Source organism: Ekhidna sp. (assembly GCF_965212185.1).
Taxonomy (GTDB): Bacteria; Bacteroidota; Bacteroidia; order Cytophagales; family Cyclobacteriaceae; genus Ekhidna.
This window is the reverse complement of record NZ_OZ243102.1, coordinates 4,229,292-4,286,962: the sequence shown is the minus strand read 5'-3', so window position 1 is coordinate 4,286,962 and position 57,671 is coordinate 4,229,292. Positions and strand designations below refer to the sequence as shown.

The window sequence follows — 57,671 nt, the reverse complement described above, 5'->3', positions numbered from 1 at the left end:
ATAGCCAAGCCACATGACAATTGGCATCTCGTCTGTATTGAGTGTGCCCGAGGAAGAAGGATCCGTCAATTTCTTATGATCTGCTTTAATTTGATCAAGGTTCGCAAGATTTACAGGGTTGGAAATTGTAATGTGAATCAAAGGCCTGCCTTCGTACGTTCGGCCTATTTCTTGCATAATCATCCTGTCAGAAGCGGCTGAAACTTCCCGCATATAGTAGAGTAGTTGATCATGGCTCACATGCCATTCTCCCGGATGATAGCCAAGCACATCTTTTGGTGTTGGAATATCAGGATTATAAGATTGACCCTCTGGGAGATAATAGGCCATATCCACTTGTCCGAAGGACAAAAAAGTAAATGTTATTAAAATTAAGGTTAGGAGCTTCTTCATATCTTAGATTTTTAGGACGTCTAATGTAAGAAATAGAACAGGGAGAAAAAAGAATGGTTTGATGGGTGGTTTCAAATGCAGCCCATTTTGGTCTATGTATTGTTTCTTTTGACTAATTTAAACTCTATGCCCTCCTCGATAGACCTTTGGACCATCGTCATTATTGTCAGCTTAGCGCATAGCTTTTTTGTTATCAACCTCCTATTAATGAAGAAACAGCATAAGCGACCTGAAGGAAAATGGTTACTCTTTTTACTTCTGGGTCTCTTTTGGTTACAGCTGGAGTTCCTTTCCATTCGCTGGCCGTTCAATATTGGCTTAAATGTCTTTTATGGTACTCGCCATGGATCATGGTTATTAATCGGACCCATATTTTACTTTTATCTTAAGACACTGATTGGTGAAAATATTTCGAGAAAGGAGTATAGCTACTTACTCCCCTTTTTCATTTTCACTTTAATTATCCCTATTGTACTGGACGACTTTCTGACTTTCAGGCAAGTCCACTATGGGATGCTCACGCCGTTCGATAGCAGACCCGATGAAATCAATACCTGGCAATATGTTTATTCATTCATATTCATTGGACAGTTTCTATATCTGGCTTATTTCCTTTTAAAGGGGAGGAATCTAATCCATAACTATCAATTGAATTTACATGATCAATTTGCTGATATCGATTATGATCGATTAAAATGGCTCAAAATACTTTGGGTCGGTATGCTTTTCATCTTGCTTTTAGCTACCGTTTTCTTGATCCTACTTTTCTTCACAGAAATTTACAGGCGTCACATGGATTATCTTTATGTAATCCCTTCCTCCCTTTTATTTTATGCTATTTCTTATAAGCTATTTGGTGTAAGATTCCAGCAACCAGATGTCTCCTCTAAATATCAAAAAAGTGGATTAAAACAGGCTGAAGCTGTGAGTTACACCGATCAACTCAAAAAGCTCATTCAAGAAGAGAAATTATACTTAAGGAATGGTCTAAGGCTTAAAGATTTGGCTGACAAACTGGATATTTCAAATCATCAATTGTCAGAGATACTAAATCAGCACATGCAAACAACCTTCTTTGATCTAATAAATAGCTACCGAGTAAAAGAGGCTAAAGAAAAAATTAAACACGAAAATCAATATACGCTCCTCCACATTGCTCACAAATCTGGTTTTAACAACAAAACCTCTTTTGTTAATGCATTCAAGCGATTTGAGGGGCAGACACCTTCTCAGTTTCTAAAAAAGATGGGTTGAGTTTGGCAATCCCGATTGGAATTGTCGAATGCTGAAGGATAAGAAAGTATTCTTGGTCTAAAAAAGACTATGAAAAATCTTATTCAAAAACTCATCCCTGTCATCGCCATTGTTTTAACTGCGCATTTATCGGTTGGTCAAAGTCAGAAATATATTGTGGACGCTGGTCATACTTCTGTTCAAACCGAAGTGATGCGATTTGGCGTAGTTCCCGTAGTAGGCAGATTCACCCAACTATCAGGAAGTATTGCCTTTGATTCAGCAAATGTTGAGGAAACCAAGGCGAGTTTGACCATTCAAACAAATAGCTATTCAGCGAATAATATTGACGGGGACGCTGCCATTAAAAGTCCAGTATTTCTGGATGTATCTAATTATCCAGAAATAAAATTCGAATTGAATTCACTTGAAAAATCTGCAGATGGTCACATGGCGAAAGGTACGCTTGAACTTCATGGCACAAAGAAAGAAATTGAAGTTCCGGTAACCATTTACGGACCGGATGTTGATCTTCCGACCAGAAAGCAATCAATAGGTATTACCGGAAGCCTGGTTATCAATCGTACAGATTATGGTGTTGGAAAAACCATGCAATTACCCAATGGTCGTGATATTGTATCCAATGATGTAAAAATTAGTTTTGCTATCCTTGGTATTGCTGAATAGACCATTGAATTAACATGCTATTCGTCTATCTGATTTATCTCATTGTCCCTTATCAAGAAGTAAGAAATGCCCATGTGACATTTGAAATTAGCCACATGGGTGTTTTGACAGTTGAGGGGAGTTTTAAAGAGATTAATGTTCAAATAAATCGAGTGTCCGACAATCAGTGGATCGCAACAGGAGAAGTCGATGCAAGCAGCATCCAAACAGGAAACTCTAGTCGCGATGAAACCATTTTGACTGAACAATATCTCAATGTAGAAGAGTATCCAACAGTCCCTTTTAAAGCTATCATAAATAGGGATAAGCGTGTATTTCAAATGGATGTCGAAATTGAAATTCGTGGAATACCCGTGACATTAAAATCTGCACTTGAGCAGAAAAATGAAAGGTTTGTATCCAAGACAATCACCATCAGCAGAAAAGAAATAGGGCTTGATTTTGGAGCGATGGATAGTCTAATAGGCGATGAGATTGCATTGGTCATCCACCCTCGGATTAGTGAAAAAGACTTGATTGAAATGGACAAATAAAAAACCCGTCACATCTTATGCATGACGGGTTCTTTCATTCAATAAAAGTAATCTCTTAGCTCAAAATGACTAAGCCAAGCTCAATTCTACGCTTCGATTGACAAAGTCTGTTAAATCTTTACCTTCTAACATCCCCTGAGCAAGTAGAGCTAAATCATACGCCTGCTTAGCTAACATCTGCTTTGATTCATCAGAGTCCGCCTCAAGAATTTTCTTAGTCATGGCGTGATTGGCATTGACTGCAACAGATAAGGTTACTGGCATATCACCAAACATCATTGGGCCGCCACCAGTTGCCTGCATGTCTTTCATTCTTCTCATGAATTCAGGCAATGTAATTGTCACAGGAAGATCATCGGTTGCCATTGGCTGAATTGCAACGCTATTGTTCTTATTGTTAATCGCCTTCTCAAAGATTTCTTTGATTGTCTCCTGCTCTTTTTCAGAAAGAACGGATTCTTTCTTTTCGTCCTTGTCAATCAACTTATCAATAACGTCTGCATCCACACGCTGAAGCTGGAACTTCTCGTTTTTCTGCTCCAAATGATTGATAAAGTGTGGATCAATTGGGCCTGTAAGTTCAATCACATCGTAACTTCTCTTCTGAGCAGTTTCAATGTAGCCGTGTTGCTTTTCTTTGTTGGTCGTGTATAAGGCTACCACATTTTTATCCTTGTTGGTCTGATTTGCCTCAATGTGTTTCTTATACTCTTCGATGGTGAAGTGCTTGCCTTCAACATTTTTCACCAAAGCAAAGTCCTTCACTTTCTCATCAAATTTCTCCTCAGAGATCATTCCGTACTTTACAAATACGCCAATGTCTTCCCACTTCTCTTCATATCCCTTTCGGTCATTTTTGAAAAGCTCTGCCAATTTATCAGCAACCTTTTTAGTGATGTAGCCATTGATCTTCTTCACATTAGAATCTGACTGCAAGTAGCTTCTTGATACGTTCAATGGAATGTCTGGAGAATCAATCACTCCGTGTAGTAACTGTAAGAACTCAGGCACGATATCTTTCACTTCATCAGTGATAAATACCTGACGTGAATAAAGCTGAATTTTATTCTTCTGAAGATCGAAATCCTTTTTCAATTTAGGGAAGTATAGAACTCCCGTAAGATTGAATGGGTAATCGACATTTAAATGAATCCAGAATAGTGGGTCTTCACTGAATGGATATAATGTTTTATAAAAATCAAGGTAATCCTGATCTTTTAGATCATTTGGAGATTTTGTCCAAATAGGATCTGTGTCGTTGATGATGTTATCAACCTTTTCAGTTTTGTATTTAGGATTCCCATCCTTATCCTTTCCATCTTCTACCTGCTTATCCTTTTGCCCAAACTTTATCGGGATAGGTAAGAATTTGGAGTATTTATCCAAAATACCTTGTAACCTGTGTTCATCAAGGAATTCTTCCGAATCATCAGCTATGTGAAGGATGATGTCTGTGCCTCGGGTTTTTCGAGATCCTTTTTTGATTTCGAAATCCGTTTCACCAGTACAAATCCATTTTGCAGCTTCCGCTCCTTCCTGATGTGAAAGTGTATTGATCTCTACTTTCTTGGCAACCATGAAAGCTGAGTAGAACCCAAGACCAAAGTGTCCAATGATCTGTTGATTGTCTGCTTTGTCTTTATATTTTTCTACAAACTCAGTAGCACCTGAAAATGCGATTTGGTTGATGTATTTCTTGATCTCATCAGCAGTCATTCCGATCCCATTATCAGAAATGGTAATGGTCTTTTTCTTTTGATCGAATGACACTTCAACAGTGAGATCTCCCAGTTCACCACCATACTCGCCAAGAGATGCTAATTGTTTTATTTTTTGGGTTGCATCTACTGCGTTTGAAACCAATTCACGAAGAAAGATTTCATGATCGGAATACAGGAATTTTTTTATGATTGGAAAGATGTTTTCCGTGTGTATTGAGATTGTACCTTTCTCTGCCATCGTTTAATTACAATTTTTTTGTTCAAGGCTCAACGATCAAATTCTGTTCCAGAGAAACAAAACTGACAGGTTGGCAGAAATCATACATAGAGTTGTCTTATAGATGCCAATTAGGGCTGAAATGTTCTTATTAAAAAGTCAGTTAATTTTAAATATGATAGTTTGCATTTAACTATAGTTGAACTTGTTTTCAAATGAAGATTAGACCCATATTTCATGCATTTAAGACCAAAGATCTGGCACACATTATTCCCAGGTTGATTGTGGCAATTATATTAGCACAAACACTTCCATTTAAATTCAGTGGTGCCGAAGAAAGCGTTTGGATTTTTGAGCGCATTGGATGGGAACCCTGGGGTCGGTATTTAATTGCCTCTATTGAATCAGTAGCAACCATTTTCTTGCTTACCAATTATTATATCATCGGTTCCATTATTTCTCTAAGCATCATTAGTGCTGCAAATTTTCTTCACTTTACCAAGCTTGGATTCATTGTGAATGATGACGGTGGTTCATTATTTATTATGAGTATCATCGTGATCTTTTGTTCCCTTTGGATCGTGGTTCATTGGAACATGCAACGAGTAGAAAAGAAGACTTCAAATTTTGAATTTAAATTCGATAATGACGAAGATCTTATAGAATATTAACCATTCACCTTTTTAGGAGAATGATTTTCTCTGTGATACGTTTAAAGCTTTAGATGAGAACCAAGCTCCTTATTATACTTCTTTTAGTGTTTGGTAATGCTTTAGGCCAACATCAAATTAGAAGCAGTTCCTACTTATCCAGTTATCAGTGGCATAGTGAGGATACAGTTATTGCTGTTTCATCTGAAAACTTAATCACTGCTGTAGTTATCAAGTCAGATCGGGAAGCAGTCTTTAGTGTTGTTGGTAATCCCTCTCTCCTTATACCTAAAGATGAAGATGTGGAGAATCCAACTTACTTCATTTCGTTACCTACACCTGTCAGGCAGGTTAACATAGAAGTTCCAATCGATCACAACTTCTCCGTTCATTTGATAACCAGCGGTAATGCTCCTGAAATTTCCCAAGACCAATATCGAAGTGATCAACAGTCAATTTGTGAAGAGTCTCCAGAATCAGTTTCCCAATCCGTTTGGAGAAATGGCTTACCTGATCCAAACTATACTCGTTCTTTTCATGAAGTGTTTCACAATGTGGTGCACCATTCGGCCGGATCCAATTCAAATACAGATTATACCCAGGTGGTCAGGGATATCTACTTATATCATACCCAGGTGAATGGTTGGTCTGATATTGGATACAATTATTTAATTGCTCAGGATGGCACTCTATATGCAGGAAGAGATCCCGGGAGTGGCAGTCAAGATCAAGTACGGGGTGCACATTTTTGTGGGTCCAACTCAGGAACATTAGGTGTTTGCCTTTTGGGGAATTACGAAACTGTAACGCCATCATCTGTTAGTATCGTCACTCTGGAAGAGTTACTCACGTATCAATTATATAATCAAGGCAGAGAGCCATTTCAAACCTATAATCACTCACTGGGTAATCTTGAGACAATTGTTGGGCATAGGGATGGGTGCTCAACCTTGTGTCCCGGAGAAAATGTTTACTCTCTGTTGAATAACATCAGTTCTGCTGTTCAGGAAAACCTTGAGGACTGCACCACCGAAATTCCATTCGCCATTTTAACAGACACCTTATTAATTAAGGTTGGTGAAGAAATCCTCCTTCAGGCGAGTGGCAATTACGACACTTATTACTGGTCACTGCCTGGTGGACATCCATTCATTCTTGAAGGTGAAGAGGTCCGTATTTCGTATTCAAGGCCTGGATATTATGATGTGACACTAGTGGGAATTGAAGGAACAAAACGAGATACTATTCTGCAAGAAGATCTAATACATGTTAGTCAGCTGGAATCGGAACCCATTATTTTCCCAAATCCAGCATACGCATTTTCAGAAATCATCATTGATTACAAAGAAGAAATACAAAAAGCTGAGCTTATGGATATCAATGGCCGCACCATTGATTCATGGGAGTCAGAAAAAATTAAGATTGGCGGAGTTGATCCTGGAATATATCTTGTTATGATTCAGACTGAATCGAGATTGTTTAGAGAAAAGATCATCATTAATTGATCATTTCTTCTTTTAAATTTATTCGTATTCAAATACTATTTCCAGAGTTCTGTCTTCTTTAATTTTCGTAATTCTCGGTCCACGATTATTATCCAAATCATACTCCAGCACATACGCATCTCCTGAAAAGAAATCCAGACCGACAGGTGTCCAACCATCTGATGGGCGATAAAAGGTCTCATTACTTCTATCCTCATTGATTTTGAAGACTCTTTGACCTGCCGTTTCTGTTCCATAAATGGCTCCATCACATCCCTTGGTGACCCCAAGAATGACATCATTGTGCTTATCAATGGGACGATTCAGCTTAGTAATAAGATTTGATGCGATGATTTTACTACAACCTTCCTCATCGATTTCAATGATACTGCCTTGTTTTAATGCTTTATCAGAAGCATAAACCTTCCCATCAGGAGCTGCATATATGGACTGATTCCACTCAAAATAATGATCACTCATTTTGACCTTATTACCATTGTCAATCTTCCATAGAAAATGATCCAGCCCAAATAGGATTCGGCCTTTGTTATAGGTGGCATTGCCTCCAAAAAACTTCTTAGGGTCTAAGCTAGAATAAATGGTGTCAATCCCATTATCAGAAATACGAACCATGGTCTGAGTTCCCTCTCCATGTGCTGTGTAGAGAAATCCAAATTCATCCATCGAAATGTTGTGTGCGTGAAAATCACCTAATATGAGCTCTAATTCACCACTCTTATAAAGCTTCCACACTGATCCTCTTCCGTTGTGATGAATGTCTGTGAAGTAAATGTTTTGTTCTTGATCGACTACAATGCCATAGGCAGGGTGTGCGGATGCATCGATATTGAGAAGCAAAATTGAAAATAAAATGACCAAGAATTTCATGGTCATTTCTTACGGCTTTAAATACTTACAGGTTTATTGCGTTGCTAATCCCTTCAGACACTCAATCCATTTATCTTCTGCATTCAAGCTTGGAACCAAATCCCATTTCTTGCCACCTTCTTCAATGAATTGTTCCTTGTACTCCTGACCCACTTCTATGGTGGTTTCAAGACAGTCAGACACAAATGCGGGTGAAAATGCCAGCACTTTTTTCTTTCCGTCTTTGGCAAGGGCTTTCAAAGTATCCTCGGTATAAGGCTTCACCCATGGGTCTTTGCCTAATCGGGATTGGAAGCAAACTGTGTAGTCTTCTTCTTTGATCCCTAGCTTCGACGCAACTAATCGTGTGGTTTCAAAACATTGAGCCCTGTAGCAGTAACGATTGTGTTCATTTAGTGTACTGCAACATTTCCCCAGCTGACAATGATCTCCGTAAGATCCTTTTCTAATTTGTCGCTCCGGCAATCCATGGTAACTAAAGATGTAATGATCATAGTCCTCTTTGTCCATCCACTTCTTACCCTGGTCACAAATTGTTTCAATGAAGAGTTCTTCCTCCAAAAACTGTGAGGTGAATTTGATTTCAGGAATAATCTGCCAAGAGCTGGTAATTTCCATCACCCTATCTATCACAGAACCTGTTGTTGCTGATGCATACTGTGGGAAAAGAGGGATGACATGTAGACTGGCTACCTCCTCTTTTTGGAATTCTTTTAGAACGGATTGTAATGATGGATTTTGATACCTCATTGCAAACTTTACTGAATACTCTTCTGACAGCTTCTTAGCTAGTAAGTCAGTAATATCTTCTGTATAGTACTTGAGTGGTGAACCTCGTTCATCCCAAAGCTTGCGGTATTCTGCAGCAGATTTTGGCGATCTGAATGGGGCAATGATTCCCTGAACCAACAGAAAGCGAGGGAAGGCAGGGATATCGATGACGCGTTTGTCCATCAGGAACTCACGCAAATATTTTCTAACATCCGATACTTTTGTGGAATCAGGTGTGCCCAGATTGACCAACAATACTCCCTTTTTCTTCATAGATACATTAGAGAATATTGGCTTCCCAGATCACTATTCCATAGGCCAGAAACCTAAGAAATCGGAAGAGAGAAAACCAAAGATATTTTTTAAATGAATAATGCACTGATCCTACCAACATTGCAATTCCTGAGAACGGCAAGGGTGTCAGCGCTGCTACTACGACCAAAAAACCACCATAATTGTTTAGGTGCTTTTCAAACTTGCCAAACACTCGAATTTTCATGATGCGATAAAAACGAGTGTTTTTTAGATATGCTCCTATTCCAAAACCAATTATACCTGCCACATATGAGATGGCTGATAGTGCAATAATATTGTTGACGTAAAGAAGCAGATCTTCTCCTCTCAATGACCAGATCATGAAAAATTCAGGAGGTATTATACCGAAGATTACTTCTGAGGCAAGAAAAATCAAGTAAACGATGGTTGGCCGATCGTATACTGGACCAAGGACTGTCTCCATGGAGAAGTCATAATTTTTTCTTGCATAAATGAATGCAATAACAATTACGGCAAGCCACAAGAATCCCCTGAGAAGATTTCTAATTAGAAACCTTCGCTTGTCAGGCAGTTCTTTTTCAGTTTTGGGGCTCATGTTTGATGCTAAACTGGAATTGCAAAACTATTGTTCCTTTTCCTTTTGTTCAGTATCCTTTTTCACTTTGGATTTAGAAAAAGATACTTTCCAATAAGGGTCTTCAAGCTCAGTATATCTACCATAAAATTGAGTCAGCATAATTTTTACAGCATAGTTGAGTCTATTCAAGGCATCCTGATAGTAGTCTTGTCTGTTTTTGGGGTGATAGATGAAAAATTTTATGACCGGGAAAGCACAGGTTCTGAAATCCCCAAGAATTTTCTTTACATCCGCTTTCTCTTTTTCCAGAGACTTTGTTGCTTTTGCACAGCAACTACCAATGCCTTTAATTAAGGGAATGTAAATCTGATTTGACGGTTTATTTTGTTCTTCAAGTTCAGCGCATGCTTCTTCACAAAATGCTTGTAAAATTCTTATTGAGGGAATGCTCATGGAAGCTTCCGTGAAAACATCCGGTTGCCACAAAATTTCCCTGAACGTAAATAACGATGGTAGTAGCTCCGTATCGTATGAATCATCATCTTTGAGTGCCAACATCATCTCTGTGGTAATGGAATCTACTTTCACTTTGCCTGCGCACAGTGAATAGGACCAACCTTGCTCTTTACTGTTGACCATCTTCAAAAAATTCCATATTTCATTCAGAGCAATTCTCATCCTTGTTCAAGATTAGTGCGACGCTAAAATATTTTTGTCATTTAAATCAGATATTTGCTAGCTTCTAAAATATGGAAAAAAGGTGGGTATATAAAGAAAATCCGGATGCTGCTACTGTTGAGCAGTTGAGCAAAGAAATTAACATCAACGCTTATCTGGCCAAGATTCTTGCTCAGCGAGGGGTCAAAACGTTCGATCAGGCAAAAGAATTTTTTCGACCCTCACTTTCCAGGCTTTACGACCCCTTCCTCATGCTGAATATGGACAAAGCAGTCAATCGGTTAACTGAGGCTGTCTTCAATGAGGAAAAAGTTCTGATTTACGGTGACTATGATGTGGATGGAACTACCTCCATTAGTTTAATCTATCTGTTTCTCAAGCAGTTTACCAATAATCTTGAATTCTATATCCCTGACAGATATTCTGAAGGATATGGCATTTCCGAGAAAGGCATTGATTATGCAATAAATGAAAAGTTTGATTTAATCATTGCGCTTGATTGTGGAGTTAGAGCAATTGAACGGGCCAGGCAAGCTAAAGATGGAGGCGTTGATTTAATCATTTGTGACCATCACCTTCCAGGAGATGAGCTTCCAGATGTCCTTGCCTTGCTTGATCCGAAACAAAAAAATTGTATGTACCCATTTAAGGAACTTTCCGGATGTGGGGTTGGATTCAAATTGCTTCAAGGATTTTGCCAGCAAAATACAATTGAGAAAGATAAGCTCTTTGAATTCCTTGATTTAGTAGCGGTAAGCATTGCCAGTGATATTGTACCTATTGTAGATGAGAATAGAATATTGGCATATTATGGTCTTAAGAAATTAAATCAATCTCCATCTGCAGGTTTGAAATCGCTCATCGAAATTTCAGGCAAGAAAAATGAGTTCTCCATTTCAGATGTTGTCTTTTCAATAGGCCCCAGAATCAATGCCGCTGGACGATTAACTCATGCAAAAGAGAGTGTCAATCTTTTGATTGGAGACTCGACTCAAACGGATACATTCGCTGATAATCTTAATGACAGAAATAAAGAACGCAGAGAATTTGATCAGACCATAACTGCAGAAGCGCTGGAGATGATTTCTGCTTTTGAGGAAGATAGAAAATCCACCGTTTTGTTTAAAGAGGATTGGCATAAAGGGGTTATTGGGATTGTAGCATCCAGATGTATCGAACACTTCCACAGGCCTACCATCATCCTCACGAAATCCAATGGAAAAGCTACCGGATCTGCCCGATCAGTTGATGGATTTGATGTGCATGATGCCATCTCTGAATGTTCTGATCTACTGGAACAATTTGGTGGACATACACATGCAGCGGGCCTAACATTACCGGTAGATAACGTTGAAAAATTCATTGACCGATTCGAAAAAGTCGTTGGCGAACGAATTCTTCCTGAGCAATTAATCCCGAAAGTTGAAATAGACACAGAAATCCCTTTATCAGCAATTAATTTCAAGACTTACAACATCATGAATCAAATGGGGCCATTTGGTCCTCAGAACATGGCGCCCGTCTTTGGCACAAAAAATGTTTACGTGGATACAACTCCGAAAGTGATTAAGGATAAGCACATCAAAGGATTCGTACATGCTGAAAACAGCACGAAGCTTTTTGAGTTTATTGGATTCAATATGGCAGATAAAATTGCCAATCTGAAAATCGGTGAGCCCTTTCATATTGCCTATCATTTGGAGGAAAATAATTACCTGGGAAACAAGTCGCTGATTTTGAATCTCAAGGATGTAAAATTTGATGCATAACTTGCAGCTCGTTTATGGAATTACGTGCAGAACATCTCGTTAAGAAATACAAAAAAAGAAAGGTCGTAAATGACATTTCCGTTTCAGTGAAAACGGGAGAAATCGTTGGTCTACTCGGACCAAATGGTGCAGGGAAAACAACCTCTTTCTACATGATTGTAGGTTTGATAAAACCAAATGAAGGGCATATCTATCTGGATCAGGAAGATATAACCGAATTACCCATGTACAGAAGAGCCAAAAAAGGCATTGGATATCTTGCTCAAGAAGCTTCGGTATTTAGAAAATTAAGTGTGGAAGACAACATACTTGCAGTTCTCGAGATGACTGGAAAAAGTAAGCAGGAGCAAAAAGAAAAATGTGAAAGTTTGCTTGAAGAATTTAGTTTGACTCATGTTCGAAAGAACCTTGGCCAAGTGCTCTCTGGAGGGGAACGAAGAAGAACGGAGATTGCAAGAGCATTGGCCGTAGATCCAAACTTCGTTCTATTGGATGAGCCATTCGCAGGTGTAGATCCCATTGCAGTAGAAGAAATTCAGACCATCGTTGCTCAGTTGAAAAATAAGAATATTGGTATCCTTATAACAGATCATAATGTCAATGAGACACTCTCCATCACAGATCGAGCCTATCTGATGTTTGAAGGAAGGCTACTCAAAGCTGGGACAGCCGAAGAGCTTGCCAATGATGAACAGGTACGGAAAGTTTACCTCGGTAAACATTTTGAGTTAAAAAGGAAGATTTAATAATTTAGGTACATGGAGCTGCTCAATTCGATATTGTCCTGGGTGATGAAGAAGCGTATTCATCAAATTGAGCTATTTATGAAATATCCTCATGAAGTGCAAAACGAGCTGCTTGAGGATTTGGTCAAAAAGTCATCAAAAACCGAATACGGAAAAAAATATGGATTTGGGACGATTGAAAATTATGAGCACTTCAAGAACAAAGTACCAATCGTAAACTATGAAGAGCTTTATCCTTACATCGAGCGATTGATGAAAGGTGAACAAAACTTACTTTGGCCTTCTGAAATTAGATGGTTTGCAAAATCTTCCGGTACTACTAATGCCCGCAGTAAGTTTATCCCCGTCTCTCCCGAAGCGCTGGATGATTGTCATTATAAAGGAGGCAAAGACCTGCTAAGTATCTACTTCAATAATTACCCTGATGCAAAAATGTTTGCGGGTAAAGGACTGGTTATTGGTGGAAGTCATCAAATCAATCAGTTTGATGAAAATTCCAACTCGTATTACGGTGATGTATCTGCGGTTTTATTAAAAAACCTTCCATGGTGGGCCCAAATGGTGCGAACACCCAGCCTGGATATCGCACTTATGGACGAGTGGGAAGATAAAATAGATCGGATGGTGGAAATCACCTCCAATGAAAATGTCACAAACATTTCAGGTGTTCCTACCTGGATGATCATTCTCATTGAGAAAATTCTGGAAAGGAATAAAGTGAATAATCTATTAGAGGTCTGGCCAAACTTGGAAGTCTTTTTTCACGGTGCGGTTTCATTTACACCATATGAAGAGCTTTTTAAAAAATTGATCCCATCCTCAAAGATGCGATACATGGAAACATACAACGCATCAGAAGGATTTTTCGGAATTCAAGATCAAACGGATAGTAAAGACATGCTTTTGATGCTTGACTATGGCATTTTTTATGAATTCGTCCCTTTCAGTGAGCTGGACAATGAAAACCCTCGAACTCTTACACTTGATGAAGTAGAGGTAGGAAAGAATTATGCCATTATAATTACCACCAATGCCGGTCTTTGGAGATATCGTATTGGAGATACGGTTACTTTCACAAGTATCAATCCTTTTAGAATCAAGATTTCCGGACGAACAAAGCATTTTATAAACGCCTTTGGAGAAGAGTTAATAATAGATAATGCGGAAGTGGCAATCGCTGAAGCCTGCAAACGTACAAATGCCACAATTGATAATTTCACGGCAGGTCCCTTATACCTTGATGAAGGTCAGAAAGGGGGGCATGAATGGATTATTGAGTTTACAAAATCACCTGATGACGTTGAGCGCTTCACTAAATTGTTAGATGAAAAATTACGCGAAGTAAATTCTGATTACGATGCTAAACGTTATAAAGATATTGCCTTACAACAACCGACCGTCCACGTTGTTCCACAGCATACCTTTTATAATTGGATGAAATCCAGAGGCAAACTTGGAGGGCAGCATAAAGTGCCGAGGTTAGCCAACAATCGTGAATACCTCGATCAAATAATCGACTTTAGAACACAGTCATCATAAAAATGAGAAAAATTTTCATTGAAAAACCTACATCACTAGGTTTGCGTAAGTGTTTTTGCCAATAACAAAAACATTAATAGAAGTTGGAGGTTCTAACCTGACCCATGAGAAATAGCCTTTTTATACAGTTTTTCGCATTTATTCTCTCTGCTGCCATGCTTGCAGAGGTGAGTTTGCCATTGCAGTTGGCGGATGCTATTTCTATTGAGATTGATTCAGAGACTGAACATGAAGAGAGCAACGAAAAAGAGAAAGAAAAAACAACTCACAATTTAGATTCATCAAAATTTCATGATTACTACAATTCTCAAGGGAAAAAAGTAGCAAGCAATCATGATTCAAATTGGATATCGCCTTCCATTGATTTTATCACCCCACCTCCCGAGTTGATCTGAGTATTTTCATTTTACTATTTACTCAATCGACTTAATTAAATCATATGGATTCTCATAAAACCAGTATATTCAAAAATTTTAAATACGACCTTTCTGCCAGTGTGGTTGTCTTCTTGGTTGCCGTACCTCTTTGCTTAGGTATTGCACTGGCATCAGGTGCGCCTTTATTCTCAGGTGTTATTGCCGGTATCGTTGGTGGAATTATTGTTGGACTAATTAGTGGTTCATCTCTTGGTGTAAGTGGCCCTGCTGCTGGTCTCGCAGTAATTGTCCTTTCTGCCATCCAGGAACTTGAAGCATTTCCAATATTTCTTGCTGCTGTTGTAGTAAGTGGTATCATTCAAATTCTACTTGGAATAAGTAAAGCTGGTATTATAGGATACTATTTTCCTTCGTCTGTAATCAAAGGAATGCTTTCGGCCATTGGTATCATTATTTTCCTTAAACAAATCCCGCATGCAATGGGATATGATGCCGATCCGGAAGGTGATTTGGAATTCTTCCAGCCTGATGGAGAGAATACCTTTTCAGAACTTGTAAACATGATGAATTACATTCAGGAGGGAGCACTTGTAATTTTCGTCATCTCAATGGTTATTCTCATCCTTTGGGAAAGACCGTTTATGAAACGTATTAAAATATTTCAGGTTATTCAGGGTCCTTTGGTGGTTGTAACAGCCGGTATAGTTATTAATCAATTGTTCTCTGGCTCTTCATTATACATTGATCAATCACACATGGTGAGTCTTCCTGTAGCTGGATCATTTTCTGATTTTATTAATCAGTTTACGTTCTTTGATCCTACTGCAATGATTAGAAAAGATGTGCTAATCTTAGGTGCTACCATCGCGGTGGTTGGGTCATTGGAAACTTTGTTGTGTGTGGAAGCAACTGATAAGTTAGACCCACAGAAGAGAATCACACCTACCAATAGAGAACTTTTAGCACAGGGCGTTGGTAATATCTGTTCTGGTATGGTTGGTGGACTTCCAGTTACTCAGGTAATTGTTAGAAGTTCAGCGAATATCCAATCGGGTGGTAAATCAAAGATATCAGCAATCATGCATGGTGTCTTACTACTCATATCAGTAATCGCTATTCCACAGGTTCTTAACCTGATTCCTTTATCTAGCCTTGCGGCTATCCTAATCGTGGTTGGATATAAACTAGCAAAGCCATCTTTATTTAAACAGATGTATGCTGCAGGAAAATCTGAGTTTGTGCCATTTATGGTAACCATTTTAGGAATCATTTTTACAGATCTTCTGATTGGAATTTTGCTCGGTTTAGTCGTGGGTATCTTCCAGATACTTTATAATAATTTCAGAAAACCTTATGTAGTAGAAACGCTTGAAAGTAATGGAACTACCAAGCTTAGATTGGAACTGTCAGAAAATCTAACCTTCCTGAATAAGGCGAGTATCATAGAAACAGTCTCTCACCTTCCTGATGACTCTGAAATCACTATTGATGCTTCCAGGTCTCACTTCATTCACCCGGATATCCTGGAGATTTTGAATGACTTTAAACTCAATGCACAGTATCGAAATATAAAGCTTGTAATTCTAGGATTAGACAAGGAACATGACAATCCATTGAAAGAATTAAAGAAAGCCGCTAAGAAAATGTAATCAGTTAAAGGCCTTCAATTTTTTTGAAGGCCTTTTTTTAGTCTGTATGATCAATGTAGTTTTTCCACTTATCCAAAACAGATGCAAAATCTTCGGGTAAGTCAGAATCCACAAACACGTTTTCTTTTGTAATGGGATGGATAAAACCCAATGTTTTAGCATGAAGTGCTTGCCGCGGAATTATCTTAAAGCAGTTTTGAACGAACTGTTTGTATTTAGTAAATACCGTCCCTTTTACTATCTCTGAACCTCCGTAAGTCTCATCATTAAAAAGGGGATGTCCAAGATACTTCATGTGGGCCCGTATTTGATGTGTCCTCCCAGTTTCAAGATTGCACTTAATCAATGAAACATATCTTAAATCTTCAATAAGCTCATAGTGTGTGACCGCATGGCGACCAAAATCTGCTTCAGGAAACGCAGCTGTAATCCGTCTGTCCTTTAAGCTCCGTCCAACATTTACATCAATAGTTCCCTGTGTTACTTCAGGAACTCCCCAAACCAATGCATAATACGTTCTTTCTATGCTATGATCAAAAAACTGTTTAGCTAGCCCGTTCATTGCCTGTTCAGTTTTGGCAATCACTAAAAGGCCTGAAGTATCCTTGTCTATTCGATGCACTAAGCCCGGTCTTCCGTCATTCCCTTTCATCTCAGGCAGGTTTTTAAAATGATATGCAAGTGCATTTACCAACGTCCCAGACCAATTTTGGTAAGCTGGATGTACCACCATTCCGGCAGGTTTATTCACAATCAATAAATATTGATCTTCAAATACAATATCCAGTGGAATATCCTCTGGAACCAACTCTTCATCTCTTGGAGGCTCTGGAAGCATAACGGAAATTTCATCTCCGGGATGAACTTTATAATTTGGCTTTACATCAAACCCATTAACTTTTACAAACCCATCTTTAATTCCGGCTTGTACTTTATTTCTGGTAACATTTGGCAGTCGATCCATCAAGAACTTATCTATCCGGAGAAGCTCTTGACCTGCATCCACTACTATGTGATGATGCTCATATAAGTCTCCTTCAATTTCATTTGGTTCATCTGTCATAGGTGTAAATTTAAGCGATGGTAAACCTTCCAACACCAACAGAGGAACTCAATCACGCCCTTTTAGAGAAAAAGAAGATTCGCCTATATGTTAAACGAGATGATTTAATTCATCCGGAAATAATGGGTAACAAGTGGAGGAAACTAAAGTATAACCTCCTCAAGATGAAGGAAGAAAGTAAGGACTCATTGATAACAATGGGGGGTGCTTTTAGTAATCACATCGCTGCTACTGCAGCAGCAGCTAAAGAATATGGCATTAAATCCATTGGAATTATAAGAGGAGATGAATTAAAAGTTGACAGCAATCCAACCCTACAAAAGGCACATGCTGACGGAATGCAACTTCAATTTGTATCAAGAGAGGAATACAAGAATCTAAGAGACCATCCAACTTCATTGATCGATTCTTATCCAAACCATTATTATTTACCTGAAGGTGGTACAAATGAGTATGCAATCAGGGGTTGTTCAGAAATACTTGATGAAATTCCTGTACCTTTTGATGTGATGGTCACTCCAATTGGTACTGGCGGGACAATGGTCGGGCTGATTAAATCAGCAGTAAATCAAAAAATAATAGGGGTAAGTTGCCTAAAAGGCAGTTTTATCTACAAGGAAATCAAAAATTTAGTTAAATCAGAAGTGATCAAGAACACCAACTATTCAATTCTTGAAGACTATCATTTTGGTGGGTATGCTAAGACAAATGCAGAATTAATCGACTTTATCAATTGGTTTAAAGAAAACTTCAACATCCAATTAGACCCGATTTATACAGGAAAGACCTTTTTTGGCGTTTGGGATATGATTAAAACCGATAAATTTGAAAAAAATCTTAGAATAGTCCTATTACATACTGGTGGTATACAGGGTATATTAGGGTTTAATCGAAAAAATGAGATTATTATTAATTAAAGCTTAATTTTAGATCAATTTGTCAGCGGTGAAAAAATTTGTGTTAATAGTTGTCTCCGCATCATTGATTGCAGGGTGCAATGTTGGAGACTTAGATTTCGACAATGTCAAGATGCAACCTATCACTGGTGTGTTTAGTTTTCCTTTGGGTGAAACTACTTATATCATGCGTGATTTGCTTGTAAAGCAGACTGACTCCACTGATTTTATGGAGGACAGTACTTCGCTAATCACTCTCCAATATTTTGATACAATCGTATATAATGCACCAAATGATTTCATTCAAATCGATGATATCGTTCAGAATGGAGTTTTAACAGCTCCAGCAAGTCCTGCAGGTACACCGAGGCAAGAGACTTTGTTCGAGTCATTCGATTTGGCCTATAATCCCGTAGGTGGTGAGCAAATTGATTCATTGTTTTATCAAACAGGTGACCTGACCATTGAAACAACATCACAATTATCCGGTACTCTTAATTATTCTTATACCATTGCAAATACTTCTAATATCAACACAAATAATGCAATTGTTATAAATGGCACAATAAATGGGCCGGGGAATGATACACAGACACAATCATTAGTCAATCATAAAACGAAATTAACCGGAGGTGCGAGCAATACATTTTCAGTGATTTTTGATGGAACCGTTGACCTTGCAGCTACCGACAACCTAATCGGCAATGAACAGGTTACGTTCACAATCACATTTGGAAACCAGACGTTCAATCTTATTTATGGAAGGTTTGGTCAAGACTCTATTCAGGTAGGAAATCAATCAATTGATATTGAATTCTTCAGCGAGGCAGAGAGAGAGGGAATTACGTTTGGTAACCCTACAATGACCTTTGATTTTAGAAATTCATTTGGTGTGCCAGTGGCGTTAGATCTTTCAGGAATTAGTGGAGATGATGGGAATGGTGGGAACGTGGTTAATTTGAGTGGAGATGTAGTAAACAATCCTCCTACAATTCAAGGCTCAGATGTTAACTCTCCTGGACCAAATACTGAAGGAGAAACTGCGCAAACCACGATAGAAGTTAATCGATCTAATTCGAATATTATCAAACTTTTCGGTTCATCTCCAGCAAGACTGAATTTTGACGTGTCCGGAATATCTAACGCCTCAGACCCAAGCCAATTAAATTATCTCCAACCAACCAGCCAGATCACTGCATATGTAGGCATGAATATCCCAATGGAGATACAGTTAGAAAACATGCAAGAAACAGGCTATTTTGATTTAGATGGTGGTATTGATCTTAAAAATGTTGATTCAGCTTTTGTACGAGTAGTCACCATAAATGGATTACCATTCTCTGCTTTAGTTAATTTAGAAATTCAGGACGCTGATAGTGCTACACTTTTCACCATTACTGACAATGTTGTTATGGTTGCTCCATTCATTAATGTTAATGGAGAAGTTACTGACCCAAATGGCGTCACCGCAGATATACCTCTATCTCCTGAAGGCGTTGAAGCATTATCCGCAGGTTCACATATCTTAATTACATTAACGCTTAATACACCTGTTAGTCAAACATCAAGAGAAATCTATGTCAAAATTCTGGCAGATTATCAACTTACGCTTAAAGTAGGTATTGGTGGAAAACTGAACCTGGACCTTTAGATGAGAAAATTCTCAATCACCATATTGCTCCTGACCTTAGCATGCCTAGTAAATGCACAAACAAGTGTTTCATTCCAGCATTTAGGTAATGCCACATTTCAGAATAATTTAATAAACCCTTCGCTTATTCCGGAGGGAAAGTTATTTATTGGATTACCGGTGCTCTCGGGTGTTCACTTACATGTAAACAACAAGGTGAGTTATAATGAAGTGTTTACTAAAGAAGCAGATAGAATAGAGGTAGATGTTGATAAAATTCTTAGTAACCTGCAGCGTCAAAACACACTCAGTGTCAAAGCGAATATCAACCTTTTGCATATTGGATATAGGCTTGATGCTGGCCCTCTTTTAAGCTTAACCATTAATGAGCGGGTAGATTTTGATTTTGTTTATTCTGAAGAGCTTGTAGACTATGTCTTTAAAGGCAATACTAATTTCCTAAATCAAAAAGTGAAAATTTCAAATGCTGGATCTGTAGGAACTCATTTTAGGGAGTTTGGTTTAGGATTGGCGGCTCCAGTGAATGATCAGTTTACTTTTGGTGTGAGGGGTAAATTTTTAATTGGCTTTGCGAATGTCAGCACACCTGGGAATTTTAAGGCTCAAATCACATCGAATGGAGAGGCTTTCCAAGTAGACGCTAACTGGAAAAATGCTACGCTAAGATCCTCTGGTAAAGACATCTACTCTGGAGATGAGGGAGACCTTGGATCTCACTTAATTTTCAATGGAAACAAGGGGGTAGCTTTTGATATCGGTGGTACTTATAAACTAAATAGATATTACACTTTAACCGGATCCATAGTAGACATAGGATTTATTAATTGGAAAGAGGATATTGAGAACCGAAGTTTAAATGATACCACTTTTATCTACAGCGGGGTAGATCTTGCAGATTTAGACAATATTACCCAAACACTGGAAGACTCATTGTTTGATAAATTCGAACCCACTGAAAATTCTAATCCGTACAGAAGCTGGCTCCCTGTTACAGCACAAGGAAGTTGGATATATCATTACAGTCCTAAGATTGATTTCTACGTGACTGGTGGTTCAAGGCTTGTACAAAGACAGATTAAAATGCTGTATGGGGGTGGAGTTACCTATAAGTTTGGTAGGGCTTTTACTGCATCTGCTAGTGCCACTAAATTACCTCAGCAGTTTTTTAACATAGGTGCAGCGCTGACTGCAAGAGGCGGTCCTGTACAAATGTATTTGGCAGCAGACCAAGTGGTGAATTTCTCAGTGCCTGATGCAAAGGCTTTTGACTTTAGGTTTGGTATGAGTTTTGTCATAGGAAGAAGAGCTTCAACGCAACCCGAAAGTGGACTTTCAAGAGGTCCTATTGCAGGTGCAAAAGGACTTGATACAAACGTATTCTTAGGGAAAAAGGTAAAAACCAAAAAAAGAGATGGGATTTATTCCATCATCAAACGTCAGAAGCGAAGAGAGCTTAAAAACAAGCGTACCCAACGTGACACGAGTGTGGACAAAAAGAGTCTTAATGGGCGAACAGGTAAGAAAAATACTGATGAACAATAGCTTAAGACTTACTACATAATAAGTAGCTTAAACCCCATTTAATACCTAATAATCCCTCTTTCTCAACCACACCCAAATCAATGACTGCCTTTTCCAAAAGGTCGTCCGGTGGTTGCAAATCGAGTCTGAAAAGAAGCCTGAAAAAATCCTTGGCTGAATCCAAATCTTCAAATGTCCAGAGGTATTCTTCCTTCTTTTTTTCAACTTGAAATCCTGAATTTATTATTTCATCCTGGTCGTTATCGCAAATGAATTTCCCTCGATGGCCCATGCTATTCCATTCATCAACAAAACCATTTAGAAAATCAGCAATTGCTGTTCCTTCATTCACATCGGCAATGATCATTTGCCCTTTATTTTTAAGGACACGATTCATTTCTAAATAAAATGATGATCTCTCTGTAATATGGTGCAGGGCAGCTAGACTAACGACCCAATCCACTGAGTTAGTTTTAAGATCAATTTTTGACTCTTTGCACTTTCTAATATCGTGATGACCATCTTCAAATTCCCCTGAAAAATCATATGCCAGGTAATTGATGTTAGTTAGAAATCTACTCAGATAGCCTCCCCCAGCAGGAATATCTAGCAGAGTCATTCCATTCTTGATATCTAAATGATCAACAGTTGCTTTAAATTCCTGATCTCTGGCATTTGGGTATTTCTCCATGGCCATGTGATAGGACTTTCCTCTTTCATTGAATATTTCTTCATAGCTGCTCATAAAATGAGCTCATTTACCTCTTTACATGTATGACAGTTGCCACAGGGTTTTGGCTCTTTACCCTTTTGATAAATAGGACGTCTACACCACCAAGTATTTTCTCTGACTTCCTTAGGTAGAAAATCCCATATTTCCTTTTTCTCAAAATCAACAACGGGGAAGATATACTCAGGTAGGCGATCTTTTTCGAGGGCTAAAACACTTTTAAATATTGATTGAGCTCTTTTCATCCGCAACATAAAATTATCTCCACCAGAGTCAACATCAGTTTTGGTACGACCCATTGCAACACGCCCAATGTCTTTTCTAGCAGCACAAATATTAGCTCCCATAAATGCACACACATCCATATCAAATGGAAACCTATTGGCTTGTAAGGGCGCAAAGCCTGTAGTATTAAAGATACTTTCCGTAACCAAAAACTCTCTGTCTGAATGTTCTTTATAGTATTTCAGAATCTTTTTAACAGCGGAGGCTTCTGCCAAGGCGCGATTCTCACGATTAAAAATGTGAATATGTTGAACAATCAACGGATGCTCTAAGTATTCACTATCCGTCATGAGTTTATGCAACACTCCTGTGGAATCAATACCGCCAGAAAACATGCAAAGTATGGATGATTTTTTTGAAGCTGTCACTTAGAAAAGTTGTCTAAATGTGTCGCTAAGTTTAGCAAAAGAATTGACTTTTATTTTAAACTGATTAAGGTCTTTGGCCTTTAAATTATGTTTCGAAATATAAATTTCTTTGAATCCCAGCTTTTCAGCTTCATTGATTCTGTTTTCGATTCGATTAACAGGCCTTATCTCACCTCCTAAGCCCACTTCAGCAGCAAAGCACACCTCTTCTCCGATTGGGGCATCTTCGAAAGATGAAAATATAGCCGAACATATCGCTAAATCCAGTGCTGTATCTTGTACCTTCAATCCTCCGGCTATGTTTAGGAAAACATCTTGCGTACTCAATCGAATACCCAATCGCTTTTCCATTACAGCCAACAGCATGGTAAGCCTTTTGTAATCATACCCCGTCGTACTTCGTTGTGGGTTTCCATAACTGGTGGGGCTCACTAACGCTTGCGTTTCCAAGATCAATGGTCTGTTTCCTTCCAAAGTCGCACCCAATGCAATTCCGCTCAGTCCTGGTTCTCTTGGAGAGATTAGAATCTCAGATGGATTTGTAACTTCTCGTAAACCATTTGCATTCATCTCAAACATCCCAAGTTCTGAAGTAGAACCGAATCTGTTTTTAATGGTTCTTAAAATTCGATATGATAAATGTCGATCTCCTTCAAACTGAAGTACAGTATCTACCATGTGTTCCAAAACCTTAGGTCCCGCTATTGCCCCATCTTTGTTTACATGCCCGATTAGGAACACAGGAACCCCTTTTTGCTTTGCAAACTTCATCAACTGACCCGTGCATTCTTTCACTTGAGATATAGAACCTATTGCTGCTTCTATTCTATCAGAATGCAAGGTTTGAATGGAATCAATAATCAGGATATCTGGCATCAAACTTTCTGCTTGTCTGAGCACTTCTGATAAACTTGTTTCAGCAAACAAAAAACAATTTTCAGAGGTAGTGCCAATTCGTTCCGCTCGCATTTTTATCTGGTGCGCACTTTCCTCACCAGAGACATAAAGGGTCTTGTTTGGCAACTTTATCGCCATTTGTAGCATGATGGTTGATTTTCCAATACCTGGCTCACCACCAACTAAAACCAATGAACCATCAACGATACCTCCACCTAAAACACGATCCAATTCTGACATTCCAGTTGGTAATCTTTCTTTAGGCGTATCTTGGCCTGCTTCATTGATATTTATAGGTTTAGATTTTTCTGAAGTAAAATCCACGCCTCCCGAAGGAGATTTTGAGACCACCTCCTCTACATAAGTGTTCCACTCCCCACAAGCTGGACATTTCCCTACCCATTTGGCTGACTCTGCTCCACAGGACTGACAATAAAAAACTGATTTTGTTTTGGCCATATTCGATTGTGAATACGGCTAAGATATAAACAGTCTAAGTTAATTTTGGGCCATGCAAAAAGATCAGAAAGTTTTTGACTTAATCAAGGCTGAAGAAAAACGTCAGATTGAAGGAATAGAGCTGATAGCCTCAGAAAATATTGTTTCACCGCAAGTGCAAGAGGCTGCTGGAAGTGTCTTGACTAATAAATATGCAGAAGGACTCCCAGGTAAAAGGTACTATGGAGGTTGTGAAGTAGTAGATGAAATTGAGGATCTGGCAAGGGAACGAGCAAAAGAGCTCTTTGGAGCTACTTGGGCCAACGTACAGCCGCACTCTGGAGCTCAAGCAAATGCAGCTGTAATGCTTGCATGCCTTAATGCTGGCGATGAAATACTTGGTTTCGATCTTTCGCATGGTGGTCACCTTACACATGGTTCAGGTGTAAACTTTTCAGGTAAGCTCTATAAACCAAATTTCTACGGAGTAGAAAAAGAATCAGGTCTTATAGATTATGATCAATTAGAAAATGTTGCTCGAGAAAAGCAACCTAAGATGATCATTTGTGGAGCATCGGCTTACAGCAGGGATTGGGATTATGAGCGCTTTAGAGCCATCGCAGATGAGGTTGGAGCAATTCTACTAGCTGACGTTTCACATCCTTCCGGATTAATTGCGAGGGGACTTTTGAATGATCCGTTGGAATATTGTCATATTGTTACTACAACAACACACAAGACATTGAGAGGGCCCAGGGGAGGAATGATTTTAGTCCGAGATGATATTGACAACCCATGGGGACTCAAGACACCAAAAGGTGTGGTGAGAAAGTTAAGCTCCTTACTCGATTCTGGCGTATTTCCAGGAACTCAAGGCGGACCACTGGAGCACATCATTGCTGCAAAAGCAGTGGCTTTTGGGGAGGCACTTTCTGACGATTACATGAATTATTTACTTCAGGTGAAGAAAAATGCAGCAGTAATGGCTGATGCCTTTGTTAAGAAAGGATATGACGTGATTTCTGAGGGGACCGATAACCACCTGATGTTGATTGATCTTCGCTCAAAAGATATCACTGGAAAAGATGCGGAAAATTCATTGATCAAAGCAGATATTACTGTTAACAAAAACATGGTGCCATTTGATGACAAAAGTCCATTTGTGACATCAGGTATGCGAATCGGTACACCAGCAGTGACTACTCGTGGTTTGATGGAAGATGATATGACGAAAATTGTAGATTTAATAGATGCTGTGATCACCAATAAAGGCAATGAAAACAAAATTTCTGAAGTAAAAGCCGAGGTGAACAACTGGATGTCTAAATTCCCACTTTTTAAAGGATAATAAATGCCTCTTGATCAGATGACGGATGAAAAAGAGATGTCCTTCCTGGACCATCTCGAAGAATTGCGATGGCACCTCATCCGTTCTTTGATTGCAATTACTGTTTTTGCAGTCGCAGCATTTATCATGAAGAATTTTGTGATCGGTCAAGTAATATTGGGGCCTTCCAGAACTGACTTTTGGTCCTATCAAAAACTGTGTCAACTAGCCGATTTAATTGGAACACCTGCTCTTTGTATCGATACACTTTCATTTGAACTTGTGAGCCGGAAACTTAGCAGTCAGTTCATGACTCATGTTTCTATCTCCTTTTTTGTAGGACTAGTTTTAGGATTCCCATATCTTTTTTGGGAAATCTGGAGATTTATTAAACCTGGATTGAGACCTCAGGAACGAAAAGCATCAAGAGGAGCCACTTTCTCCGTGAGCTTGTTATTCATATTGGGTGTTCTTTTTGGATATTTTCTAATCGCGCCTATTTCTATTAGATTCTTTTCTACGTATCAGGTAGATCCATCACTTCAGAATCTTTTCGACCTCTCTTCGTACATAAGCACAGTCACCATGATTGTGTTTGGATGTGGCATTCTATTTCAGCTTCCGGTTATTGTTTATTTTCTAACTCGAGCAGGTATAGTAAGTTCTGCTTTGATGAAAGCATACCGAAAACATGCAATTATTGTAATTTTAGTTTTAGGAGCAATCGTTACACCTCCTGATCCATTCAGTCAGGTATTAATTGCTTTGCCTTTGATGATGCTCTATCAGATGAGTATTGTTATTGCCAAACGAATAGAAAAAAGAGAAGCACGACAAAATAAAGACTCATGAAAATAGCGATAGGTGGCGATCATGCCGGATTTCAATATAAGAAAAGATTGATTCAGCATTTAGAGAGTCAAGGACATGATATTCGTGATTTTGGACCCAACACTGAAGATTCTGTTGATTACCCTGATCATGTACATCCACTGGCTACCTCAATTGCATCAGAAGATTTCGATTTAGGAATTCTGATTTGTGGCAGTGGTAATGGTGTTGCTATGACAGCTAACAAACATGAAAATGTGCGTGCGGCTCTGTGCTGGAATACCGAATTAGCTGCTCTTGCCAGGCAGCACAACAATGCAAATATTATCTGCTTACCTGCCCGTTTTGTTGCTTATGAGTATGCGGAAAGCTTAGTTGATACGTTTGTTATTACTGAGTTTGAAGGAGGTCGGCATGAACGACGAGTGAATAAAATCAATTGCTGATTTTCACATATTCTCCATTCCCACGATCTCTATAACGCGCCTTAATATTTGGAAATCTGTTTAGCGTTTCGGGCATTACACCGATCTCATCAATTATCAAATTAGGATCACTATTTTCAAAAATTAAGTATAACCGGCTGGCAGAATTGTAGTAGTCCAACCCCTCAAAAGATTTTCTGGATAGTAATGAGTTGAAACATGGAGTAGCAATTTCTACCTCTTTATAGTAGCTTATATTTTCACCCAAAATCATGGTATTTGCTATAGCATTTTCAGGTTTGTTTGGTATAAAATTGCCTAGTAAGCCCTTATAGGTAAATACGCTATAACCAAGAATACCAAAAATCAATAATCCAGGCATTATCAGTTTAAAAATTCGCTTCTTTAAAAGAATGAAATAGTATGTCCAGAAATATGCAATTACAGGAACCATGAATACCAGTTCATGAAGGGATTTTTCATTTGAGAGTAAAAAAGTTGATATCCCACCTAGGAACATAAGCCATATTACTTGTTGAATTTTCTGTTGAAAATTAGTTTGGCGAGCGGAACTCCACGTTTTGAAAACAGAAAGAAAAAATATGATCACAAATCCAGCACAAATTATAAGAGACTCATAAAATCCAATTGTTCCACCGGTCTGCATTATCAAATTCTGGATCAAATAACTGTCAATAAATATTTGGAAGTCTCCGCGTAAATAGAAATACAAACTACATAATCCAAAAACCAAAAAGAAGCTGAAAAGATACAGAGCCAATCTTCTTGTCACAGCAGTGGAAAAAAGGATTAGAGAGACAAGAAAAACCAAAAAGAACACAACCGATGGTAGATATATCATCGATGCTATTCCAATAAAAATTCCCGAATTCAGAAATAACTCATCGGTTACCTGATTATCAATTCTTCTAAGGACATTTTGCAGTGCCAACAAAATAAAAGTAAGACTCAGGAGCTGTGGTGACAATGCCATAAAATCAGGAATTGAAACCATCAGGATCATATAGAGAAATGCAGGTAAGTAGCTGTTTTCATCATAGGCTTTGTTCTTCAAAAGCAGCATGTTGAATATACCCGCCTGATAAATGATGACTATAGAACTAAGTCCGTAATGAAGAAACATGGAGCGTCCAAAGAGCAGGTCAAAATACTTATAGACAAGAACTGCCAATGGCCCGGTATAGTCAAATGTTTCTGAATACATTCTGTATCCTTGATTTAACCATTCTCCTAAAAGTGACCATTTTAACTGATAGTAGGATACCTCATCAATAAAAAGACCTTGAATAATCCTGATTATGACCATAATCACGAAAATGAACAGGAGTCTGTAAGGATCATTTATTCTGAAGAATCGTAGCAAGGATTTTCTCTTTTACTCGTTGACTAGACTAAATTCGAAATTAGAGTATTTGTACAAACCCCTTAAATATTATCTTAGGATATTTGCATCATGGAAAGCAAGCGGCAGGTAAAATACGGCAAACAGTTGAAAAAGGATCTTGCAGAGATATTTCAAAAAGATCCCTCCCATTATTTTAAATCTTCTTTGGGGACCATTACAGATGTAAATGTTTCTCCCGATCTTGGTCTGGCAAGAGTTTACTTAAGCATCTTTCCCATCAATACTGCCGAAGAAATCTTTAAACACCTTGAGTCCATCAAGAGCGAAATTAGACTGAAGCTTGGCAAAAAGATTGGTAAGCAGGTTCGGATAGTTCCGGAAATAGCTTTTTTCCTTGACGATACAGAAGAGAAAGCCACTAAAATTGATACGCTGATTAATAAGCTGAACATTCCGCCAGAAGAACAATGAATTTTCCCTTTTTCATAGCTCGGAAATACTTTCTATCAGGTAAAAAGAAAAACTTCATAAACGTTATATCCATCATTTCAATGGTGGTTGTAGCGAGCGGCACCATGTGTCTGATCATAGCATTGTCGGTCTTTAATGGTCTCGAAGACTTGCTCAGGGGAATGTATGGGAATTTCGATCCGGACATTGTTGTCTACCCTACCAGTGGCAAATCCTTTGAAGCTGACTCTTCATATACATTAAAATTAAAATCCATTGAAGGAGTTAATGGTGTCTCGAATGTAATTGAGGATAATGTGCTGGTCGAGTATAAAGAAGCGCAGCGATTGGTCAGAATGAAAGGTGTTAGTCGAGATTTTGATGAATTCAGTGGCATTCGAAATGTACTGGTAGCAGGAGACTTCCCACTGGTAAGGGACAGCATCGCTTATGCTTTGGTAGGAAGAGGTGTGCAATATGACCTATCTCTGAGCCTTCAAAATGATTTTTATACGCTTCAAATGTATTATCCAAAAGACATTGGACCCGGAGTTATTAATCCTTCAAGGATGTATAACCTTTTGAACATCATCCCTGGTGGTGTGTTCGCAATTGAAAAGTATTATGACGATAACTACATTTTCGTGCCAATAGAGTTTGCCAAGGAGTTGCTCAATTACGGAAACAGATTGACATCTCTTGAGCTCTATTTAAGCGAAGATGCTGATCCTTTCAGCATAAAAAAATCTATCCAACAGTCATTAGGAGGTGCCTTCCAAGTCAAATTGGGAGAGGAACTTCACAGTGATCTATATAAGGTTCTAAAAATTGAGAAGCTATTTGTGTTTATCATATTGGTTGCCATAATTGGCATTGCTTCAATCAATATTTTCTTCTCCCTTACAATGTTGGTAATCGAAAAAAGGAAAGACATCTCGGTGTTATTTGCTCAAGGTGCCTCAAGCAGACTAATTAGAAACATATTCCTCTATGAAGGATGCATTGTAGCATTTTCAGGAGCTGGTGTCGGTTTAGTCCTTGGAGTGGGTATTAGCTTTATACAGCAACATTATGGATTAGTAGGCATGGGAATGGATTCTGCAGTCATGAATAGCTATCCAGTGAAAATAGAATTCCTGGATGTTCTACTTACTACGTTGGCAATTATATTGATTACACTAGTCGCCTCCATACAGCCAGCAAAAAAAGCAAGTCGCTCTTTCTCAACTCAAACTCTGCAGTAAATCACAAATTCTTCGTTCAGAAATGCTTCCTAGCATTCGAAATTTTACTATTTTCGAAGCTTATGTCATTTTGAAAATCTGTGAAAGTTTCTCCCGACCAACCATTTGAACTGATCTATTCGCTCTATGAACACGAATACTTAGGATATCTTATCGAATCCTTTGTTGTACAACTGAATGACAAAGGAGAGCTTAGTTATTCACATCAAAATATTAGTGCAAAAAATGCATCGGAATTTAGTGCAAGACTCGATGATAATGATTACCAAATCATTGAGTCTATGGATCAGATCCAACAAGATCAGGTAGCCAATCATTTCCAGAAAAAACGTCAGAAGCCCGAGGAATTTTTCCTTAAGGTGTACGATAAGGAAAATGGGGATAAAGTACTTCAAACTGAAATCGATGGCTATATAGAACGTAGACGATCTAAAATACTGTCACTCATTTATGGAAAGCGTCTTTTTGAGATGGGTAAAGACGGAGAGCCTACTTGGAAAGAAATAGAGGTTGTGGATGAAAAAGCTACCATCCTGTTCCACTTCAGAAAGAATGAAGATAATACCCATTACTTCCCTACCATTAAATTAAGAGGGGAGAAAATAGAATTCCTAAATAATGGTAGCTACCTGCTATGTAAGGAGCCTGCCTGCCTGGTAGCAAACGACAAGCTTATTACGTTCAAAAAACCTATCAATGGAGGCAAACTAAAGCCTTTTCTAAAGAAGAAATTTATTCTGATACCCAAGGACATTGAAGAGACCTATTATAAGAAATTTGTAGGACCACTAATCTCGGAGTTTGATGTGTATGCGAAAGGCTTTGATATAGTTACTCACAAGCCTAAACCTCAACCTAAAATAACCGTCAGCGAAATCCAATCATCCAGAAATGCTTCATTATTTGATGATAATGGAGATGTTGCAAACAAGGACAGTGATAAGCTACTACTTGAGTTATCCTTTGATTATGGCAGCCATAATTTCAATGCAGATAAGCTCAGTAGAGTAAGCGTTTCTATGGAAAAACAAAATGATAATTATACATTCCACAGAATCAGCAGAGATCATGAGGGAGAAAAGGGTATTATAGAACAATTGGCAGAAAAAGGTCTTCAGCTAAGAAATTCACGGGTCACGCTTCCTAAGATTACAGCGTTTGATTGGATTGGGCGCAATCATAATTTGCTTCAGGATTTTATCATTAAACAAAATCATCAAGGCAAAAAATTCTTCGTGGGTGAATCCACAATAGACCTTGAGGTTAATGAAGGCGTAGATTGGTTTGACCTTAAAGCCAGAATACGATTTGGCGAATACGAAATTCCTTTTGAAGAAATTAGAAAGAGTATTTTAAAAGGAAAGACCGAAATAATGCTTCCTAATGGAGAAATAGGAGTTATCCCGGAATCCTGGATTCTGCGATATAAGGATTTACTTGCTTTCTCCTCTCAGACAGATAATGGTATTACCCTCAATAAGATTCACGTATCGCTTGTTCATGAATTAAGAGAAAGTGACCTTGCCAGAGTCACTATGGATCGAAAGTTAGAGAAGCTTTTATCTTTTGACAAGATTGAAGATTATCAAGTTCCGGAAAAGTTTATTGGTAGCCTACGTCCATATCAGCTAGCAGGATATAACTGGCTAAGGTTTCTTGAAGACTACAATTTTGGCGGATGTCTGGCGGATGACATGGGTCTTGGTAAGACTATTCAGGCGTTGGCACTTCTTCAACATCAAAAAAACAAAAATCCCGAGAGTACCAGCTTACTGATAATGCCTACCTCCCTGCTATACAACTGGGAAATGGAGGCTAAAAAGTTTACACCTAAACTTAAAATTCTGAACTATACAGGAATCAATCGTGTAAAGGACAGCAATCAGTTTAGCAGGTATGATGTGGTCATAACCAGTTATGGAACTACCAGAGTAGATGTTGAGATATTGGCAGAATTCTACTTCAATTACATCATACTGGATGAATCACAGGCGATTAAAAATCCTGATTCACTAATCTCCAAGAAAGTAAAAGATCTTAAATCACGGAGAAAACTAATTCTAACCGGTACCCCTATAGAAAACAGCACGTTGGATTTATGGTCCCAAATGAGTTTTGTAAATCCTGGGTTGCTTGGAAATGAATCATACTTTAAGAAAGAATATTTAAACCCTATAGAGAAAAAGCAAGACGAGTCAAAAACCAAAAAACTCAACTCCCTGATTAAGCCCTTCTTATTAAGAAGAGAAAAGAGTCAGGTAGCTGAAGATCTTCCAGAAAAAGTAGTGAATATCCGATACTGCAACATGTCTGAAGAACAGAAGGAGTTTTACGAAAAGGAGAAAAATGCATTCAGAAGTAAAATTATGGATGTCATTGAAACCGATGGGATCGGTAAATCACATATGGTTCTACTTCAAGGGCTAACTCAGCTGCGGCAGATCGCCAATCACCCAAAAATGGTTGATCAGGAATACAATCATGGATCAGGAAAGCTTGAAGAAGTTACCTATATGATTGAAAATTCAATTTCTAAGGGACATAAAGTGTTAATATTTAGTCAGTTTGTAAAACATCTAAAAATCGTTTCTGATTATTTAACTAGTCAAGATGTCGAATTTGCCTATTTGGATGGGTCTACAAAAGATCGTAAAAGTCAGGTAGAAAGATTTCAAAACGATTCTTCTGTTTCTGTGTTTTTAATATCATTAAAGGCCGGAGGGACAGGATTGAACTTGACGAAAGCTGACTATGTGTTTTTATTGGATCCTTGGTGGAATCCTGCTGTAGAAGCACAGGCAATTGACAGAGCACATAGAATCGGGCAAACAAAAAAAGTATTCGCTTATAAGTTCGTTTCGAAGGATACGATCGAAGAGAAAATCATTAAACTTCAGGAACACAAGCAAAAATTGGCGTCCGATTTAATCACTGTAGAAGAAAGTTTCATAAAAAGTCTCTCTCAAAGCGACATTAAGGAGCTCTTTGACTAAATTTTAACGTCAAAATAAGGGTTGGATTTTATCCGTGTTGTTAGATGAGTGTAATTCACTACTTAAGAGATTTTTACATGAGAAATCCGATTACAAGTCTGGTGGCATTCATCCTATTGATAAACACATGCCTTTGCTCGTCAGCATCTGGTCAAAAAGAATTTGGCTTTAAGATGCCAAATAATGTCAAAAAAATCACGATTCCTTTCGAGCAGCATAATAACCTGATCATCATCCCGCTTACTATCAATCGTTTTTTAACGCTCAAATTCATCCTTGATACTGGTGTTGAAAACGCAATCCTTACAGAGAAGCTATATGCAGATATTTTAGAAGTTAACTACATAAGAGAGATCACCATTGATGGTCCCGGTCTAGTCGATTCGGTAGAAGCATACATTGCCAATGAGGTCACTTTTACCTTACCTGGTGGTGTAGTTGGCAGCAATATGAATATGCTGGTGCTTAAAGAAGATTACCTAAAGCTTTCAGAAAATATAGGAGATGATGTCCATGGAATTATAGGATACGATATATTTTCTCGATTTGTAGTAGACGTCAATTATGATGATAGTGAATTGACCCTCATTGAGCCAAGTAAATTTAGACCAAACAGGAGATCTGTAGAAGTACCAATAAGTATTCGCGGGACGAAACCTTTCATGAATGCGAGTATCATTCAGGGCAATAAAAAAGCCAACTTGGATATCATGATTGACACAGGGGCAAGCCATGCTGCGCTGATTGATTATAACTTTTTAGATGGAGTGGATCTCCCGGAGAAAACCATCATCACAAGATTAGGAAGAGGTATTGCAGGGGAGATACCCGGTCATATAGGGAGAATGGATTCCGTAAAAATTGATGATTTTGATTTTAGTGAAATGCTGGTAGCTGCTCCTTTTGATGGTGCCTATAACAAGGTTATAAAGCGTGGAGCAAGGATTGGAACTTTTGGAGGTGAGTTGCTCAACAGATTCAATGTCACTTTTGATTACCGCTCAGAAAAAATTTATTTAACTAAGAGCGATAAATATCAAGAAGCATTTGAATACGACATGAGTGGCATGACGCTCAATGCCTTTGGACCTTATCTAGACACACTCAAAGTGATGACAGTGGATCAAGGGGGGCCTGCATTTACAGCTGATATTAGGCCTGGTGATGTGATCCATCGAATCAATGGAAAAAGTCTCAGATCTCACTCATTATCAGATATTCTACATTTGCTCCAGTCCAGAGATGGTAAAAAAATAAAGTGTATTATTTACCGAGATGGGCAAAGAAGGAAAGTTAAATTCCAGCTCAAGAGAGTAATATAGAGGGTGGTAAAGCGCCACCCCCATTCATATCATCTAGTCTCTAACAATCACTCTGAAGCTCACGACATTTTCTTTTGGACTTTCTCTGTCATAAAATCTCAAGATGTATATGCCTTCATCGTAGTTGCTTACTTCAATTTTCAGATCTCCATCAAATCCGTCTCTTAGGTCGGTAGACCACATGGTATTTCCGGCAAGATCAACAAGCTGTGCTGTTACATCACCAGACTTTAAATGTCGGTATTTGATGTTCAAGTAATCTCTAGATGGATTTGGGAATATTTGCAGGTTCTTGAAGTACTCCAGAATTACTCCAAGTACCGCTTCAATCTCTACCTCTATTCCATCTTCTGTAGCAAATGCTTGTAATCTAAAGTCGGTATCACTTACACCCTCTTCGCCCACATCAAACTGCACAAAAGAAGACTCATCTAAAGGAATACCAGGATATTCTACAAAGAATCGATAAGTTCCCTGTGGTAGGAATCCAAATTTAAATTCACCATTCTCATCGGTTTCGCCATACGCAATGAGTTCAAATTCATCGTCATCCTGACCGGTTCGTCCGCCGGATCTTTTTCTTCTTAACCCACATTTCCTTTTAGAGGCCCTTCTTCTGGCTTCAATCCGAGAATTATCATCGCCAAAGTCTTCCTCAATGAGTACCTCCAAAGAGCCGGGTCCTTCTGTCAATTCATCGGGGACTTGAGTCATTTTCATGGTTATCACATCATCACTTCTGAAGAATAATGTATCAGCTTCACCCCACTCAAATACATCTCCAAAATAGGTAGGAATATAAAGTGCAGGATTAGAATTTATGGCTGTTATGTAATTTCCAAGAACCACATCCGGGAAGGTGATTGTGGAAGGTGGTGCATTTAATACTACCTCTAAGGTATCAAACCCCCTTGACCTTCTCACTGCTTCTAGCATGTATCCATCAATAGGGTCTTCTAGAGGATCACCTTGCCCATCCACCACAGAAACTACCATGTCAGCAACAGCCCATACGATCTGACGATCAGCTTCAATCACTAACCCAGGAACCAAAGAACTTGTTACTTCAGTCCTGAATTCTCCCATGTTATCGTAATTAATTGCTTGAAGGACAACTTCAGGTCCTGCAATTCCAAAGTCTGTACCAGACGATATCAGAACATCATTTCTAAACCATGCATAATCATTGGCACTGCCGCCTACTCCCTGGCCATCAGTGCCAAGGGATAATGTATAATCATTGGCATATCTCACTTCTATAGGGTTTCCATCCGTTGTTTGATTATACTGGACACTACCCTGATTGGTATAATCCAATGTGCCAATGCCAAGTGAGACCAATGGTTCGATATCATCAAATTCTAGCATGTTGTCATTGACTAGCAACGTGCTTATTGTGGTGGTTGAGAAATCCATGAGTCCGGTAATTTCATTTACAGAGATATCCATCCCTGTCATGTTACTCAATCCACCGTTAGTAAGCGCGTCTCCGGTAAAAGGATTTGGCATATCACCAGCAGACTGTGAAGAGCTAATATTTACCACATTTACACGTGTGCGATTGGCATCTAAAGTAACTCCATCCCACGCTCGCAATCTTGCAGTTCCCCAGTTTAAACCCTGTGGATTGATTGCATCATGTATTTGAACCAATGCCAACGAATCAGCAAGTGTTTCAGAGTCGACAATTGTTTTTGCTGATCGTGTATTTGAATTTGATGAGACCTGACTTGAGGTATTTACCAACCTTACTCGGTAATAATACGATGATGCAAAATCGAGCCCTGTTACCACGAATGATCGGTTGGTGTTAGCAACATTCAAGCTTTCAAAACCTGGAAGAAAACTCGAGAAATCGCTTTCGGTCGAAACGTCCAACTCGTAATTAAGCACATCCAAACCTTCACTCCAGTTTGCCCTAAAGCTCGTTGCTGTTATTTGTGTGGGTGCAATGGCTACTATGTCCTGACTGATGACTAGTTCATCAATTGTTTGATCGGCCCCAACATTACCGGCTAAATCAGTAGCTGAAACGGATACATCGTATGTTCCATCTGTAAGGTCCGTAAGTACTCCGGCTGATAATAACCAAGTACCATCACCCACATTAGCTGCTGCATTTGTTTCCCCATTTACTGTCACTTCGATAGTTGCTGCCAGATCATCAATGGTTCCAGTAATCTGTGGACTGATAATTGAAGTTGCATAAATATCTACCTCAACATTAGGAGCGGTTTGATCTATGCTAATTGTACCTGTAGAGTTGATGGTTTGGTTACCAAGTGTATCCATCGCATCCAGGTAAATGCTATAAGCCCCATCTCCAACAAAGTTCGGGTCAGTGCTTAAATCAGACGACCATGTGCCATCACCATTGTTCGTTACTGGAGACAAGGTAGTTCCTGCATCCAAAGAAAGCTGGATGAAATCTGTTGGATCACTAACTGTACCTGAGATATTTGTATCGTTGGTTGTCTGTCCATCCTGATCGAAGGCAATTACTGGACCTGTCTGATCTATTGTTACGGTTCCCGTAGACTCAATGGTTTGGTTGCCTAAACTATCAATAGCATCTAAATAGATACTATAAGCTCCATCTCCTATGTAATTTGGATCAGAACTTAAGTCATAAGTCCAGGTGCCATCTCCATTGTTGGTTACTGCTGAAAGCGTAGTGCCTGCATCGATTGAAATTTGAATCACATCATTCGTGTCACTGGTCGTTCCGGATAAGTTAGTGTCGTTAATAGTTAGGCCGTCTTGATCAAAAGTAATTGCTGGACCTGTACCATCGTAAGTCAGACTCAGCGCATTCGAGGCACTGTTGGCCGTTCCTGCCAAATCCGTTGTAGCTCCTGCAGCAACACTTAAACTTACAACACCATCCGTCGTTGGAGTAGCGTCCACGGTAAATACCGTACTGTCACTCGTCGCTAAGTTGCTCAATGTAGCTCCCGTCACCGTAATCAGTCCCGTGTTATTGAAGTTGTTCACCTCCTCACTGAAAGTGATCGTCACTGGGATCGGGTTATCACTCGTTGGATCGGCACTAGCCGTTGTAACTACCACCGACGGGGCTGTACCATCGTAAGTCAGATTCAGCGCATTCGAGGCACTGTTGGCCGCTCCTGTCAAATCCGTTGTAACTCCTGCAGCAACACTTACACTTACAACACCATCCGTCGTTGGAGTAGCGTCCACGGTAAATACCGTACTGTCACTCGTCGCTAAGTTGCTCAATGTAGCTCCCGTCACCGTAATCAGTCCCGTGTTATTGAAGTTGTTCACCTCCTCACTGAAAGTGATCGTCACTGGGATCGGGTTATCACTCGTTGGATCGGCACTAGCAGTTGTAACTACCACCGAAGGGGCTGTGCCATCGTAGTTAATGCTAAACTGAGTGGCAGCAATGTTATCATTGCCTGCTCCATCCTGGGCTGCTCCAATTCCTAAGTCAACCGTTACAGACCCATCTGAGGTTGGTGTCAACTCTGCAGTATAGTTATTCCCGTCTATGTCGACCAAGTTTGACAGGGTACCATTTGTTAGGGTAAAATCTGCAAGCGCTAAACCTGAAACCACCTCACTGAAAGCTATGGCTAATAAGATTGGGTTATCGTTAGTTGGGTTAGCTGATATGCTGCTTATAGTCACTGTTGGAGGGGTAGTGTCTCCTACTACGATATTGAAACTATTGCTTGCATTTAAACCGGTATCATCAGTCGTATTGTTTTCATTAACTCCAAAGTTACTTTCGGTTGGAAGGTTAAGTCCAAATGTATTTCCTACTGATGCACTTGCCGAAATGTCAGCTGTCACATACCAGTACACCGTCTCATCGGTATATACACTGTCAAAATATATACCAACACTACCATCTGGTATTTGTGGATCGCCATTGAAGAATGAATTGGAACCTATCAAATTAGCAGATGAAAAATCATCCAATCCTACCGATTCATAAAAGTTGAACTGATCAAAATCTGCTTCAACATAAGTACCATTTGGTGTGAAAAATATACCAATCATAGTAGCAGTACCACCTGATACATCCAATTGTATTTTATAAATTAAGTTGTCTATTGTTCCCGTACCTAGCGGATCATTTGGCACAGCGATTGTCTGATAGGTTAGGCTCACTGGCGGATCATCGGTAGTAAAAGACGTTGATAAAACATTAGATTGATTGCCAGATGCATCTTCTGCTACACAATAAACAAAATATGTTGTGCTGGCAGAAAGACTGGCTACACTGAAATTGTAAGGGCCTGCTGACGCGACAATATTGTTATTTGGCTCTATAGCTGGAACACTATTTTCATCTTCTCCCAGTATTATCTGTGCTGCAGTTGGCTGTACTGCAGATTGAGTCAAAACATAATAAAGTGTGCTTGCCTCATCTATAGATAAATCTATATCTGCATCCACATCTGAGAATGAAGTAACAGATATACCTGATAAAACCGGTGCTGTGTTATCATTTAAGTTGACCGAATTATTCGACTGAGCCGTCACCAAAGCAATTCCAGCTCCATTGTATATTCCCACCGGATCAACCGTAATTAATTCATTGCCATCCGGATCTCCTGATATAGATAATGTTAATTCAACTTGAGAGCCCGTAACAACATTGATCGCTGTAGCGGTTGCTGTAGCAACTCCTCCCGATTGACTTAAGCTGAAATTCCCAAGTGCAACTGCTGACAACCCATCAGAATCAGAATATACTTCTTCGTCAAAATCTATCGTTAATGTTGCATTATCCGCTGATAAAGAGGTTGTAGTAATTTCCGGTTCTGTTTGATCCAGGATTACAAAGGACCCATCCGTAACCGAGGTGACCTGTGTGCCAGGAGTACCAGACGTTAAACTTTCAAAATCAATGGTAAAAGTGTAAATACCATCGGTATCTGTACCCGTTGGGGCATAACGAATATTCCAATTAACAGGTCCTCCCGTAACGGCAGGTGCAGTATTAGTCACTGGATTTCCTCCGGAAAATAAGGAGGAAGTCACATTAGTAATGTTTTCGCTCGCAGTAATTGCAATATCGACTATATCCCCTGGCCTAGCATAATTTGGATTACCTGTTGGGTCCATACCTATCGATACCGATGTTAATGTTGGGGGAGGAACCGGCCTTCCTGAAGCCACCCATTCACTTCCGTCCATGTTGGTGAGATCACCATCAAATAACATTTGAGTTGATTGGTTGGCCAACAATAATCCTGATGTCTTATCGAAAGTATAATATACCAATAACCCCTCTTCGCTTCCGGCTAATGTGTTAAGCTGATTATCTACAATCTCGGTTAGTGTTCGCTCATCTTCCCACAATCTCAATTCATCTATACTTCCTTCCATATTGAAGCTTCCTCCAAATCTTCTATCACCTATACTTAGCCTACCGAAAGCGTAATTAGGAACACCTAAAGTGATAGAACCTGTATCAGTATCATCTACTCCATCTACATAAATTACCCCGTCATTTGCGCCCCGATATATGATCGCAACATGGTGCCACGTTCCGTCATTATAAGAGCCAAGAGTCTGCATGGTTCCACTGTTCACATTTAGTCCAATGACATCTCCGGAAAATTGCTGTACCGAATACTGCGTGTTGTCATTATCCTTTTCGAAGAATATAAAGTTTCCAGTTTTAGTGGTATTGAACCAAAACTCAATGGTAAAATCTCCTGTAGGATTAAAATTAATTTCATCATCATATATATCTACATGCTTATTACCTGTAAACGATAAAGCATTTCCAGGCTCGACCATAAAAGCGTCTGAAATAAAATACGTACTTTCTGTTCCTCCATAGTCTGCTTTAGCTCGATAATAATACTCTGTTCCTATGCTGAGTGGTGTGCTTATATTAACTCCTCCTGAAGTACCAACACTTATATTCTGTGCTATAAATGAGCCAAAAGCTGGATCGGTTGACACGTCAACAATTATATCAGTTGCTCCTGTAGGTACTTCAAAATGAGGTGTAAACCCAGCGGTTGTGACTCCTGTTGCATTTAAGGGCTTGGGTGGTGCAACTGTATTTTCATATACTAGGGTAAAATATTCAGAGTCATTTGTCTCTCCATTTACAACGATATCCAAATCACCATCGCCATCGAAATCTCCCCAGCTAGCTCCTCCATATGCAATATCTATAACCCATTCATTGACTTCATTAAATGTATTTCCTCCATCATTTCGGTATATAAAAGTTCTATATGTACCAGAAGCGTTTCCTATCATTAGAATATCCAAATCACCATCGCCATCATAATCACCCCAATCTGCCATGCCTTCATATGTTTGGGTAAGCCCGGCATTGATATCAATAAACACGCCTCCATCGTTACGAAATATTGATGTTCCACTGTCTGATCCTGCATACAATAAATCCAGATCATTGTCATTGTCATAATCGCCCCATTTTAGCATGCCATCCGAACCGACTGGCAGGCCAGCTCCAATGTCTATAAAAGTCCCATTGTCATTTCGATATATGCTTCCTTCATAGGTTGGTGGGTCAGGGAAACTTGCAGATGCTCCCATGATAACTAAATCTAAATCACCATCATTGTCATAATCTCCCCAATCGACAGCAGAACGATTTACTGGAACAATTCCTGCATTAATAGCAGTGAATACACCCGCATTGTTTTCATATATATCAGCAAAACGAACATCTCCTGCTCCCATCCCTGATAGAAACAGATCAAGGTCTCCATCATTATCATAGTCTCCCCAAGAGACCGACCCATACTCAACAGGGGTAAGCGCTGCTCCAATATTTACATAGGTGCCACCATCATTCCTATATATGTTAGAGTTCTCGGAAGTAGCTACTGCGTCATTACCAATTACCACTAAGTCAAGGTCTCCATCACCATCATAGTCTCCCCACTTGGCCCTTCCATTGGTGGTTCCTATGACACCTGCTGTAATGTCGGTGAATGTCCCTCCTGTATTTTGGTAGATGGAGGTTACCGCTGAAGAAAAATCTGAGTTATACCCGCCAATCATAATGTCCAGATCCCCATCTCCATCATAATCACCTACCTCGTTGATTCTTCCATATGACTGTCCTTCAAGTACGTTGTTGTCTTGAATAAAGGCCCCTTCAAATGGGGCAGTCGCGATTGTAAAACTTAAGTTATATGAAGATGCTATTTCACCACTGAGACCAACTACGCCATTTGTTATAGTTACTGTTACCACCTCTCCTGGTAAAAAATCATCAACAGGATCAATCGTTAAAGTTGATGTTCCTCCTCCAAGATAACTGCCGGGGATTACTCCTGATTGACTTCCTCGAACCTTGATGTTGGCATCTGTTAGGGATGAGCCATCGAGCAACGCATCAAAATTGATTGTGATAGTACTATTTGCTGCAACATTATTTTCGAATGAGTTTGGTGTCGTTGTTGTCACAGACATTGGTATAGCTGTGGTGATATTCAACAGATCCGTTGTTGCCACTTGTCTATTGCCAATTCCATCATAGGGAAGCAAGTAAATATCATAAGATGTGCCTTGACTCAGGCCTGTAACAACCTCTTGATATGCTGTTTCGGCTAGTGGTGTAGAAATAATTCCGGAAGCAACACCAACCGTACCAACATCATCCAGCGAAGCAGGAGTAGAGGATGGATTGGCAAGGATGGAGTAGGCCACCTGGCCACCAGCCTCACTTAACTCCACATCTAATGTAAACCCATCGGTAGTAATTGTTGTGGCTGATGGAGTTCCAGAAAGAAACCCCGGTGCTGCTTCATCTGTTGGTGATATGGTTTGAGCTGAATTGGCGTTCCCAACCAAATCAGTAAGAGTTGCAGCGATCAAGTTCACCGCAGGAGTCAAATCCGTATCAGGAATCCCTGATTCATTGAGTACGATATCAACTCCATCTGTCCCGTTGAGTCCTGATGATAAAATAGTATAGCCTCCTCCTAGTGTGAATTCAGCCGCACCATCGGTAACGCTTGCTCCATCCAGATCCTCAGAAAATATCACCGTTATCAAATCAATTTGACCATTGAGGTTATTATCGTGGGTAGTAGCTGAAAGCATGATAGGTGGAAACACATCATTATCAAATGCCGTAGATGTAACCCAGTTTGAACTTGTGGTATTTAAAGTGAAATTAATTAGTGTCCCATCATTCGTGCTGGACTGATCAGGAAGATTATCTAAGCCTGTATTTAGCGAACCTGCTGTTCCTTCATTAAACTTATAGTAAGTAATCAAGTCCGGGTCGGAAGTAACGTCTGAATAGGCGTTAAGCACAATTTCCTCTTGTGTCCTTGCTGTATTCCAAAACCTTACTTCATCAATGGATCCGTCAAAAAACTGGGTTGGAGCAGCAGCATTTCTAGCACCTATGATCAAACTATCTATGCCGGTAACTGCAGAGCCAGCAAGAGTGGCTGTCCCATCTAAACTTCCATTCACATAGAGTCTGGCTTCTGACCCATCAAAAACACAAGCAATATGATAATACTGATTTGCTACAACGGTTGAGGTTCCTATAATGTCCATTGCAAGTCCTCTTAAAGCAAAACGCCATTTATTCGTTAGGTCTATTCCGCTTAAGTATTCAACAGTTGCATTATTACCTTCATCACTTTTGCCAAGGACCCAATGAAAGTTACCATCCACTGTTTCAGGTTGTGCCCAGTATTCAATGGTGAATGTTCCATCATCCAGATTCAATGATGCATCATGTTGAATAATTACATGGTCATTGGCTCCATCGAAGTTGAGTGCATTCTCTTGAGCTAGGCTGTTAAAGCATAAAGCAATCAAGCTTAAAAATAGAAAGTTCTTCATGTTGAATTGGTGGTTAATTCCAAGTGGAAATGGCGGTAATGCGAAAAAAATAATAATAAGGCGACTTAAAATGTTTGGTCATCTATTTGCTACCATGAATTTTAGGCATGACGAAAATAAATCTAATTAATTCAATAAGTGTCATGGTTCAACTATTTCAATTAAAGAAGATTCAAATAGTATCACGACAAGAATTAAAAAAGGGATGATTTAACATCATCCCTTGTAAAGATCTGATTAATCTAGTCTCTAACAATCACTCTGAAGCTCACGACATTTTCTTTTGGACTTTCTCTGTCATAAAATCTCAAGATGTATATGCCTTCATCGTAGTTGCTTACTTCAATTTTCAGATCTCCATCAAATCCGTCTCTTAGGTCGGTAGACCACATGGTATTTCCGGCAAGATCAACAAGCTGTGCTGTTACATCACCAGACTTTAAATGTCGGTATTTGATGTTCAAGTAATCTCTAGATGGATTTGGGAATATTTGCAGGTTCTTGAAGTACTCCAGAATTACTCCAAGTACCGCTTCAATCTCTACCTCTATTCCATCTTCTGTAGCAAATGCTTGTAATCTAAAGTCGGTATCACTTACACCCTCTTCGCCCACATCAAACTGCACAAAAGAAGACTCATCTAAAGGAATACCAGGATATTCTACAAAGAATCGATAAGTTCCCTGTGGTAGGAATCCAAATTTAAATTCACCATTCTCATCGGTTTCGCCATACGCAATGAGTTCAAATTCATCGTCATCCTGACCGGTTCGTCCGCCGGATCTTTTTCTTCTTAACCCACATTTCCTTTTAGAGGCCCTTCTTCTGGCTTCAATCCGAGAATTATCATCGCCAAAGTCTTCCTCAATGAGTACCTCCAAAGAGCCGGGTCCTTCTGTCAATTCATCGGGGACTTGAGTCATTTTCATGGTTATCACATCATCACTTCTGAAGAATAATGTATCAGCTTCACCCCACTCAAATACATCTCCAAAATAGGTAGGAATATAAAGTGCAGGATTAGAATTTATGGCTGTTATGTAATTTCCAAGAACCACATCCGGGAAGGTGATTGTGGAAGGTGGTGCATTTAATACTACCTCTAAGGTATCAAACCCCCTTGACCTTCTCACTGCTTCTAGCATGTATCCATCAATAGGGTCTTCTAGAGGATCACCTTGCCCATCCACCACAGAAACTACCATGTCAGCAACAGCCCATACGATCTGACGATCAGCTTCAATCACTAACCCAGGAACCAAAGAACTTGTTACTTCAGTCCTGAATTCTCCCATGTTATCGTAATTAATTGCTTGAAGGACAACTTCAGGTCCTGCAATTCCAAAGTCTGTACCAGACGATATCAGAACATCATTTCTAAACCATGCATAATCATTGGCACTGCCGCCTACTCCCTGGCCATCAGTGCCAAGGGATAATGTATAATCATTGGCATATCTCACTTCTATAGGGTTTCCATCCGTTGTTTGATTATACTGGACACTACCCTGATTGGTATAATCCAATGTGCCAATGCCAAGTGAGACCAATGGTTCGATATCATCAAATTCTAGCATGTTGTCATTGACTAGCAACGTGCTTATTGTGGTGGTTGAGAAATCCATGAGTCCGGTAATTTCATTTACAGAGATATCCATCCCTGTCATGTTACTCAATCCACCGTTAGTAAGCGCGTCTCCGGTAAAAGGATTTGGCATATCACCAGCAGACTGTGAAGAGCTAATATTTACCACATTTACACGTGTGCGATTGGCATCTAAAGTAACTCCATCCCACGCTCGCAATCTTGCAGTTCCCCAGTTTAAACCCTGTGGATTGATTGCATCATGTATTTGAACCAATGCCAACGAATCAGCAAGTGTTTCAGAGTCGACAATTGTTTTTGCTGATCGTGTATTTGAATTTGATGAGACCTGACTTGAGGTATTTACCAACCTTACTCGGTAATAATACGATGATGCAAAATCGAGCCCTGTTACCACGAATGATCGGTTGGTGTTAGCAACATTCAAGCTTTCAAAACCTGGAAGAAAACTCGAGAAATCGCTTTCGGTCGAAACGTCCAACTCGTAATTAAGCACATCCAAACCTTCACTCCAGTTTGCCCTAAAGCTCGTTGCTGTTATTTGTGTGGGTGCAATGGCTACTATGTCCTGACTGATGACTAGTTCATCAATTGTTTGATCGGCCCCAACATTACCGGCTAAATCAGTAGCTGAAACGGATACATCGTATGTTCCATCTGTAAGGTCCGTAAGTACTCCGGCTGATAATAACCAAGTACCATCACCCACATTAGCTGCTGCATTTGTTTCCCCATTTACTGTCACTTCGATAGTTGCTGCCAGATCATCAATGGTTCCAGTAATCTGTGGACTGATAATTGAAGTTGCATAAATATCTACCTCAACATTAGGAGCGGTTTGATCTATGCTAATTGTACCTGTAGAGTTGATGGTTTGGTTACCAAGTGTATCCATCGCATCCAGGTAAATGCTATAAGCCCCATCTCCAACAAAGTTCGGGTCAGTGCTTAAATCAGACGACCATGTGCCATCACCATTGTTCGTTACTGGAGACAAGGTAGTTCCTGCATCCAAAGAAAGCTGGATGAAATCTGTTGGATCACTAACTGTACCTGAGATATTTGTATCGTTGGTTGTCTGTCCATCCTGATCGAAGGCAATTACTGGACCTGTCTGATCTATTGTTACGGTTCCCGTAGACTCAATGGTTTGGTTGCCTAAACTATCAATAGCATCTAAATAGATACTATAAGCTCCATCTCCTATGTAATTTGGATCAGAACTTAAGTCATAAGTCCAGGTGCCATCTCCATTGTTGGTTACTGCTGAAAGCGTAGTGCCTGCATCGATTGAAATTTGAATCACATCATTCGTGTCACTGGTCGTTCCGGATAAGTTAGTGTCGTTAATAGTTAGGCCGTCTTGATCAAAAGTAATTGCTGGACCTGTCTGATCAATGGTAACTGTTCCGGTAGATTCAATCGTTTGGTTACCTAAGGTATCTGCAGCATCCAAATATATAGTGTAAACTCCATCACCAACGAAGTTTGGATCACTACTCAAGTCATAGGTCCAGGTACCGTCACCTTCATTGGAAGCCAGTGTCAATGTAGTTCCCCCATCAACAGAGACTTGTATAACATCCGTTGAGTCGCTGATGGTGCCTGATAGGTTGGTGTCGTTCACTGCCAGTCCATCTTGATCTAACGTGATGGACGGACCAGAACCGTCATAATCAATGGAAAATTGAGTTGCTTCCAGATTCTCATTTCCTGCTAAATCCTGTGCAAGTGAATCTGCAATGTCTATGGTAACAGCACCATCAACTCCCGGTACTACCTCAAATGTGTAATTCTGTCCATCTACATCTACAAAACTCTGAGCGCTTCCATTTCCAACAACTAAATCCGTGCTATCAAAACCTACGACCACTTCTCCAAAGTCAATCGCAATAGGAATTGGATTAGCGTTGGTTGGACTAGACTCTGAGCTGGTAATCACTGGTGTAGGTGATGTAACGTCTCCGCTGACAATTGTGAAAGTGTTACCGTCCACAAAACCACCATCAACCTTATTCTTCGGATCGGAAATTCCAACACTTTCCGTTGGATCCCCATTCCAGAGAACAACATTAAACGTATTGCCTACTGAGGCAGCAGCATCAATATCGACAGCAATGTAATAGTAATGCGTATCGCCATCCTGAATATCGCCACTCATAAGATATCCAACACTATCAGGAGCTGCATCACCAATATTGGTTGACCCAATAAGTGACGCTCCCCCAATGCCCGTATCTGTATTTACGCTTTCATATAGTTTCCATCCATTGGTGCTAAAATCGGCAGCTACTGCATCTCCTCCTACGGCCACAATCATTCCTTCTTTGGTAATGGTACCTCCTGAAGCTCCAATTGTAAACTTATAAACCAGATTATCTACAGTACCTTGAGTAAGGTTTCCACCGGTAACCGGTATTGTAGTAAATGTCGCATCTGGAATGGCTGGAGTCTGAATAGTAATACTATCTCCTGCAGTAAGCCCTCCATCAAACTTCTCGGCATCATGAAAAGCAAATTGATCAATATCTGGCAAGTCAACAGTGAAAGTTCCTGTGTTAGCCGTTGAGCTGATATCGGCTGTGACATAGTAGTATACCGATGTTCCTGCAGGATAAAAATCTGTCCATAATTGACCGATTGTGCCATTAGGAACCGGTAGTCCCGGACTCCACGAACTACTATCTATCAGGACGGCAGAACCAAAGTCATCTGTACCAACATTTTGATAATACTTGAATCCATCCAGTTCGAAATCAAGCGAGTCTGCACCGGAAATCACCAGATATAAGCCTTCGAATGCGCCAACTGTGTTAGCAATATCTGCCTGGAATTTATAGATCAATGCATCTTGTTCTCCTTGCGGGTATGTCTGATCACCAACCGGCAAAGTGGTCACAGTAACATTTGTTCGTATGGCAGGAGCATCAAAGTTCATATCATCTACGAATAAAGGAGATGTACCTGAACTATAGCTTATTCTTACTGGTCCAACATAATTGGATGGAAGGGCCTCTGAATACTGTTGGTAAGTTCCGGTTGGATTGATAACTGGAAGCGGTATATCAAAGGTTGTACCTCCATCAGATGAGGCAAACACTTCGTAGGTATTACCACCGGATCCATCACCTTTATACCCAAAGGAAATGGTATTCCCCATATCTATGGCTGGTGTTTGGAGATAGTTGCCTGCAGAAGCTTCAATTTGCATGGCATTGCCTGTGGCTCCTACTGCATCGCCACTATCAGATTCAAGCACTCCCTGCCCATTCCATATTTCTTCAATTATGAAATAGCCCGTTGTGGATGTTGTTGGTAAAGGACTGGAATCAAAACTCTCAAAGAATGTTGGTGCCGGAACCGGTGGATTAAGCGTTGGCCCAACTACCCAATCGGTATTCACATCCATAGCGACTAATGTTGCATCGTTACCTCCTCCGGTTAAATCTGTTGCAGTGGCACTTGCTGGACCATCGGCCATTGGGTAATATGCAACTAAGCCTGCCTCATTGCCAAATAACATATTATTTTGGTCGTTCTGAATCTCTGCTTGAGACCGTGCGTAATCCCAAATTCTAATTTCATCAATAACGTTCGTTCCAAAATAATCAAACCCTGGATCCAATTGAGATCCAATATGAAGGTCCTTGGTGGTTGTTTCATTCAGGTCTATGGTGGCATTTCCAAACGTATGATCGATGGTCTGAAGCACACCATCGATGTACAATTCCGGATCAGGATTACCTTCCTGTGCTACTACTGCATAATGGTGCCAGTTCAAGTCTGCCACACCATCTGTACCTCTTCCACCACCGTTCCAGAAGAAATAGAACATATTATTGTTGGCATTGTTATGCAGACCCATTCCATAATTGGTTTCACCCTGGGTCCAGTCACCTCCTTTTTCAAGTATGATATCAATCCCATCCAGGCGCGTTCTTTTCACCCAAACCTCAATGGTAATCTCCGTAGGAACTTCCAATTGAGGTGCATCAGCTGCATTTAAATAGTCATTTACTCCATCAAATTCCAGCGCATAATTTGTAGACGGATTTGGTGGATTTAATGTAGGTCCAGCTATCCAGTCTGTGTTTTCATCCATACTGGTAAGTGTACCGTCATTGCCATTCCCAGTGGCGTCAGTAGCAAGTGTTGATGGAGGGCCATCATTTAATGGATAATAGGCCATCAGTCCTGATTCATTTCCGTTCAATTCAGCGTCGTAATTAGCTAAAATTTCTGCATCTGAACGCTGATAATTCCAGAACCTAACTTCTTCCAACCCGCCAGTATACGCACCCACAAATGGATCGTAACCAAAGCGAACCTCTCCGGATGTTTCATCGATTGGAAGTAACACGTTTACATCAAGCACCGGAGAACCATCCACATAGATTTTTCCATTTGAGCCATTTTGTGAAACAGCTACGTGATGCCATTGATCATCATCGATACCTGCAGCTACACTTAATGAAGTTCCGCCATTTTGAAATCCTCCAGAACTATAATATTGCAAGTAAAGTGTGCCTCCAATTTTGAAGAAAGCGTACCCTGTATTTCCTAAAACCTGCGTAACAATATTTTGCTGACCTGTTGAAGGGGTCTTAATCCATGCCTCAATGGTCCAATCTGTATCTATATTAAATGGTGGTGCATCGGCTATGGTTACATATTGTGCCGATCCGTCAAATTCCAGCGCATAATTTGCCATCGAGTCAATCACTGCAAACACATTTCCAGCAACTAACCCACTGTCTATTTCTATCTTGGGGTCTTGGAACGCAAAATTCGCCCCAACAACTGGCGTGTCTATTTGAATGGAATCACCTGAGATGGACCCAGATGAAACGTCAACTGTCACATAGTAATAATACTTCTGACCTGCTGGTAAAACTCTCGGTGAAGCCGGAATGTATCCAATGCTTCCGTTTGGTAGCCCACTTGGATGCGATACAAAGAAATCCGTTGAATCAATCTTTGAAGCTGTTCCGAAATCATCTACACCTACAGACTCATAAAACCTGAAAAAATCAAAATCTGCTGTATCTGAAACAATCGGAGTAAAAAAGAAACCGTCCATTCGCGCGGAGGTATCAGCTACATCAAGTGAAAATTTATAAATGATATTATCAACCGATCCTGGATCAATCGATCCCCCAGGAACCGGTTCAGTTTTCATCGCAATTTTGGATGGTACCAGTGTGGTAAAAGAGGCAGTGTCAACAGCACTTATGTTTCCCGGATTCGTATTTTCCTCTGCAACCCAGTACAGGTAATAAGAGTCTCCTGAAACAAACGCAGTATCATTTGCGCCTAGATTTCCTAATCCAAGAACTAAATTCGACAACCCCGTTACACCAGATAATGATCCGTAGCTATATGCAGCAGATCCTGTTTCATCTTGTCCGTTTTTAACCTGCGTTGACGTGGGTGGTACATTGGATTGAGTTGCCACGAAATAAAGATCTGAGTACAAGTCAACCTCAATGTCAACATTGGTGGTGGTTATGTCAGGATAAGCAAAAAGGTTCTCAACAATTGGAGGGTAAGTAGATCCTCCTGTATAGTCTCCAAAAATAAAATCGTCCAAAACCAGACTTTGGTCACTGTTAAAGCTTTGAAGCGTAAATTTCAATCGAACGGAGCTATTGACTCCTTCAGCCAAGGCAATGGTGTCCTGTAGGAACGCTGTGTTCGTGTAGGTTGGAGTGCCAATGACTATGTAATCGCCACCGTCAACAGATTTCTCAATGGTAACCTGCGCCTGTCCTGCTCCAGTGATGGCGAAGCTGTAAATAAATTCATTGTCCCCGTCTATTTGTGGGGTGGTAACAGATGCATCGAACATGTTATCCAACCTTAGAGCTCTGCTTCCGGAATTGACTGTAACGGAATCAACCAGCCCATTAAACATGTGATAATCTCCTGTAGTTAGGGTTACAAGACTAGCATTCACGTTGAAGGTTTCGAAATCTTCAACACTTTGTGAGTTAAAAGCTATCGCTGAAGAAAAAGTGGAACTACCATCCCCTGCATTTGTTGTGGTTGCCACCACTTCATCACCTCCAAGTAAACTCAAAGTACCAATACTCCAAACACCACCTGCAACCGTAGCAGATCCCAAATACTTTTCGCCATGGCCTAAGCTGTCTGCCAGGTAGAGATCAATTTCATCCCCATTTGTCCCTGTTCCTGTAACTGTACTGTCATTAGCAATAGGGTCTATTGATGGAGGCACAATCCCATTGTGTGAACCATTGAGAACAATACCAGCTGTGTTTCCAAACATTTCATTTCGCTGAATTTGATTGCCTGTTGCGCTTGCATTGTCAAAAAGGATTGCTTCACTGGAACTGTAAGCAATGATGTTTCCATCGGTTGATACCGAATTTGAGCCTATAAAATTATTGGTCGCCCCGGTGGTCAATACCCGGATTCCATTCACATTCCCGAAAGCCGTTGTACTATCTGAGGCTACACCGATATTGTTTCGGATAATTGTACTTGTATTGGCGGCTGACATACGGATTCCCATATTCACGCCAGCGATGACATTCTCCTCAATCAAAGCTGCATTCAATGAACTAATGCTAATTCCGTTACCAACACCAGGAGCAGCCATTTCATCGGCTGAAAGCCCTATGATGTTTCCTTGTACGTTTACCGAATCTGCATTGCTGATGCCTATCTGATGCGTTGTATTATTAGCAACGACATTCCCTTCGTTGACGCCCAATCCTCCGATTTGGACCTTATCGCCATTGGTCCCAATATTGATACCAATCCCGTTGCTTAAGCTAGCTGTAGTTCCATCCGGTAGTATTCCAAAATAATTCGATTGAATGTTCCCTCCACCAGAATAGGTCAGCAGTTGAATACCGTTGCTGCTATTTGCGGTGAAGATGTTACCCATTCCTGGCGCTCCGAATGTGTAACCACCTTCGTCTGTGCCTCCGGTGTTAAACATTACTCCAACATCAAAATTGGTCATGTGAACACCGTATAGTTCAACATAATTATTCTTGTAATCCAGCCCGCGATTCAGTGTCCCGCCTCCATCAATAGTAGGCATATTTGCTGTAAGGATATTCCAACCCGGCTGTGTTGTGCCATCTATGATGGTTCCCTGTGCTGTTACATCGGGTAGCTCAGTGGCAAGGTTAATTACCCATGGGCCTCCACCCGGAATATCAAATGTGATTGTCGTTCCGGGATTAGCATTGGCGTAATTGATGACTTCTCGAAGTGATCCGGGTCCAGCGTCATTGGTATTAACAACAAGGTTTGGTGGAATAGACGCAGCAGTAGAAAACTCCGATATGCTTAATGTTGCATTAATCGCTGTTTCATCATCTACAACGACCACCACATAATTTTTACCCACATCAAATGTGCCTGTCGCAGACCAGTTGCCTCCAGAAACAGCATTAGATGCATTGAGAACTAGTTGTTTTCCCTGATCTACACCGCAGGAATCCGCTTCATAAATGGAGATGTTTGAATTGTCTTCCGCTGTAGTCGTTCCTGAAATCGTGGTTGAGTTGATCGAGGTGATCACAGGAGCATCAATATCCGGAGTAGATGTGAAGCTAATACCTCCTTTTTCATTACAAACAAACTCATTGGCAAAAACGGGGATCCCGTTCATGTGGGTGCCTAACTTCTCTATACCATAATCTCCATTATGCGCAATGAGGTTTGATTCGTTTGCTCCAGTCCCTCCAATAACTGAGTTAGTTAAACCATTGATATAAATCCCTGAATTAATATTTTTCTGTGGAGTCACCTCATCTCCTTCAAGGCCTATCACATTGTCCTGAATGGTGAAGCCTCTGGTATCAGCATTGATATAAATACCGATACCTACCGAACCTGTATTTTCATCAGCAAAGACACCATTTCCGGAGATTAAGTTACCATTGATGGAATTGCCTGAGCTTGATCCATCTACCAGGTTTAATACGATTCCATTGTCTTGGTTTCCGAAGGTGTTGTCACTTGTGACAGTCACACCATCTCCATCTAATACCATGTCTCCTTCGCCATTAAAATTCAGACCGATGACGTTGGTGTTAATATCTAAATTAGTTTGATCGCCTCCGATAACAATCCCATCGCTTCCATTTGCAGAAATCGTATTCCCTGAGATTGTAATATTGGTACCCATACCTATTCGAACACCATCATTGGTATTGCCTAAAGCTGTTAAACCATCTGTTGTTAACCCAATGCGATTGTCAGAAACTGTAAGACCGGAGCTTCCATTGCCCAGGTAAATACCATCCGTCCCATTATCAGAAATCGTATTGCCATCAACCAAAACATTGCTTGCAGAATTAGCAAAGATTATCCCGTATCCACCATTACCTAGCGCCGTAGAGCCGTTAGCACCAACACCTATTTTGTTATTTAAAATGCTTCCCGTAGCAGAGTTTCCAATATTGATTCCGTCAGCATTGGTATCTGTATTATTTCCGGAGATCACGTTTTCCTCTCCGGCACCTACACCGCCTATTGTGAAGGTATAAGACCCCCCAACATTGACTCCACCACCTTCATTATGAAGGTCAACATTACCCGTTGCATCTGTTCCGATGTAATTCCCCCGAATTAACAGACTAACACCACCGCCGGCTGTAAGTATTCCATATCTACCATTTCCGGCACCAGAAATCACATTGCCTAAGCCTGCACCAAAATCCCCACCAATTGTAATGTTATCTGCTGTGCCCGTGATAGAAATGCCATGATGTGTATTTTCAGATCGCGAAGAACCGTCTACAGTACCTAGCCAGTTGCCTTGGATGATCGTACCATCTGCGCCATCAATGTAGATACCATTCACGCCATTTCCATGAATAATATTCCCGACTGCATTTCCGCCTATGATGACATTATCAGCAACATCAGATTCCAGGTTGATTGCTCCATAGGTAGTCCCGCCGGTAAATCCAGTTACGATCATTCCATAGACTTCCACTCCGGAAGCATCCATATCGATACCATGATTATTAACAGGTACAGATGAGCCATCAATGGTAACCATGGCGCTCCCATCGCCGAAGGTCCACCCCGGCTGAGTCGTGCCATCAATGATTGTATTATTTGCAGTGATTTGAGGAAGAGCTGTAGAGAGGTTAATCACCCAAGGTCCTGCTCCAGCAATATCAAAAGTGATGGTAGTACCTGGATTTGCATTTGCATAGTTGATTGCTTCTCGAAGTGAGCCAGGTCCTGAGTCATTGGTAGATACAACAATTCCATCAGTGAAAATTGTTGAAGAATTAAATGTTGCTCCATTGACAGTCCCATCATTTGTATTTACTGAAGCGTCGACCACCGTTGTAGCTCCAGTGCCTTCATCAAAGGGATGATATGCAACCAGGTTTAATTCATTGCCATTAAGTGGTGTAAAGCGATCAGAAAAATCTGATTTGGCGATATCCCATACTCTAAATTCATCAATAACCCCATCAAATGCAGCATCTAAACTGTTGCTATTACCAATTACAAGATCTGAAGAAGTTGTAGTTATGCCAGGGGCAGAGATTTGATCTTCAAGAACACCATCTATATACAAATAAACATTTGTACCATCATAAACTCCTGCCAAATGATACCATTTTCCTATCTCCCAACTTGTGAGTGTTGAAGTTGGGTTGGTGCCGGGAGTAAATCCAGGCTCGTAAACTCTGATGGTTCCATCTGACTCCCTATTAAATATGATTGTAGGAGTCCCATCACCCGCCACATGGTCGAAAAAGTCCCCTCTTGGAGATGCTGAGGTAAGATTAGCGGCTGGTTGAAACCAAAATTCATATGTCCAATTATTGGATGGTGCTACAAATGAGCTGGCTCTAACGTTTGATGCTGTACTTCCGGAAAAATCAATTGCACTTCCAGGAAATGCTTCTGTCGTTGCAAATTCAATAGATGACTGGCTAGACGCATCTTCAACTCCATTAACAGGAGTAACCCGATAATAATAAGGTTGATTAGTTCCTACTGTAAAACCAACTGAATCTGTATCAGCAGGTTCAGAAGCTAAAACAGGTGTTACATTGACTGTGAAAGCGTAATCATCCGCTCTTTCGATTAAATACCCTGTTTCGCTAGTGGCATTATCAATCCACTCTAGCGTGATCTCCGTATCCGATATAGCATACGCCACCAAATTAGTTGGTGCAGCCGGCACTAATTGATCTCCTGATATGGTCCACGAACTTGGTGCGGAAGTCAATGTAATTCTGTCTGTTTCGCCCGTTGAGGAATATCCCAATCCAGTAGCACCGAGTGTAACCCCAACTTGTAAACTCGCAGATTGAGCAGCCCAGCCATTTAAAATAGAGTCATAGTTAACAACCGATATTCCGGAATTATCAAGCATGGCAGTCATATTGGTGACTGCTGTAACGTCCCACGATCCAATATTCCAATCAAATGCAGTTGCATTGTTAAACATATTGTTGAGATCGGTTGCGTTCACATCCCAGCCACTCAGGTTTTGATTGAATGAAGTGGCTCCCTGAAACATTCTTGAAATTGTACTTACTGTTGCAACATTCCATCCACTGATATTAGCGTTAAAAGCTGTGGCATCTCGAAACATTTGCTCCATGTTCGTCACCAAGGCAACATTCCATGAACTTATATCCTGATTAAAAGCATAGGCCTGATTGAACATTCCATACATATTGGTTACACCAGAAACGTCCCAACCTCCAATATTTTGATTAAATGCATTGGCATGACTGAATAACCGAGTCATATTCGTGGCAGATGAAGTTACCCATCCACTAATATCCTGATTGAACACCGGATTGACATAAAACATGTAGCTCATATTAGCCACTGTAGAAACATCCCACCCAGTAATGTTTCCATTGAAGCTAGTGCCGCTAAATAGGAAGCTCATGTCCGTGATGGTACTTACGTCCCAACCACTTAAATCACCACTAAAGGTTCCGGCGGCTCGAAACATTTGACCAAGGCTTGTTACTGCTGATAAGTCAGGAGCATCTGTTGCTGCCATGTCCAAATTGGTACAGCCAAAAAACGCACCCTGCATACTTGTCCAAGCTATATCACCCCACTGTTCAATGGTTTGAATTTTATCCTTATCCCCTGCATTATTGAAATAAATACGTGGAAATGCCCCCCGAATAATAACTTCATATGTGGAACCATTTTCCATCCCTGTGATGGTATAGTCTCCGGTTCTGCCATCAATAAAACCTTCAAATGTATCGGGGTTTGTTAAGTTGTTCCACTCAACTGAATAGTTATATCCTCCGCCTGAGGTTGGAATGGTGATTTGGCCGTCGGAGGTAATCCACCTTGTGATGAAGCCAGCTTCAGTGGCAACATCCAATGCGGTATTCGCAATTTGAATATTTGGTGAGCCTTCATCATCCTGAGCTACGATGTACAAATCATAAAAAGTATTGGGGGTAAGGCCTGTTGGACTTAACACGAAATCAGTAGCAGGGGTTGTTACTGCTATGTTACCTGAGGCCACTTGACCTGTTGCAGAAGCAGTAGTTACTTCACCTATCGTTGGAGCCGGACTACCATCGTTCACAACTACATAAAAGTATGCACCCGGCTCATTTAGCTGCACTGTAATGTCAAACCCAGTGGTACTGATGTTGTCAATGAGAGGGTAGCCTGATAAGAAAACTGGTGGGAAAACATCTGCGTTCCATGCCGTTGATGACACCCAGTTCGAAGTATTACCAGATAGTGCAAATGGTCCCTGAAGCGTTCCATTGTTTAAGTTAGGAGTAAGATCCGGCAAGGAGGTTATCGTACCATTATTCCCGCCGGGTACACCCTGGTTGAAATCATATGATGCAAGTAGGGTACCTGAAGACAGAATTGTATTATAAGCATTATTTGCAATTTGCTGTTGTGTCCGTGCTGTATTCCAAATTCTAACTTCATCGAGATTACCTGTCCAAAAATTACAGTTACAGGTATTTCCCTGCCTTCCAATGTACATGGGTTGAGTATCCGCATTATCTGATGGCTCGAACCCAAAGGTATGTGTTCCGTCAAACTGACCATTTTGATAGAAGGTGGCCGTATTCGTTGAATTATCAAAGCTTACCGCGACATGTGTCCATGTATTGAGTGGAATGTCCGACAGTGCATCCCCCCATTCCATGCTGGAACCCCCGTCTACCAGTTCAAGAGATAATTTTGACGTTGCACTTCGTCTGGCAAAAACAAAAACGTCTGCATTTGGCACACCATTCCCATCACCTTTTGATAGAATGGTATTTGATCCTGATCCAGTCCAATACACCCAGGCCTCCATTGTAAAATCGCCTGTAACAAGGTTTAATGCCGGATCATGTGGTACACTAACATCGTCATCAGTCCCATCAAAATTCAGTGCATTCTCTGTTGCAAATGCAACGGTATACTTATGCCCATCAACAAGTGTTGTTACATCTACTCCATAAAACTCAACAATGTCGCCAGAGATACCTGTATCCATCATCACCTCTGTATAAGCTCCAGAAGTTCCAGGTCTGGTGATAAGAACGACAGAAAAGGCATCTGTTGGTACAGAAAGGCCCATTTCGGCAAGATCAAATTCTAAATTAATGGTTCCTCCATTAGAGGTAGCATCAGAAATATCTATGTACCAATCGCGGGCTAAACGCATATTATGATTTGCCGGTAAATCCGTTGTTGCAAAACCATTTGGAGTACCGCTATGCCCCGCAAACACATAATCTCCATCATCTAAAAGAAAGGAATCATCTGCCAACTTAAGCCCACCCGAGGCACCCTCAAAATGATCTGCCCCCGCATCTCTTCCTATCCCTATTACGTCAAAATCAAAATCACCGCTAGGAATTAAGTCGCCTGCATATAAATCATTTGATATTGGAATATCATATTTTGCGGATAGATAATTTTCAACTATTGTTCTGGCAGCATCATTCAGTTCAGCGTCGTAGTAAATAACCTCATATATATCTCCATTAAACTGTAACCCTGCATTGTCAGCTAGTGCCCCAACTGAACCGGATGTTAAAACTGTAGCCGGAGTAGCAGCGCCACCTGTATGCGTAGAATTAGTACCGTTTATAAATATTTGAGATGTATTTAATGCTCCGCCACCAAATGGATAAATGGTTGAAAAAATGAATGGTGATGCGGCAGCAACTGTATTAACTGACGTGATGCCATCACCTTGTATCTCCACTATAAGTTCATCTGAA

The 57,671-nt window shown here is 40.1% G+C and carries 33 protein-coding genes (2 of these 33 cut by a window edge); 20 read left to right on the top strand and 13 right to left on the bottom strand.

Annotated features, from left to right (window positions below):
- On the bottom strand, nt 1-393 hold the 5' portion of the coding sequence (locus ACOMC3_RS18745; RefSeq protein ID WP_420317425.1) for a M14 metallopeptidase family protein. It extends 2,172 nt beyond the left edge of the window; the window shows 393 of its 2,565 coding nt (coding positions 1-393); the start codon lies at nt 391-393; the stop codon falls past the left edge of the window.
- Nucleotides 394-600: 207 nt separating this feature from the next.
- Here ACOMC3_RS18745 and ACOMC3_RS18740 point away from each other — a divergent pair, with 207 nt between their 5' ends.
- The 3 genes from ACOMC3_RS18740 (at nt 601) to ACOMC3_RS18730 (ending at nt 2,846) form a co-directional block, all read left to right on the top strand.
- A complete protein-coding gene (locus ACOMC3_RS18740) occupies nt 601-1,647 on the top strand; it encodes a helix-turn-helix domain-containing protein (protein WP_420317424.1) in 1,047 nt (348 codons plus the stop codon).
- A gap of 69 nt (nt 1,648-1,716) precedes the next feature.
- The gene (locus ACOMC3_RS18735) at nt 1,717-2,313 is read left to right on the top strand and encodes a YceI family protein (protein ID WP_420317423.1); all 597 of its coding nucleotides are present in this window, start codon (nt 1,717-1,719) and stop codon (nt 2,311-2,313) included.
- A gap of 14 nt (nt 2,314-2,327) precedes the next feature.
- Nucleotides 2,328-2,846, top strand: coding sequence for a YceI family protein (locus tag ACOMC3_RS18730; RefSeq protein WP_420317422.1), 519 nt, complete (start codon nt 2,328-2,330; stop codon nt 2,844-2,846).
- Nucleotides 2,847-2,915: 69 nt separating this feature from the next.
- Here the strand turns inward: ACOMC3_RS18730 and htpG are convergent, their stop codons facing one another.
- Nucleotides 2,916-4,805: a molecular chaperone HtpG gene (gene htpG / locus ACOMC3_RS18725; protein WP_420317421.1), complete on the bottom strand. Its 1,890-nt coding sequence runs from the start codon at nt 4,803-4,805 to the stop codon at nt 2,916-2,918.
- A 194-nt stretch (nt 4,806-4,999) separates the two neighbouring features.
- On the opposite strand from htpG, the gene ACOMC3_RS18720 reads away from it, so the two are divergent.
- Together ACOMC3_RS18720 and ACOMC3_RS18715 are read left to right on the top strand one after the other, a co-directional pair.
- Complete coding sequence (locus ACOMC3_RS18720) at nt 5,000-5,455, top strand: DoxX family protein (protein ID WP_420317420.1); 456 nt, start codon at nt 5,000-5,002, stop codon at nt 5,453-5,455.
- Nucleotides 5,456-5,508: 53 nt separating this feature from the next.
- The gene (locus tag ACOMC3_RS18715) at nt 5,509-6,939 is read left to right on the top strand and encodes an N-acetylmuramoyl-L-alanine amidase (protein WP_420317419.1); all 1,431 of its coding nucleotides are present in this window, start codon (nt 5,509-5,511) and stop codon (nt 6,937-6,939) included.
- Nucleotides 6,940-6,957: 18 nt separating this feature from the next.
- Here ACOMC3_RS18715 and ACOMC3_RS18710 read toward each other — a convergent pair whose 3' ends face one another.
- Genes ACOMC3_RS18710 through ACOMC3_RS18695 form a run of 4 tightly spaced genes read right to left on the bottom strand, consistent with a single transcriptional unit; the run spans nt 6,958 to nt 10,108 of the window.
- The gene (locus ACOMC3_RS18710) at nt 6,958-7,812 is read right to left on the bottom strand and encodes a hypothetical protein (RefSeq protein ID WP_420317418.1); all 855 of its coding nucleotides are present in this window, start codon (nt 7,810-7,812) and stop codon (nt 6,958-6,960) included.
- Nucleotides 7,813-7,839: 27 nt separating this feature from the next.
- The gene (hemH, locus tag ACOMC3_RS18705) at nt 7,840-8,850 is read right to left on the bottom strand and encodes a ferrochelatase (RefSeq protein ID WP_420317417.1); all 1,011 of its coding nucleotides are present in this window, start codon (nt 8,848-8,850) and stop codon (nt 7,840-7,842) included.
- A gap of 7 nt (nt 8,851-8,857) precedes the next feature.
- The gene (locus ACOMC3_RS18700; protein ID WP_420317416.1) at nt 8,858-9,448 is read right to left on the bottom strand and encodes a VTT domain-containing protein; all 591 of its coding nucleotides are present in this window, start codon (nt 9,446-9,448) and stop codon (nt 8,858-8,860) included.
- A gap of 27 nt (nt 9,449-9,475) precedes the next feature.
- Nucleotides 9,476-10,108 (bottom strand): hypothetical protein, encoded by a 633-nt coding sequence (locus ACOMC3_RS18695; protein ID WP_420317415.1) that lies wholly within the window; start codon nt 10,106-10,108, stop codon nt 9,476-9,478.
- A gap of 71 nt (nt 10,109-10,179) precedes the next feature.
- Here ACOMC3_RS18695 and recJ point away from each other — a divergent pair, with 71 nt between their 5' ends.
- The 5 genes from recJ (at nt 10,180) to ACOMC3_RS18670 (ending at nt 16,188) form a co-directional block, all read left to right on the top strand.
- Entirely contained in the window at nt 10,180-11,877 is a 1,698-nt protein-coding gene (gene recJ / locus ACOMC3_RS18690; RefSeq protein WP_420317414.1) for a single-stranded-DNA-specific exonuclease RecJ, read from the top strand.
- 14 nt (nt 11,878-11,891) lie between these two features.
- On the top strand, nt 11,892-12,623 hold the full coding sequence (gene lptB, locus ACOMC3_RS18685; protein WP_420317413.1) for an LPS export ABC transporter ATP-binding protein: 732 nt from the start codon (nt 11,892-11,894) through the stop codon (nt 12,621-12,623).
- A 12-nt stretch (nt 12,624-12,635) separates the two neighbouring features.
- On the top strand, nt 12,636-14,162 hold the full coding sequence (locus ACOMC3_RS18680; protein ID WP_420317412.1) for a GH3 auxin-responsive promoter family protein: 1,527 nt from the start codon (nt 12,636-12,638) through the stop codon (nt 14,160-14,162).
- A gap of 104 nt (nt 14,163-14,266) precedes the next feature.
- Nucleotides 14,267-14,557 carry a hypothetical protein gene (locus tag ACOMC3_RS18675; RefSeq protein WP_420317411.1) on the top strand — a complete coding sequence of 97 codons (291 nt, stop codon included), beginning with the start codon at nt 14,267-14,269 and terminating at the stop codon, nt 14,555-14,557.
- Between the two features lie 44 nt (nt 14,558-14,601).
- Entirely contained in the window at nt 14,602-16,188 is a 1,587-nt protein-coding gene (locus tag ACOMC3_RS18670; protein WP_420317410.1) for a SulP family inorganic anion transporter, read from the top strand.
- Nucleotides 16,189-16,225: 37 nt separating this feature from the next.
- Here ACOMC3_RS18670 and ACOMC3_RS18665 read toward each other — a convergent pair whose 3' ends face one another.
- The gene (locus ACOMC3_RS18665) at nt 16,226-17,251 is read right to left on the bottom strand and encodes an RluA family pseudouridine synthase (RefSeq protein WP_420317409.1); all 1,026 of its coding nucleotides are present in this window, start codon (nt 17,249-17,251) and stop codon (nt 16,226-16,228) included.
- 17 nt (nt 17,252-17,268) lie between these two features.
- On the opposite strand from ACOMC3_RS18665, the gene ACOMC3_RS18660 reads away from it, so the two are divergent.
- Genes ACOMC3_RS18660 through ACOMC3_RS18650 form a run of 3 tightly spaced genes read left to right on the top strand, consistent with a single transcriptional unit; the run spans nt 17,269 to nt 21,340 of the window.
- Nucleotides 17,269-18,168, top strand: coding sequence for a 1-aminocyclopropane-1-carboxylate deaminase/D-cysteine desulfhydrase (locus ACOMC3_RS18660; RefSeq protein WP_420317408.1), 900 nt, complete (start codon nt 17,269-17,271; stop codon nt 18,166-18,168).
- A 28-nt stretch (nt 18,169-18,196) separates the two neighbouring features.
- The gene (locus ACOMC3_RS18655) at nt 18,197-19,798 is read left to right on the top strand and encodes a hypothetical protein (protein WP_420317407.1); all 1,602 of its coding nucleotides are present in this window, start codon (nt 18,197-18,199) and stop codon (nt 19,796-19,798) included.
- The gene (locus ACOMC3_RS18650) at nt 19,799-21,340 is read left to right on the top strand and encodes a DUF5723 family protein (protein WP_420317406.1); all 1,542 of its coding nucleotides are present in this window, start codon (nt 19,799-19,801) and stop codon (nt 21,338-21,340) included.
- Between the two features lies 1 nt (nt 21,341).
- Here the strand turns inward: ACOMC3_RS18650 and ACOMC3_RS18645 are convergent, their stop codons facing one another.
- Genes ACOMC3_RS18645 through radA form a run of 3 tightly spaced genes read right to left on the bottom strand, consistent with a single transcriptional unit; the run spans nt 21,342 to nt 24,058 of the window.
- Nucleotides 21,342-22,064, bottom strand: a complete 723-nt coding sequence (locus tag ACOMC3_RS18645) for a class I SAM-dependent methyltransferase (RefSeq protein WP_420317405.1) — start codon at nt 22,062-22,064, stop codon at nt 21,342-21,344.
- Complete coding sequence (locus ACOMC3_RS18640; RefSeq protein WP_420317404.1) at nt 22,061-22,702, bottom strand: 7-cyano-7-deazaguanine synthase; 642 nt, start codon at nt 22,700-22,702, stop codon at nt 22,061-22,063. Before ACOMC3_RS18640 ends, ACOMC3_RS18645 begins: the two co-directional genes overlap by 4 nt.
- On the bottom strand, nt 22,703-24,058 hold the full coding sequence (gene radA, locus ACOMC3_RS18635) for a DNA repair protein RadA (RefSeq protein ID WP_420317403.1): 1,356 nt from the start codon (nt 24,056-24,058) through the stop codon (nt 22,703-22,705). It lies immediately after the preceding gene.
- 52 nt (nt 24,059-24,110) lie between these two features.
- On the opposite strand from radA, the gene glyA reads away from it, so the two are divergent.
- Genes glyA through rpiB form a run of 3 tightly spaced genes read left to right on the top strand, consistent with a single transcriptional unit; the run spans nt 24,111 to nt 26,641 of the window.
- Nucleotides 24,111-25,385: a serine hydroxymethyltransferase gene (gene glyA, locus ACOMC3_RS18630; RefSeq protein WP_420317402.1), complete on the top strand. Its 1,275-nt coding sequence runs from the start codon at nt 24,111-24,113 to the stop codon at nt 25,383-25,385.
- 3 nt (nt 25,386-25,388) lie between these two features.
- Nucleotides 25,389-26,216, top strand: a complete 828-nt coding sequence (gene tatC / locus ACOMC3_RS18625; RefSeq protein ID WP_420317401.1) for a twin-arginine translocase subunit TatC — start codon at nt 25,389-25,391, stop codon at nt 26,214-26,216.
- Nucleotides 26,213-26,641, top strand: coding sequence for a ribose 5-phosphate isomerase B (rpiB, locus tag ACOMC3_RS18620; RefSeq protein WP_420317400.1), 429 nt, complete (start codon nt 26,213-26,215; stop codon nt 26,639-26,641). The genes tatC and rpiB overlap by 4 nt, the downstream gene beginning before the upstream one ends.
- On the opposite strand, the gene ACOMC3_RS18615 is transcribed toward rpiB, so the two are convergent.
- The gene (locus ACOMC3_RS18615; RefSeq protein WP_420317399.1) at nt 26,631-27,947 is read right to left on the bottom strand and encodes a hypothetical protein; all 1,317 of its coding nucleotides are present in this window, start codon (nt 27,945-27,947) and stop codon (nt 26,631-26,633) included. The genes rpiB and ACOMC3_RS18615 overlap by 11 nt on opposite strands.
- Nucleotides 27,948-28,094: 147 nt before the next feature.
- Between ACOMC3_RS18615 and rbfA the strand changes: the two genes are divergently transcribed.
- The 4 genes from rbfA (at nt 28,095) to ACOMC3_RS18595 (ending at nt 33,995) form a co-directional block, all read left to right on the top strand.
- Nucleotides 28,095-28,457 (top strand): 30S ribosome-binding factor RbfA, encoded by a 363-nt coding sequence (gene rbfA / locus ACOMC3_RS18610; RefSeq protein ID WP_420317398.1) that lies wholly within the window; start codon nt 28,095-28,097, stop codon nt 28,455-28,457.
- Entirely contained in the window at nt 28,454-29,680 is a 1,227-nt protein-coding gene (locus tag ACOMC3_RS18605; RefSeq protein ID WP_420317397.1) for an ABC transporter permease, read from the top strand. Before rbfA ends, ACOMC3_RS18605 begins: the two co-directional genes overlap by 4 nt.
- A gap of 80 nt (nt 29,681-29,760) precedes the next feature.
- On the top strand, nt 29,761-32,673 hold the full coding sequence (locus ACOMC3_RS18600) for an SNF2-related protein (RefSeq protein ID WP_420317396.1): 2,913 nt from the start codon (nt 29,761-29,763) through the stop codon (nt 32,671-32,673).
- Nucleotides 32,674-32,717: 44 nt separating this feature from the next.
- Nucleotides 32,718-33,995: an aspartyl protease family protein gene (locus tag ACOMC3_RS18595; protein ID WP_420317395.1), complete on the top strand. Its 1,278-nt coding sequence runs from the start codon at nt 32,718-32,720 to the stop codon at nt 33,993-33,995.
- 33 nt (nt 33,996-34,028) lie between these two features.
- On the opposite strand, the gene ACOMC3_RS18590 is transcribed toward ACOMC3_RS18595, so the two are convergent.
- Complete coding sequence (locus ACOMC3_RS18590) at nt 34,029-42,830, bottom strand: LamG-like jellyroll fold domain-containing protein (protein ID WP_420317394.1); 8,802 nt, start codon at nt 42,828-42,830, stop codon at nt 34,029-34,031.
- Nucleotides 42,831-43,072: 242 nt separating this feature from the next.
- A protein-coding gene (locus ACOMC3_RS18585) for a BspA family leucine-rich repeat surface protein (protein WP_420317393.1) crosses the window boundary here: on the bottom strand, nt 43,073-57,671 show its 3' portion. 455 nt of this gene lie beyond the right edge of the window; only the last 14,599 of its 15,054 coding nucleotides appear in the window; its start codon lies off the right edge, out of view; the stop codon is at nt 43,073-43,075.

What these genes read in the sequence shown, in the direction of transcription:
- ACOMC3_RS18740 (WP_420317424.1), top strand. Translation starts at nt 601, where the DNA reads ATGAAGAAACAGCATAAGCGACCTGAAGGAAAATGGTTACTCTTTTTA.
- ACOMC3_RS18735 (WP_420317423.1), top strand. Translation starts at nt 1,717, where the DNA reads ATGAAAAATCTTATTCAAAAACTCATCCCTGTCATCGCCATTGTTTTA.
- ACOMC3_RS18730 (WP_420317422.1), top strand. Translation starts at nt 2,328, where the DNA reads ATGCTATTCGTCTATCTGATTTATCTCATTGTCCCTTATCAAGAAGTA.
- htpG (WP_420317421.1), bottom strand. Translation starts at nt 4,805, where the DNA reads ATGGCAGAGAAAGGTACAATCTCAATACACACGGAAAACATCTTTCCA.
- ACOMC3_RS18720 (WP_420317420.1), top strand. Translation starts at nt 5,000, where the DNA reads ATGAAGATTAGACCCATATTTCATGCATTTAAGACCAAAGATCTGGCA.
- ACOMC3_RS18715 (WP_420317419.1), top strand. Translation starts at nt 5,509, where the DNA reads ATGAGAACCAAGCTCCTTATTATACTTCTTTTAGTGTTTGGTAATGCT.
- ACOMC3_RS18710 (WP_420317418.1), bottom strand. Translation starts at nt 7,812, where the DNA reads ATGACCATGAAATTCTTGGTCATTTTATTTTCAATTTTGCTTCTCAAT.
- hemH (WP_420317417.1), bottom strand. Translation starts at nt 8,850, where the DNA reads ATGAAGAAAAAGGGAGTATTGTTGGTCAATCTGGGCACACCTGATTCC.
- ACOMC3_RS18700 (WP_420317416.1), bottom strand. Translation starts at nt 9,448, where the DNA reads ATGAGCCCCAAAACTGAAAAAGAACTGCCTGACAAGCGAAGGTTTCTA.
- ACOMC3_RS18695 (WP_420317415.1), bottom strand. Translation starts at nt 10,108, where the DNA reads ATGAGAATTGCTCTGAATGAAATATGGAATTTTTTGAAGATGGTCAAC.
- recJ (WP_420317414.1), top strand. Translation starts at nt 10,180, where the DNA reads ATGGAAAAAAGGTGGGTATATAAAGAAAATCCGGATGCTGCTACTGTT.
- lptB (WP_420317413.1), top strand. Translation starts at nt 11,892, where the DNA reads ATGGAATTACGTGCAGAACATCTCGTTAAGAAATACAAAAAAAGAAAG.
- ACOMC3_RS18680 (WP_420317412.1), top strand. Translation starts at nt 12,636, where the DNA reads ATGGAGCTGCTCAATTCGATATTGTCCTGGGTGATGAAGAAGCGTATT.
- ACOMC3_RS18675 (WP_420317411.1), top strand. Translation starts at nt 14,267, where the DNA reads ATGAGAAATAGCCTTTTTATACAGTTTTTCGCATTTATTCTCTCTGCT.
- ACOMC3_RS18670 (WP_420317410.1), top strand. Translation starts at nt 14,602, where the DNA reads ATGGATTCTCATAAAACCAGTATATTCAAAAATTTTAAATACGACCTT.
- ACOMC3_RS18665 (WP_420317409.1), bottom strand. Translation starts at nt 17,251, where the DNA reads ATGACAGATGAACCAAATGAAATTGAAGGAGACTTATATGAGCATCAT.
- ACOMC3_RS18660 (WP_420317408.1), top strand. Translation starts at nt 17,269, where the DNA reads ATGGTAAACCTTCCAACACCAACAGAGGAACTCAATCACGCCCTTTTA.
- ACOMC3_RS18650 (WP_420317406.1), top strand. Translation starts at nt 19,799, where the DNA reads ATGAGAAAATTCTCAATCACCATATTGCTCCTGACCTTAGCATGCCTA.
- ACOMC3_RS18645 (WP_420317405.1), bottom strand. Translation starts at nt 22,064, where the DNA reads ATGAGCAGCTATGAAGAAATATTCAATGAAAGAGGAAAGTCCTATCAC.
- radA (WP_420317403.1), bottom strand. Translation starts at nt 24,058, where the DNA reads ATGGCCAAAACAAAATCAGTTTTTTATTGTCAGTCCTGTGGAGCAGAG.
- glyA (WP_420317402.1), top strand. Translation starts at nt 24,111, where the DNA reads ATGCAAAAAGATCAGAAAGTTTTTGACTTAATCAAGGCTGAAGAAAAA.
- tatC (WP_420317401.1), top strand. Translation starts at nt 25,389, where the DNA reads ATGCCTCTTGATCAGATGACGGATGAAAAAGAGATGTCCTTCCTGGAC.
- rpiB (WP_420317400.1), top strand. Translation starts at nt 26,213, where the DNA reads ATGAAAATAGCGATAGGTGGCGATCATGCCGGATTTCAATATAAGAAA.
- ACOMC3_RS18615 (WP_420317399.1), bottom strand. Translation starts at nt 27,947, where the DNA reads ATGGTCATAATCAGGATTATTCAAGGTCTTTTTATTGATGAGGTATCC.
- rbfA (WP_420317398.1), top strand. Translation starts at nt 28,095, where the DNA reads ATGGAAAGCAAGCGGCAGGTAAAATACGGCAAACAGTTGAAAAAGGAT.
- ACOMC3_RS18605 (WP_420317397.1), top strand. Translation starts at nt 28,454, where the DNA reads ATGAATTTTCCCTTTTTCATAGCTCGGAAATACTTTCTATCAGGTAAA.
- ACOMC3_RS18595 (WP_420317395.1), top strand. Translation starts at nt 32,718, where the DNA reads ATGAGTGTAATTCACTACTTAAGAGATTTTTACATGAGAAATCCGATT.
- ACOMC3_RS18590 (WP_420317394.1), bottom strand. Translation starts at nt 42,830, where the DNA reads ATGAAGAACTTTCTATTTTTAAGCTTGATTGCTTTATGCTTTAACAGC.